This is a genomic window from Streptomyces sp. NPDC091412, from assembly GCF_044756885.1.
Classification (GTDB): domain Bacteria; phylum Actinomycetota; class Actinomycetes; order Streptomycetales; family Streptomycetaceae; genus Streptomyces.
Genome location: NZ_JBIVTV010000019.1, coordinates 7,560 through 64,874 on the forward strand (window position 1 = coordinate 7,560; position 57,315 = coordinate 64,874).

Genomic DNA, 57,315 nt, shown 5'->3' on the forward strand with positions numbered 1-57,315 from the left:
CGTGCTATCGGTCGGGTCCTTGGGCCCTCGCAGGTTCGAATCCTGCCCTCTCCGCGGAACATCACCAGGAGAGGTGCCCGGAGTGGTTTATCGGGGGCCGTGCTATCGGTCGGGTCCTTGGGCCCTCGCAGGTTCGAATCCTGCCCTCTCCGCGGAACATCACCAGGAGAGGTGCCCGGAGTGGTTTATCGGGGACCGTGCTATCGGTCGGGTCCTTGGGCCCACGCAGGTTCGAATCCTGCCCTCTCCGCGCAGTGACACGCCCCGCCGACAGGGCCGGGTGGGCCGGAATCCCCTTACGGCTGGGGTGCCGGCCCGCCCGGCCCTGGCGCGCGCGTGGGCCCGGGTGGTATCAGCGCCCGGTCAGGGAGGCGTCAGCGCGGGCTGATTCCATCAGCCCATCCGTCCTCACCAACTGCCTTTTCCTATCCGCGTTTCCCCATCCGCCCCTTTTCTCAAGGCCCCACCGCGACGGAGGCGGTCGCGGTGCCGGAACTCCCGTCCGCGGGAGCCGGCGCCAGGGCCGGTGACGCATATGGAGCATGCGATGAGCGATCAGGCCCCGGCGGTGGAGCAACTCTCCTCGCTTCCTCGGTCCGAGCGGTCAGAATTCCTTGAGAGCATCGTCGTCGCGGAGTTCAAGGACGTCCTTCTCATGGGCGGCGACGAAATGCTTCCCACCGATCAGAGCTACTTCTCTCTGGGCTTCACCTCGCTGCGCATCATGGAGGTGAAGACCCGGTTGGAGAAAGCGCTCGGATGCACACTGAGCACAAATGTGCTGTTCAACAGCCCGACCATCGAGAAGCTGGTCGAATACCTGGCGGACGAGGTTCTCGCCGACCTCATACGGTGACCGCTGTGGGCTATCGAGAAGAGGGAAGACCGTAATGTCGAAAACGTCGAGCACTACGGCGGCCGAGAACGGCGGGCCCGATACGGCGACGCCCTTCCAGCGGCACGATGAGCCCATCGCACTGGTCGGCATGGGTTTCCGCCTGCCGGGCGGTAACGAGTCCCCCGAAGACTTCACCGAGTTCCTGAAGGCGGGCGGCAACGGCATCCGCCCCGTGCCCGAGGACCGCTGGGACGTGGCAGCGCTGTCACCGCGCCCGGCGGAGGCCGCGGGGCCGGCCGAGGGCGGTTCCGACGCCGAGCCGGAGCGGGGCAAGGTCAGGACGACGGGCGCCGGCTTCCTGGACCGGATAGACCAGTTCGACGCCCAGTTCTTCAACATCTCGCCCAAGGAGGCCGCGTTCGTCGACCCGCAGCAGCGGCTGCTGCTGGAGACGGCCTGGCAGGCGCTGGAGCACGCCAACATCGACCCCGCCACCCTGCGGCACGGCAACGGCGGCGTCTACGTCGGCGCCAGCTCCATCGACTACGCGCTGGAGATGGAGGGCCTGCCCTACGAGGAACTGGACGGCCATCTCGCGGCCGGCATCACGCTGTTCCCGCTGTCAGGGCGGCTGTCGTACTTCTTCGGGCTGCGCGGCCCGAGCCTCACCGTGGACACCGCGTGTGCCTCGTCGCTGACCGCGACGCATCTGGCCGTGGAGGGCCTGCGCAGCGGGGCGTGCGACATCGCGCTGGCCGGCGCGGTCAACTGCCTGCACCACCCGCGCATTTTCGTGATGTTCTCGCACGCCAACATGCTGGCGCCGGACGGCCGCTGCAAGACCTTCGACGAGGACGCCAACGGCTATGTGCGCGCCGAGGGCTGTGCCGTGCTGGTGCTCAAGCGGCTGTCGGACGCCCAGCGCGACGGCGACCGGATCCTCGCCCTGATCCGCGGTACGGCCATCGGCGAGGACGGGGAGAGCGCCGGTCTGACCGTGCCCAACGGCACCGCCCAGGAGGCCGTGATCCGCGCGGCGCTGCGCAACGGCGGTCTGACGCCGTCCGACATCCAGTACGTCGAGGCGCACGGCACCGGCACTCCGCTGGGCGACCCGATCGAAATGGGCGCCATCAGCGACGTCTTCGCCGACTCGCACGCCGCGGAGCGGCCGGTGACCGTGGCGTCCGTGAAGACCAACATCGGCCACACGGAGCCGGTGGCCGGTATCGCGGGGGTGATCAAGACCGTTCTGCAGATGCAGGCGCGCACGGTCTTCCCGCATGTGAACTTCAGCAAGCCCTCCGGCCGCATCCCGTGGGCGAACATCCCGGTGACGGTGCCGACCGAGAACCGGCCCTGGAAGGCGGAGGGCACTCGGCGGGCCGTCGTCAACAGCTTCGGCTTCGCCGGCAGTATCGCCGCGGCTGTCCTGGAGGAGCCGCCGGCCCTCCCCGCGCCCGAGTCGGTGCCGGGCGAGGCGGGGGACACCGCCGACGAGGGCGGTCACGTGTTCACCCTGTCCGCGAAGTCACGCCGCTCGCTGGCCCTGCAGATCGAGCGCTACCAGCAGCACCTGGTGAACAACCCGGGCGTGGACATCGGCGATCTGTGCTACACCGCCAATGTCGGTCGCAGCCACTTCACCCACCGGATCGGCGGCGTGGTCACCGGCCACGAGCCGCTGGCCGCGCTGCTGGCCCGGCACGCCGAAACCGCCGAGGCCGCGAACCGCCGTACCCCCATACGCAAGACCGCGTTCCTCTTCGCCGGCCAGGGCTCGCAGTACCCGGGCATGGGTGCCGCCCTCTACCGGCAGTTCCCGGTGTTCGCCGCCGAAGTCGACGCGTGTGACGAGCTGTTCGCGGCGAAACTGGGCCATTCGGTGCGCGAGCTGATGCTCGCCACCGGGGAACGGGCGGCCGAAGAGCTGAACCAGACGCTGTACTCGCAGCCTGCGCTGTTCACTCTGGAGTACGCGCTGGCCAAGCTTTGGATGTCGTGGGGGCTGCGGCCCAACGTGCTGATCGGCCACAGCATCGGCGAGGTCTCGGCGGCGGCCGTGGCCGGGCTGTTCAGCCTGGAGGACGCGACCACACTGGTGGCGGCCCGCGCCCGGCTGATGCAGTCGGTGTCCACGCCGGGCGGCATGGCGGCGGTGGGCGCGCCCGTGGAGGACGTGGCGCCGCTGCTGGAGAAGTACCCGGACCTGGCGGTGGCGGGCGTCAACTCGCCCGAGCAGACGGTGATCTCCGGCGGCGAGGAGTCGCTGGGGGAGGCCATGGACGCGTTCACCGAGCGCGGTCTGCGCGTCAAGCGGCTGACCGTCTCGCACGCCTTCCACTCCCCGCTGATGGAGGAGGTGTACGACGCCTTCCGCGCGGAGATCGCCGGCATCGAGTTCCACGACCCGGAGCTGACGCTGATCTCCAACGTCACCGGTGAGGTCGCCCGGTTCCGCGACATCGCCACCCCCGACTACTGGGTGCGGCACATCGGCGCTCCGGTCGAGTTCGCCAAGGGCATGCGCACGGTGGAGCGCCGTGGCCGGCACGCGATGGTGGAGATCGGCCCGTCGCTGGCGCTGAGCGCTCCGGCCAAGCAGTGCGTCACCGCCCAGGACCACCTGTGGGTGGCCAGCCTGCACCCGCAGGACACGGACGGCCGGACCGTGCGCAACGCCGTGGCACAGCTGTACATGGCCAACTTCTCGCTGTCGTGGAGCGGCTTCCACACCGGCCGCGAACGCCGCACCGTCTCTCTGCCCGGCTACGCCTTCGACCGCAAGCGGTACTGGCTGCCGACCGGCTCCAACCGGCACGGCCTGAGCGCCCGGATCGCCGACACGAGCGGCGTGCAGCACCCGCTGCTCGGTGCCGAGACGACCACCGACGCACAGCGCGCCGCCGGCGTACGGGAGTTCTCCACCGCGATCAGCGCCGCCCGGCCCGGCTACCTCGCCGACCATGTGGCGATGGGCAAGGTGGTCTTCCCCGGCACCGGCTATCTGGAGATCGTTCTCGCGCTTCAGGACGCGGTGTTCGGCCACACCCGCCGGGCGGTCCGCGACGTCGTGCTGCGCGAGGCGCTGATGCTCGACACGGACACCCCGACCCGGCTGCGGACCCGGCTACGCCCGGCTGAGGACGGCACCTCGGTGGTCGAGGTGGCCGGCCTGGCCGGCAGCGGACAGGACGAGGTCGAGCGGCTGCACGCGACGGCGGTGCTGTCGGCCGTGGACGAGGCACAGGACGGCCCCAGCGAGTCGGCCCGCGCGCTGGTCGATCTGGCGGCCCGCGAGGAGCGGACCGAGGACCTGCTGCACTCCGACGACGTGTACGCCGCCTACGCGGGCGCCGGCCTCGACTACGGCCCCGCGTTCCGGCTGATGCACTCGGTCACCCGCTTCCCGAGCGGGCTGACCGTCGGCGACCTGCAGGGCGTCACCGCCGGCCCGCTGGAGCACGTTCCGCCGGCGCTGCTCGACGCGGCCATGCACAATATGAGCGCCCTCGCCGACGACGGCAACTCCTATCTGCCGGTCCGCTTCGGCCGCTTCACCCTCTTCCGCAAGCCGCGCGCCGAGTCGCTGCGCACCCTGCTGCGGCTGGTCCCGGCCGACTCGCCGGACGTGGACGTGTGCGCCGACGTGCTGGTGCTGGAGGGCGACGAGCCGGTCATGGAGCTGCGCGGGCTCGGCCTGAAGCAGCTCGCCGAGGCGCCCGGCGCGCCGCGCCGCAGCTTCTTCCACCAGCTGCGCTGGACCAAGCGCTCGGCGGCGGGCCCGGAAGGTGTGGCCGACCGTCGGGTGCTGCTGGTGGGCCGCCCGGCCGACGGCTTCCAGGAGGCATCGGCCCGGCTGGCCGAGGGCGGCGGCCGGGTGGTCTTCGCGGCCGGCGCCGACGAGGCCGGCGCCGTACTGGCCCAGGAGCGGATCACGGACGTGTGCTGGTTCTGGCAGTCCGACGCGGACGCGGCGGGCGCGAACGGCCTGCGGGCGGAGTCGGAGCGGAACTACGGCCGGCTGCTGGCCCTGCTGGCGGTGCTGGACCGGCACGGCTTCGGCCGCGACCAGAGTCTGTGGCTGGTCACCGAGCAGGCCCAGCTGCTGCGCGGGGACGCCCCGGCCCGGGTGCGGCTCGCCGGCAGTTCGCTGTGGGGCTTCGGCGCGGTGATGCTCAACGAGTACCCCTCGTACCGGACCACGCTGATCGACCTGCCGGCCGACGATTCCGGTCCGGACGCGCTGGTCACGGAACTGACCACGCGCGAGAGCGGCGACTTCCAGGTGGCCTACCGGGGCGGCCGCCGGCATGTGCGGAGGCTGGTCGCCGACGACGCCCGGGCCCGCCGGGACAACGGTTTCGGGCTCGCCGTGAAGGAGTACGGCACGTTCGCCGGCGTCCGGCCGGAGCGGGTCGAGGAGGTGGCGCCCACCGGCGACGAGATCCAGGTCCAGGTGGCCGGGGTCGGCCTCAACTTCAAGGACGTGCTCAACGCCCTCGGCATGATGAAGGAGTTCGGCGAGCAGCCGCTCGGCTTCGAGTGCGCCGGCACGGTCGTCGCGGCCGGGCCGGAGGCGTCCTTCGCGCCCGGCGACGAGGTGATCGTGAACTACCTCGGTCTGATGCGCCGCCGGGTGACCGTGCCATCGGCGGTGGCCGTGCGCAAGCCGGCCGGGCTGGACTTCACCCAGGCGGCCGGCTTGATCTCGGTGTACGTCACCGCCTACTACGCGCTGCACACGCTGGCCGGCATGAAGGCCGGCGACCGGGTGCTCGTCCACGCGGCGGCCGGCGGCGTCGGGCAGGCGGCGACCCATCTGGCCCATCTGGCCGGGGCGGAGGTCTTCGCCACCGCCAGCCCGCACAAGTGGCCGCTGCTGCGCGAACAGGGCGTCGAGCATGTGATGAACTCCCGCACGCTGGACTTCGCCGACGAGATCGAACGGATCACCGGCGGGCAGGGCGTGGACATCGTGCTCAACAGTCTCAACAAGGACTTCATTCCGGCCGGGATGCGGTCCCTGGGGCAGGGCGGCCGGTTCGTCGAGCTGGGCAAGGTCGGGGTGTGGACGCCGGAGCAGGTCGCGGCGGAACGGCCGGACGTTTCGTACGTCAACTTCGACCTCAGCGAGCTGCCGCTGGACCGGCTGATCCCGCTCAACCAGGAGATCATGCGGGTGATCGTCGAGCTGGTGGAGGCGGGCAAGCTGCCGCCGCTTCCGGTGACCGGGTACACCCTGGACGAGGTGGAGGAGGCGTTCGGCGTGCTCAGCCGTGGCGCCAACATCGGCAAACTGGTGATCGAGTTCGACGACCCGTCGGCCCGCGAACAGCGCACGGTCGACATCCGGCCGGACCGCGTCTACCTGATCACCGGCGGTCTGGGCGGCCTTGGCCTGGTGGCGGCGGAGAAGCTGGTGGACCTCGGCGCCCGGAAGCTGGCCCTGGTCGGCCGGCGCACGCAGCCGACGCCGGACGTGGCGCACCTGCTGGAGCGGCTGAAGGAGCGGGCGGAGGTGACCGTACTGCAGGGCGACGTCTCCGACCCGGCGGACGTCGGCCGGATCACCGCCGGAATGCTGCGCTCGGGCACGCCGGTCGGCGGCATCGTCCACGCGGCGGGCACCACCGCCGACCAGCCGGTCGCCGAACAGACCTGGCAGGCCCTCGACACGGTCTTCCAGGCGAAGATCTACGGCTCCTGGCTGCTGCACGAGGCGGCCGCGGCCTTCCCGGAACTGGAGTTCTTCGTCGGCTTCTCCTCGGCCGCGCCGGTGGTCGGCGCGCCCGGCCAGTCCAACTACGCGGCGGCCAACGCGTTCCTGGACACGCTGATGGCGTGGCGGCGGGCGCAGGACCTGCCGGCGCTGTCGGTGAACTGGGGCCCATGGGCCGAGGTCGGTATGTCGGCTCGGCTGGGCGAGGCGCTGATCCGGCGCTGGGAGGACGAGGGCATCAAGCTCTTCTCGCCCAGCCGCGGCGCCCGTGCCTTCGCCTCGGTGTTGGGCCGCCCGCTGAGCCAGATCGTGGTCGGCGAGGCGGACTGGGACCGGTTCACCGCGGCCAAGCCGGTGCGCAACGCGTTGTACGAGAGGCTCGTCCAGCCCGGCGGCGGGCAGGCGCTCACCCTCGACCTGGAGGCCCTGCGGCAGCAGACCCGGGCCGAACGGCTGGCGGCGCTGGACGAGTTCGTACGGGCGAAGACCGCGGATGTGCTCCACCTGGACGACCCGGACGCCATCGATCCGTACACCGAGTTCGTGCAGCTGGGGCTGGACTCCCTGGTGGCGGTGGAGCTGAAGAACACGCTGGAGGCGGCGCTGCGGCTGCCGCTGCCCCCCCAGCTGGCCTTCGACCACCCGTCGTCGGCTCAGCTCGCGGCCTTCCTGGAGCAGCAGCTCGCGGACACGGCCGCAGCCTGACGGCGCCGGGTCCGGGTCCGCCACGGGCCTGGGCCCGGCGTCCGCCCCGTCTCCGGCCGGTGGGGCACGGGGTCGCCGCCGTACCGCGGCAGCCCCGCGCCCCGGCGCGCGTCGTCCCCGGCATCCGCACCCCGCACACCCACCACCCCGGCACACCGAAAAGGAGACCTCCGTGGCCGGACCGAGCACGGAAACCATCGCCGCCCGATCCTTGCTGCACGCGGCCCGACGGCCGGATCACCCGGCGATCATCTGCGAAGGCCGCGACACCACGTACGCCGAACTGCACCGGGCGAGCAACCGCACCGCCCATGCCCTCACGGCGGCCGGCCTTGCCCGCGGCGACCGTGTCGCGTTCCTGGGCCGGGAGAACGAGCACTACTACGACCTGGCCCTGGGCTGCGCGAAGACCGGGGTGGTGCTGGTGCCCATCAACTGGCGGCTGACGGCCGACGAGGTGGACCACATCCTGCGCGACTCCGGCGCCCGCATGGTCTTCGTGCAGGGCGAGTTCATGTCCGCCCTCGAGCGCGTCCACGACGGCCTGCCGAAGCTGCGCGAGATCCGCCGCTTCGACGGCGACGGCCACCGGGCCGAGGGCTTCCTCGCCTGGAAGGGGGACGCCCCGGACTCCGACGTCGACGTGGAGATCGGGCCGGACGACCCGATGGTGCAGATGTACACCAGTGGGACCAGCGGCCTGCCCAAGGGCGTGGTGCTCGCGCACCGTACCTTCTTCACCTTCATCGAGAACATGCGGCGAGCCGGCTGCGACTGGATCGACTGGCGGTCGGAGGACCGGACGCTGATCTGCTTCCCCGGCCTGCACTCGGCCGGCATGGCCTGGTTCATGCACGCCTTCAACGTCGGCGCCACCTCCGTGGTGATGGGGATGTTCATGGCCGACGAGGCCGTACGGCTGATCTCCGCGCACCGGGTCACCACCGTGTGGGCGGCCCCCGCGATGCTCGACATGATGATGACGGAGCACGACTCCGGCCCCGAGGCGTTCGCCTCGCTGCGCAAGGTGGTCTACGGCGGTGCGCCCATCTCGCCGTCGCAGCTGGAGCGCTGTCTGACGGTGTTCGGCTGCGAGCTGGCCCAGATGTACGCCGCGGCCGAGACCGGCAGTGTGGTCACCTGCCTGACCCCGGCCGACCATGTGCTGGGCAACCCGCGGCTGACCTCGGCCGGCCGGGTCTGCCCCGGCAACATCGTGCGGATCGTCGACGAGGACGGCAAGGAGCAGCCGGCCGGGACCATCGGTCAGGTCAGCGTGTGGACGCCGGCGCACTTCGCCGAGTACTTCCGGCAGCCGGAGGCCACCGCCCGCACCCTGGAGGGCGGCTGGCTCAAGCTCGGTGACGCCGGCTACCTCGACGAGGACGGCTACCTCTTCCTGTGCGACCGGATCGACGACACGATCATCGTCGCCGGCCAGAACATCTACCCGGTCGAGGTGGAGAACGCGCTGCGGGCGCACCCCGCCGTCGCCGATGTGGCCGTGGTGGGCGTGCCCGACGCCCGCTGGGGCGAGACGGTCCGCGCCTGCGTGGTCGTCGTGCCGGGCAGCGAGACCAGCGGTCGCGAGCTGATGCTCTTCCTGCGCGGCCGGCTGGCCGACTTCAAGATCCCCAGCAGCTACGAGTTCCTGGACGTCCTGCCTCGCAATCCCACCGGCAAGGTGCTGCGCCGGGTGCTGCGCCGGCGCTACGCCGCGGCGGGCTGACCGGGCCGCTCCCACCGCACGCGCCGGTCGTCCCGGCCGCCGTCTCCCAGGGCGGCCGGCGGCGGCCGGGACCCCGTCCGCACCCACCTGAAGGAGCACGATGACCGAGCCGGTCGCCGCCCTCGCGGACCGCTGGTTTCAACCGGAGAGCACGCCCGATGCCGAAACCCGGATCTTCCTGCTGCACTACGCGGGGAGCGGAGCGTCGATCTACCACGACTGGCCGCCCCGGATCCCCGCCGACGTCTCCGTCCAGTGCGTCCAGCTGCCGGGCCGCCAGGAACGGTTCGACGAGGACATGTTCACCGACGTCGAACCGCTGGTCCAGACCCTGGCCGACTGCTTCACCGCCGAGCTGGACGGCCGCCCGTACGCGGTGTTCGGCCACTGCATGGGCGCGCTGATCGGCTACCGGGTGACCGTCGAGCTGCACGAGCGCGGCGAGCAACCGCCGGTGCTGCTGGGCGCCTCCGCGTGGGCGCCGAAGGGCTTTCGCACCCCGCCCCCCGAGCAGCTCCAGGTGCCGCAGAGCGAACTGGTGGACTGGGCCCGCGGGCTGGGCTCGCTGCCGGAGAGCATCCTCAACAACACCGAGGCCCTCAGCCTGATGATGCCCGCCATGCGGGCGGACCTGGAGGTCTGTGCCAGCTACCAGGACGACGACGCGACGGTGCCGTGCCCGGTGGTCACCTACAGCGCCGACAGGGACCCGCTGGTGGACCCGGAGGCCATGGCGTCCTGGGTGCCGCGCACCAAGTCCTACCTGGGCAACCGCCTCTTCCAGGGCGGCCACTTCTTCATCCACGAGCAGACGACGTCGATCACTGCCGACTTCGTCCGCCTGCTGCTCGGCCGGGCCGCCGGGACCCAGCCCGGCTTCTGACCGCACCGTCGGCAGCACCACTGCCAGAGCACCCGTACCGAAGGAGCCCCGTATGACCGTGACCAGTCCCAACGAGTTCGCCGACCGCTATGTCGCGGTCTGGACCGAGACCGATCCGCAGGCCCGTCGCAAGGCGGTTGAGGAGCTGTGGGCGCCCGACGGCATCTACGCCAACGCCGTCGCCGTCGTCCGCGGCCACGAGGCCATCGCCGCCCAGGTGGGCTACGCCCACGACGCGTACGCCACCGGAGGCTTCACCTTCCGCTCCTGCAACAACGCGCGCGGCCAGCACAACACGCTGCGGTTCAACTGGGTGATGGTGTCGGCGTCCACCGGCGCGCTGGAGGCCGTCGGCTTCGACTTCCTCACGCTGGACGACGCCGGCCGCATCGTCTCCGACCACCAGTACTTCGACACCCCGCCGAGCTACGTGGTGCCGCCGCCCGGGGAGGCGGACTGACCGCGCCGTGCGGTGCCCTACGCCGCCCCCGCCGGGTCCGGCCCGGCGGGGGCGGCGGCGTGCAGGCGGTTGAGCAGCTCGCCGGTGGGGCCGTCCGCCGGCAGGAACGCCTCGACGGCCAGTTCGGCGACGGTGACGTCGAGCGGCATGCCGAAGGTGGCGATGGTGCAGATCAGGGACAGTTCCATGTCCTGGTACCGCAGCCGCAGCGGAAGGGTGAGGTCGGCGTGGTCGGTACGGGGCGGCCGGCTGGGCTCGCCGCCGCCCGGGTAGGCGCGCAGCTCCTGGTACAGCTCGGCCAGGCCCGGCTCGGCCGTCAGCTCGACTCGCCGCTGCAGGCGCATCAGCAACTGGGCCCGCCAATCGGGGAAGTTGATGATTCGCGGCTGCATGCCCTCGGGGTGCAGGGCCAGCCTGAGCGCGTTGACGGGAGGCTGCAGCAACTCGGGCGCGGCATCCTTGGCGAAGAGTCGGAAGCCGGCATTGCTCAGCACGATGTTCCAGTTGCGGTCCACGACAAGGGCGGGAAAGGGTTCGTGGCCCGTCAGGATCTGATGGAGCGCACCACGCACGGGAAGCATCTCGGCAACGTCCAGGGGAGAGTCTGTGTAGGCGGGCGCGTAGCCGGCCGCCAGCAGCAGCTGGTTCTGCTCGCGCAGTGCCAGGCCGAGGTGCCGGCCCAGCCGTAGCACCATGTCCCGGCTGGGCTTGGACCGACCGGTCTCCAGGAAGCTGAGGTGACGCGCGGAGATCTCGGCCCGGGTGGCCAGGGCGAGCTGGCTGTAACCCCGCTGCTCCCGCCATCTGCGCATCAATTCGCCCACCGGGCGGGACAGTTGCCGACTTTCCTGCACCTCGGTCATCCCATCACCCTGCATCATCCTCGGCGTCAGGCACAACCGCGGAAGCGGGCCACGCACGGTGCACAGCCGGGCCCCGCCCGCGACCCGCGGTCACCCGGCCCGCGGCACCCGGCCCGCGGCACCCGGCCGGTGCCGCGGGCCGGGGAGCTCACGCCGATTGCCGGCCCGCTCCGGTGAAGCGGTAGTGCGTGCGCACCAGGCCCTGCTCGTCGCGGAGCAGGAAGTCCACGCCCGTTTCGCCCGACTCCGTGTGCCACGGGTAGCGGAAGGCATCGTGCTGCGCCGAGGCGCTGCCCGCCGGGTGCCGTACGCCGTCGGCCGTGAGCGCGGCGGCGATGCCGTCCACGCCCTCGTGCACGCCGCTCTCGTCGACGAGGCGGGCGCCGGGCAGGTAGAGGTCGGCGATCTCCTTGCGCAACTGCTCGCTTCCGGCCGCGACCGCGGCCAGGTGCCGTTCGGCCTGGGCGTCGAGGTCGGGGCTCGGCACCGGAGGCTCGTTGAACTGGTAGTCCGCGACGATCCGGCCCTCGCCGTCCAGCAACACCACGTCGAATCCGACGGCGAGCACGGCGTCGTTGTCGCCCGGTGACATCACCCAGTTGAAGGCCAGCGCGTCGTGGTGCCCGACCGGGGCATCGCCCGCCCGGAACCGCAACCCCTGGCCGCCCACGAACTGGTCGTACGCCTCGGTCACCCGGGCCACCAGGTTTTCGGTGCCCTGGAAGCGGCGGGTCTGGGTGCAGTGCAGCCCGTCCGGCGTCCACAGGTTCGCGATCTGGGCCCGCCGTGCGGCGAGATCGGGCTCGTTCCAGACGGCGACGTAACGCTCCAGCAGTACCTTCGCTCTCACGTGCGATCTCTCTCTCGCTAGGGGACCCGGGGCGGCGCGGGGGTTCGCCGCCCCGGGAGTTCAATGGGGGTGGATCACTTGCCGGCGTTCGTGCGGGGCAGTGCCTGGACCAGCAGGGCCAGGGCGGCGGCGACGGCGACGAGGAAGACGATGCCCATGTCGAAGGCGTGGGCGAAGGCCGAGGAGTCGGGCTGCTCGCCGAGCGCGTTGTAGAAGATCACGCCGATCACCGCGACACCGATCGAGTTGCCGATCTGCAGGCCGGTGGTGAGGACGCCGGAGGCCGAGCCCGCGTACTGCGGGTTGACCCGGGCGAGCACCGTGGAGGCGAGCGGGGCGACCGCCAGGCCCATGCCGGCGCCGTCGATCACCAGACCGGGGATGAGCCACGCGGTGTGACCGTCCGAGCCCAGCTGTGCGGCGGTGACGCCGAGGACGACCAGACCCACGACCATCAGCAGCGCGCCGACGGCAAGCACCTGACGGCCGAGCTTGGTGGCGAACTTGGTGGCGTTCATCGAGGTGTACATGTAGCCGGCGCCGATGGCGGCGAAGAGCAGGCCCGCCTCCAGGGCGCTCAGGCCGCGGCCGGCCTGCATGTACAGGGCGAGCACCAGGAAGAACGACGCCTGGCCCATCCAGAAGACCAGCTGGCAGGCGAGTCCGACGACGAAGGCGCGGTCGCGGAACATGGCGATGTTCACCAGCGGCGAGCCGCCCTTCGCGGCGATGGACCGCTCGACGGCCACGAACGCCGCCATCAGCACGACGAACGCGCCGAAGGACAACCAGGTCCACAACGGCCAGCCGTCCTCGCGGCCTTCGATCAGCGGGAGCACCAGGGCGACCAGCGCGAGGGTGATCATGACGACGCCGAGGAAGTCCAGCTTCGGTCGGCCCTCGGCGCGTGACTCGGGCACCACCTTGAGGGTCACGCCCATGATGAGCAGGCAGATCGGCAGGTTCACCAGGAAGCAGGAGCGCCAGCCCCAGCCGGCGATGTCGGCCTCGATCAGCAGACCGCCGATGAGCTGGCCGAACACGGCTGCGAGCCCCATGGCCAGACCGTAGCCCGCGAACACCTTCAGGCGCGCGGCCCCCGTGAAGATCGTGCCCAGAAGGGCCAGCACCTGGGGCGCGAGCATCGCCGCGGCAAGTCCCTGGAGCACTCGGGAGGAGACCAGGAAGCCGCCCGACTGGGCGACGCCGCACAGCAGCGAGGCGATGGTGAACAGACCCAGGCCCAGCAGGAACATCTTGCGGCGCCCGTACAGGTCGCCCAACCGTCCGCCGGTGATCAGCCCCACGCCGTAGGCCAGACCGAACCCGGCGACCACCCATTCGATGGCGGAGGCGCTCGCGTTCAGGTCGGTCTGCAAAGAGGGAATGGCGACGTTGACGATAAAGAAGTCGAGGGTGGTGATGAAGACGCCGGCCAGCACGGTCGGCAGGATCAGCCGATGCGGCGCGGCCGGGCTCCCGCCCGTCGGCATGGGCGGTGACGGCGCGGAGGCGCTGCGGTTGGTCTCGGTGGTCATCGTTCGTACTCCTGATCGATCACATGGGGTGTTCACCCGGCGCCCGCGGCCGGGCAGATACCTGTCCGAGTGCTTATCCAGCGTGTCGCCCGGAGATCAGTGGGGTCAATTACCTACCAGGTAATCACCGCGCCCGCCCGCCCGCGCCGTCCGGCCCGGGCGGAGGGGAATCGGCGGGTGCGCTCGGACGGTTACCGAGCCCGGATCAGCACCGCGTCAGTGCCCGGTCAGAGGGGACTGCAATCATCACGTCAGATTTCACCCGTCATCAGACTGATTGTGTTTCCGAAGGGTCCGCAAGATGAAACCCGGGAAAAAGTTCCACAGTTATGGGCTGTTTATCGCGGGGAAAGACATCGAGGGCGATGGCTGGGTTTACACCGTGAGCGCCAAATCGCTCCTCGAGGATGTCTTCACCAGCGTCAGTCTCAAGCGCACCCTCGAAAAGGACGCGGACTCGTCCGCCGCGCAGCACCCCTACGTCATCGGCCGATGCGCGATAGCCGACGACGCAGCCATCGACCTCGCCAGTGAAGCGGCTGCCGCGGCCGCCCCCGGCTGGGCGGCGGTCCCCCTGGAACGGCGCCTGCGGCTCGGCACCCTCTTCCGCGAGGAACTGCTGCGCCGCAAGGAGGAGTTCGTGGAGATGCTGGTCGCCGAGTCCCACCCGGTGAAGCTGGCCAGGTGGGAGCTGAGCTGCCTGCTCCAGATCTACAGCGAGGAGAGCATCAACTGGTACGCGCAGCAGATGCACACCGAGTTCGAGGAGGGCGGGCGTCGGCTGATCGTCCGTCGCCAGCCGGACGGTGTGGTCGCCTTCAACCCGCCGCAGAACGCTCCGGCGCCCAGCGCGGCCCTGGCCGTCCTGGCCGTGATGGCCGGAAACGCGGTCGTGGTGCGCGCCCCGCGCAGCATCGCGCTGAGCACCCTGTGGGTGCTGCGGGACGTGGCTGCGCCGCTCCTGCACGAGGTGGGAGCACCCCCCGGCACCCTCAACGTGGTCTGCGCCAACCCCAAGCAGACCCTGGACCGCTGGATCACCAGTCCCCTGATCGACGACATCTTCTACATCGGCGGCAGCCAGGAAGGTCTGCGCTTCCAGGAGCAGTGCGTGGCCCACGGCAAGAAGCCGATCCTGGAACTGGCCGGCAACGACGGGATCATCGTCTGGAAGGACGCCGACCTGGCCTATGCCGCCGAGGCGATCACCGAGTCGTTCTACGGCTCCGGGCAGATCTGCATGGTGCCCAACTACGTGCTGGTGCACCCCGAGGTCGCCGACGACCTCATCGCCGAGGTCGAGCGGCAGGTCGCCGGCGTGCGGCCGGGCTACCCCGACGAGGAGGACGTCCTGCTGTCGCCGGTGCGCCGCACCGAGCGGTTCTTCGGGCTGCTGGACCGGGCCCTGGAGCGGGGTGCGCGGCTCGTCACCGGCGGCAAGCGCACCGAACTGGACGGAACCCCCTCCGAGACGGGCGTCTTCCTGCAGCCGACCGTGCTGCGGGTGGACGGGCTGACCGCGGCCCGTGAGCACGACGTGGTGAGGCACGAGACGTTCTTCCCGCTGCTGCCGATCGTGGTGCCCGAGCCGGACACCGACGAGGTCCTCCTCGACCGTTTCCTCGACTTCGTCAACACCAATGAGTACGGGCTGCGCAACTCGCTGTGGGCCAAGGACGGGAACGTCGTCGACACCTTCGTACAGCGGGTGGTCAACGGCGGCCTGCTGAAGGTCAACGACTCGCACATCGGCTTCCTGCCCTACCTGCCCAGCCACGGCGGGACCGGCCTGACCGGCGGGGTGTTCGGCGAGGCCAACTACCCGATGCTCAAGACCTCCCACGTCCAGGGCGTCAGCATCGCGCGGGACGTCAGCCCGCAGCGGACCGTCTTCGGCGGCTGACCCGCCCGCAGGCGCGCCCCCGGGCGGCCGACCGACCACGACCCGAGAACAACGCTGAACGAGGTGACACCTGTGAGATCTCTCGACGTCGCCCGCGACACCTGCGAGCGCTTCCACCCCGGGCTGGTGAAGGCCCTGTCGGACCTTCCGTTCGAAGAGCGCGAGGCGGCCGGCAGCCCGGTCGTCGACCTGTTCCGGTCGGCCGCGGGCGTGGGGCTGCTCATACCCACCGAGTACGGCGGGCCGGGCGCCGACCCGGTGGACGCCGTGCTCGTCCAGCGGGCCGTCGGCTCGCTGTCCCCGTCGCTGGCCGTGGCCTCCACGATGCACCACTTCACCGCCGCGATGCTCTACGCGCTCGCCGACGGCCCGGACCGGCTGACACCCGCTCAGGCCGAGCTGCTGCACACTGTGGTGCCCGGGCAGCGGCTGATGGCCTCCGGCTGGGCCGAGGGCCGAACCCAGCAGAACATTCTCACCCCGGCGGTCACGGCAACCCCGGTCGAGGGCGGCTATCTGCTCAACGGCGCCAAGAAGCCCTGCAGCCTGTCGCGTTCGATGAGCCTGCTGACCGCGAGTATCGCGGTGCCCGGCGCGGACGGCACGCCGGAGCTGGCGCTGGCGCTGGTGGACTCCTCGTCGCCGGGCCTGACCCTGCACCCCTTCTGGGGCAGCGAGGTGCTGGCCGCCGCCCAGAGCGACGAGGTGCGCCTGACGGACGTCTTCGTGCCCGAGGACATGGTGGTCCGCACCACCGCGGACGACCCCGGCCGCATCGACGACCTGCAGAACGCCGGCTTCGTCTGGTTCGAGATGCTGGTGTCGGCCGGGTACGCCGGCGTCGCCGCCGGCCTGACGGAGGAAGTGCTGGCCCGCGGGCGCGGCAGCGCGAGCGAACGCGGCACCCTGCTGATCCGCACCGAGTCCGCGTTCCAGTTGCTGCTGGGGGTCGCCCGCGCGGTGCGCGACGGGGCCTCCGGCGAGGAGGCCGTCTCCCAGGTACTGATCGCCCGGTTCGCCGCGCAGGAAGCGCTGTCGCTCGCCACCCAGCAGGCGCTGGAGCTGCTGGGCGGCATCGACTTCATCCGCTCCTCCGAGCACCTGCGGATGGCCGCCTCGGTGCGCCCGCTCGCCTTCCACCCGCCGTCCCAGGGCTCCACCGTCGCGCCGCTGCTGGCCTACGCCGGCGGCGCCGCCCTCGACCTGTCCTGAGACCGGGACGGGACCCGGACCACCCCGCCCCTTCCATCGGCCCACTCAGCGCCTGCGGGCCACGGACCGAAAGCGAGTCACCAATGACCCCGAGCGTCGACGCCCCGGTCGGCCAGGAGGAGGAGGTCCTCCAGCTCTACCGGGCCCATCTGAGCAAGGGCCGCGCGACCCTGGCCGAGCTCTTCGGAACCCATATGGAGGTCGAGTCGCAGGGTGCCTGGCTGACCACCTCCGACGGCGAACGCTTCCTGAACGCCGGCGGCTACGGCGTCTTCATCATGGGCGCCCGCCACCCCGTCGTCATGGAGGAGGTGCGCCGGCAGCTGGAGACCCACCCCGTGGCCACCCGCATCCTGCTGGAGCCGACCGTCGCCCGTGCCGCCGAGGCGCTGGTCTCGGTCGCCCCGGAGGGCCTGGACCGCGTGCACTTCGCCCTCTCCGGCGCGGAGGCGGTGGAGACCGGCCTGAAGCTCGCCCGGGCCAACGGCCGCAAGCGGACGGTCTCGATGAAGGGCGGCTACCACGGCAAGACGCTCGGCGCCTTGTCGGCCACCGCCAAGGACGTCTACCAGGCGCCCTTCCGCCCGCTGATCCCCAACGTGGTGCACCTGCCGTTCGGCGACATCGACGCCCTGCGCGCGGAGCTGTCCCAGCACCCGGGCGAGGTCTGTGTGCTCATCGAGCCGGTGCAGGGCGAAGGCGGCGTCGTCATCCCGCCCAAGGGCTACCTCAAGCAGGTCGAGGAGGCGGTCCGGGAGTTCGACGGCTTCCTGGTGCTGGACGAGGTGCAGACCGGCTTCGGCCGGCTCGGCGAGTGGTGGGGGCTGGACGCCGAGGGCATCCGCCCGGACGTCCTGCTGGCCGGCAAGGCGCTCGGCGGCGGTGTCGTGCCGGTCTCGGCGGCCCTCGCCACCCGGGAGGCGTTCCGGCCCTTCGACAAGGACCCCTACGTCCACACCGCGACCTTTTCCGGTCAGCCGCTGCTGATGGCGGCGGTGCAGGGTACCGTCCGCGCGATCCGCGAGGAGGAACTGGTGCCCCGCGCCCGCGAGCTCGGCGCCCGGCTGCTGCCGCGGATCACCGAGATCGCCCAGCGCAACATCCCCGACCTGGTCGTGGAGGTACGCGGCCAGGGTCTGCTGATCGGCGTCGAGCTGGTCGAGCCGGGGCTCGCCGGCGAACTGCTGATCGAGCTGTTCAACCACGGAGTGGTCGCCAACCACTCGATGAACGGCTCCTCCGTGGTGCGGTTCACCCCGCCGGCGACCCTCACCGACCGGGACGTCGAATTCCTGCTCGACTCCCTCGACAAGGCCACCGTCGACCTCGTACGGCGCTCGGCCACGATGCCCGAAGGCGGCAACTGACCATGCGACACGTCGAACTCCACGCCCTGGTGCGCCTCGCCTCCGCCGAGGAGGTCTTCGCGACCGTCCCGCGCTGGGAGCGCTACCCGGAACTGGCCCCGCACGTACGGTCCACGAAGGTGCACGCGACGCTGCCGGAGCCGGTCGGCAGCTCCAGCTGGGAACTGCACTTCCGCAGCGGGCTACTGCGCTGGACGGAGGAGGAGACCTTCTTCCCCGACCGGCTGGAGATCCGGTTCGAGCAGACCGACGGCGACTTCGACAGCTTCGAAGGCGTGTGGGCGCTGCATCAGCAGGGCCCGGACGTCTCCGTCGTCTTCAAGGCCGACTTCGACTTCGGCATCCCGAGCCTCGCCAGCATCCTCGACCCGATCGCCGAGCGCGTCATCCGGGAGACCGTCGCCTGGGCCGTCACCGGCTTCTTCCCCGGCACCACGATCCTCGACTCGGACATCGACCTCGACGCGGCAGCCGCCTCGAGCGCGGGCTGACCACCGGTCGGCGGCGGGCGGACGGCCCGCCTCCGGCACCGCACACCTCCCCGGACTCACACAGGAGTTCAACCGTGGACCAAGCCAATCCCTTCGAGACGCCGAAGACCTTCTCGCTCCACCGCGCCGAGTACCTGGTCGGCCTGGCGGTGACGACCGGTCTGATCATCTGGCACTTCGCCGACATCCGCTGGCTGCCCGCCATCGGGCTGTTTCTCTACATCGACCTGATCGGCTACATCCCCGGAGCCATCGCCTTCCGGCGCTCCGGCGGTGCCCCCATCCACAAGGGCTACTACGTCGCCTACAACGTCATGCACAGCCTGATCACCCAAGGCGCCGTCGCCGCGCTGTGGTGCTGGTTGGTCGAGCCGGAGTGGGCGCTGCTCGTGCTGCCCTTCCATCTGTTCGGCGACCGCGGTCTGTTCGGCAACTTCATGAAGCCCTTCGCGCTGCCCTTCGAGCCGGTCCGCCAGCCCGGATACCTGCGGCTGCTGGACGACCTGGGGCTGAAGCACCCCAAGCCGGTCGGTCACGCGAGCGACCCGGTCCCCGTGGGGCACATTGCCGGCTCCGCCGCCCGCACGCTCGGCGAGACCGTACCGACCGGCCGGGGGGCGACCCGATGAGGAACGTGACACTGCGCAAGCGCTGGAGCGCCCACGACCGGGCCATGCGCCGGCTGGCCACGCCGGTGTCGGTGCTCACCGTCGAACACGAAGGCCGCCGCCACGGCACCACTGTCAGCACGGTGACCCGGATCTCCCGCCGCCCGCAGGTACTGGGCGTGTGCCTGAAGCCCGACTCGGTGCTGGCCAAGCTCGCCACCGCCGAGGGCCGGTTCGCGGTCAATGTACTGAGCGGTGAGCAGGGCCGGCTGGCCCGCCACTTCGCCGGGAGCGCCCGGCCCGACGGCGCCGCCCAGTTCCGGGGCATCGACTGGCATCCGGCCGCCTACTCCCGGGCGCCGCTCTTCCACGCCGCGCTGGCGCACTACGACTGCCGGGTGGTGGGCCGCTTCCAGGTCGGTGACCACGAGGTGCTGCTCGGTGCGGTCGTCCACGCCGACACCGCCGAGGGAGACCCGCTGATCAGCTGTTCCGGGGAGATCTTCGCCGGCACGCTGATCCCGGTCGCGGAGAACGAGGAGGGCGCCCCGCTCGGCGCGGACCCGGCACCGATCGACGTCGGACTGTCTCTCGCGCCGCCCGGCCTGCCACTCACCACGTCCGTCGAGGAGAACGTGCCCTCATGAATGTGTTCACCGCCAAAGAGGCCGACTGGGACACCGCCCCCGGCCTGCTCGACGGGGCCAAGGAGTTGACCCTCGGCCCGGACCGCTGCAACCTCGCGTACTGGTTCACCGAGGTCGCGCAGGGCACCCTGCGGGACCGCGGCGCCACCGGGCACCACGAGAAGGCCGGCGTGCCGGAGTTCCTGCGCAGGCCGGGGCCGTTGCGTGAGGCGCTGGTCCTGGAGTTCGGCTTCCGCAGCCTGTCGGAGGAGATCGCCACCCGCCTGCTGGGCCACTACGTCTCGCACGCCCCCGGCATCCCGGAGATGGAGTTCTACGCCACCCAGTTGATGGACGAGGCCCGGCACGCACGGGTGTTCCGCAACCACCTGGTGGAACTGGGCCTGCCGGAGCGGACGCTGCTGGCCGACATCGAGGAGATGGCCACCGAGTACCGGCGCGAAGTGCTCCAGCCGGTGGAGGACTTCACCCTGGAGATCATCCGCGACCAGGGTGACTTCCACGGCGGGGTGGCCGTCTTCGCCATCGTCATCGAGGGCGTGCTCGCCCCGGCCGCCGAGCTGAGCGAGCGCAAGTGGACCCCGCTGTCGGAGGCCACCCAGGAGATCTCCCGTGGCACCGCGATCGACGAGATCCGGCATCTGACCGTGGCCAGCACCATCCTGCGCGACCATGTCCGCGACCACCCCGAGTACACGCCGCGGCTGCTGGAGATCCTCGCGGCCGGCACCGAGCTGTGGGATCGGGTGCCGGACCGGCCCTACGTCATCCACCGCGAGGAGCTGTTCCAACAGGGCATGCTGGAACAGGCCGAACTGATCGGCGACTACGAGGTCTGGCCGGGCGTACGGCTGCTCGACACCACTCCCGAGCAGCGCTACGACATGGCCGAGCAGTGGACCGACGAGATGGCCGCGAGCCGGATGGCGTACATGGGCCTGCCCGCGGACGCGATGGGACGGAGTGAGCGTCCGTGACGGCGCCGACGTTCCCCGTCGGCCCATCCTTCGGCGCCCCCGCCGGGCGGGCGGCCGTGATCACCGGGGTCGGCGGCTACGTACCGCCGACGGTGGTCACCAACGACGATCTGGTGGCCCGGCTGGACACCTCCGACGAATGGATCCGCACCCGGACCGGCATCGCCTCACGGCATGTCGTCACCCCGGGCACCGCCACCTCCGACCTCGCCGTCGAGGCCGGCCGGCGGGCCCTGAAATCGGCACAGGACTCGCAGGTCGACGCCGTGGTGCTGGCCACCACCACACCCGATCACCCCTGCCCGGCGACCGCCCCGGCAGTGGCCGCCCGACTGGGGCTGGGCGGGGTGCCGGCCTTCGACGTGGCGGCGGTGTGCACCGGCTTCCTGTACGCCCTGGCCGCCGGCGCCGGATTCATCGCCTGCGGCCTGGCCAACCGGGTGCTGGTCGTCGCCGCGGACGCGTTCACCACGATCATCGACCCGAACGACCGCAGCACGGCGGTGATCTTCGCCGACGGCGCCGGCGCCGTGGTGCTACGGGCCGGCACGGCGGACGAGCCGGGCGCGCTCGGCTCGGTGGTGCTGGGCAGTGACGGCGAGCTGAGCGACCTCATCGCCGTGCCGGCCGGCGGCTCGCGCCAACGCTCCTCCGGTGTCCGTCCCCAGCCGGGCGACGAGTTCTTCCAGATGGCGGGCCGGGCCACATACCGGCACGCGGTGGAGCGGATGACCGCGGCCTCGCTGCGCTCGCTCGCCGACACCGGCTGGCGGCCGGAGGACGTCGACCGGTTCGCCGCGCACCAGGCGAACGCCCGCATCCTCGGCGCGGTCGCCGAACGGCTCGGCATCGGGCGGGAGCGACAGCTTTCCAACATCGAGCACGTCGGCAACACCGGCGGTGCCTCGATCCCGCTGCTCCTGGACCAGAGTGCCGCCGACGGCGGCCTGACGGCCGGCGACCGGCTGCTGCTGACCGCCTTCGGCGGTGGCCTGGCGTGGGGCGCGGCGACCCTCACCTGGCCCGAGCTGTGAGCCGGGCCGGGGCCGAGCCCCTTCCCCGCCCACCGGCACATCCCACGCACTGTCACACGGGAGGCGAGCACGTCATGTTCGAGAAGCTGAAGGAAATCCTGGTCAACAAGCTCAAAGTCACGCCCGAGCAGATCACCCCGGAGGCCACCCGGGAGGACATCGAGCTGGACTCGCTCGCCGTCGTCGAGCTGTCGCTCGTCCTGGAGACCGAGCTGGGGGTGTCCGTCTCCGACGACGAGCTGCTGGAGGCGGAGACCGTCGGGGACATGGTGGCGCTCATCGAGCAGCGGAGCGCACGGGTGTGATGGCCGACACCGCCATCGCCGTCACCGGTCTCGGCCTGGTCACCCCGGCCGGGATCGGCACTGCCGCGAGCTGGGCGGGCGTGCGCGCCGGACGCCCGGCCGCGGCGCTCGACCCCGCCCTCGACGGCAACGCGGTACGCATCTCGTGCCGGGTGCCGGACTGGGACCCGGACTCCCTGCTCGGCGCCCGCCGGGCCCACCGGCTCGACCGTTTCAGCCAGTTCGCGCTGGTCGCGGCGCGCGAGGCGATCACCGACGCCGGCCTGGACCCGGCCACCTGGGACGGCGCCCGGGTCGGCGTGGTGCTCGGCTGCGCCGACGGCGGACCAGGCACCGTGGAGGACCAGCACCGGGTGCTGGTGGAGCTCTCACCGGACCGGGTCTCCCCGCTGCTGCTGCCGATGCAGCTGCCGAACATGCTGGCCGGCCAGACGGCCATGGAGTTCGGTGCCACCGGCCCCAACCTGGTGGTGGCCACGGCCTGCGCGTCCGGGACCACGGCCATCGGTGTTGCCCGCGATCTGCTGCTCCTCGACCGGTGCGACGTGGTGCTCACCGGCGGCAGCGAGGCCATGATCACGCCTTTGGTGATGGCCGGCTTCGCCCGCATGGGCACGCTGTCGCGGCGCACCGACGACCCGGCCGCCGCCTCCCGCCCGTTCGACGCGGACCGCGACGGCTTCGTGGCCGGGGAGGGCGCCGGGGTGCTGGTCCTGGAGCGGTCTGCCGACGCCCGCGCCCGCGGCGCCCGGGTCCGCGCCGGGGTGGCGGGATACGGCGCCTCCGCCGACGCCCACCACGTCACCTCTCCGCATCCGGACGGGATCGGACTGGAGTCGGCGATGCGCGCCGCGCTCGCCGACGCCGGCTGCCTGCCTTCCGACGTCGGGCACGTCAACGCGCACGGCACCGCCACCCGGCTCAACGACCTCGCCGAGGCCCGGGTGGTGCACCGCGTGCTCGGCGACCCGCTGGTGACCTCCACCAAGGGCGTCACCGGCCATCTGCTCGGCGCGGCCGGGGCGGTCGAGGCCGCGTTCACCGTGCTCAGTCTGGAGGAGCAGGTGGTGCCGCCCACCGCCAACCTCGATGTCCCCGATCCCGCCTGCGAGGTCAAGGTGGCCGCCACGGCCACCGGGACCCGCTTCGACCTCGCGCTGAGCAGCTCGATGGGATTCGGCGGGCAGAACGCCGTGCTGGCCTTCGCGGCCGCCTGACCCGGCCCGGCCGGCCCACGACGGAAAGGCCGCCGCCCGGCTGGACGGTCGGCGGCCCCTCCCTGTCCCACTCCCCGCGCCCGGGCTCCCCGCCCGCGCGCCACCGACGGCGACCCCGGATCCCAGGAGCACACCATGACCGCCGGAAGCCCATCCTCGTCCGCCTCCACCAGACCCCTGACCACCAGCCATATCGTCTTCCTGATCGTCGCTGCGGCGGCACCGCTGTCCGCGATGGTCGGCACCGTCCCGCTGGCGTTCGCGATCGGCACGGCCGAAGGCGTCCCCGCCGCGTTCCTGTTCGCCGGCGTCACCCTGGTGTGCTTCTCCGTCGGGTACACGCTCAGTGCCCGCCGCACCGGCGGCTCCGGCGGCTTCTACGCCTCCATCGCCGACGGCCTCGGCCGGCCCGCGGCGGTCGGCAGCGGCTGGACGGCGGTGGTCTCCTACAACTGCGCGACCATCGGCCTGGTCGGCGCGTTGGGCTACTTCACCAGCCTGGTGCTGTCCGACCACGGGGTGCACCTGGCGTGGGAGTGGTGCTGCGCGATAGGTCTGGCGCTCGTCGCCGTCCTGGGGTACCGGGACATCGCCATTAGCGCCAGGGTGCTGGCGGTGCTGATGATCTCCGAGATCGGCATCCTGGCCGCCCTGGACGTGGCGGTACTGGCCCGGCACGGTGTGCACGCCCTGCCGGGCAGCTCGTTCTCCTGGCACGCTGCCACCGGCCCCGGCCTCGGCGTCTCGCTGATGTTCGCCTTCGTCTCGTTCATCGGCTTCGAGTCGGCAGCCCTGTACGGCAAGGAGGCGCGGAACCCCCGCCGCAGCGTGCCGCGGGCGACCTGCGTCGCCGCGGTGCTGATCTCCGGCTTCTACACGCTCACCAGCTGGGCGGCGGTCGGGGCGATCGGCCCGGGCCAGGTGCGGGAGACCGCCGGGAAGCAGCTCGGCGACCTCTTCTTCAACCTGGGCGACGACTACCTCGGCGCCGCCGGAAGCACCGTACTGCAGATCATGCTCTGCTCCAGCCTGTTCGCCGCGACCCTGGCGCTGCACAGTGCCGCCAACCGGTATGCGCAGGTGATGGCCGACGACGGCCTGCTGCCCGCGTTCCTGGGCAGGCTGCACCCAAGGTTCGGCTCGCCGCACCTGGCCGGTGTCGCGCAGGTGGCGATGTGCGCCGTCGCCGCGGTCGCGTTCGCGGCCGGCGGTCTGGACCCGTACGCGAACATGACGACCAGCATGCTCGGCCTGGGCACCGTCGGGATCGTCGCCCTGCAGGCGCTGTCGGCGCTGTCCGCGGTGGCCCTGCGCCGCAAGGGCACTCGGCTGGGCTGGTGGCGGGGCACGGTGGTGCCGCTGCTGGGCCTCGCCGGCCTGACCGCCACCCTCTGGCTGGTGGTCGGCAACTTCGATGTGCTGACCGGGGCGACCGGTGGCGTCGTCACGCGGCTGCCGTGGGTGATCGTGCTGGTGGCCGTGCTGGGCGTGCTGTGGGCGCTGCGGCTGCGGGCCGTCGCCCCCGAGCGCTACCGGGCGCTGGCCACCGCCCATGTCGCCCCCGACGCGGACCGGACGGACATCGCCGCGCCGGCCCATCCTCCCGCCACTGTCTCCGAACCGATTTGACACCGGCCCCTGTTCACGTGATCCGGAGGGAACGACGTGCACGATGTACGCGAGCTGATCGAGAACGGTCCGGAGGCGGTGCGCCGGCTGGCCCGCCGCGGTTACCCGCTCGACCTCGACGCGCTGCGGGCGGCACACCGGCGACGCCTGACCGCGCTGGAGGCGGTGAACGGGCTGCGAACCGAGCTGAAAAAGGCGTCTCGCGGCCCGCACCGGGCCGGCGGGCCACAAGCCGCGGACGCGGCGGACCCGGCGGGAGAGGATCCGCGTGAGCGCAACCGGCGCCTGCGCGAGCGGGTGCAGGCCGCCGAGGCCGAGGCTCGGGAGGCCGGCCGGGAGTCGGAGCGGCTGCTGCTGACGGTGCCGAACCTGCCGTCGGACGACCTGCCCGACGGCTTCAGCCAGAAGGAGGCCGTGGAGGTGCGGCGGGTCGGCCCGCGACGCGGCTCGGGCCCCGGCCTCGGGCGGCACCACGCCGACCTCGGCGAGCGGCTGGGTGTACTGGACTCAGCGGCGGCGGGGAAGCTGTCCGGGGCGCGGTTCAGCGTCAGCCGCGGTCCCGGCGCCCTGCTGGAACGGGCCCTGTGCTCCCTGCTGCTCGACCTGCACACCCAGGAGCACGGGTACACCGAGTACGCGGTGCCGCACCTGGTCAGCCGGGAGACCATGACCGGCACGGGGCAGCTGCCGAAGTTCGAGGAGGATTTGTTCGCCACATCGGTGGGCGGCCGGGAGATGTTTCTGATCCCCACCGCCGAAGTGCCGCTGACCAACCTGGTGGCGCGGGAGGTGCTCGACGAGCGTCGGCTGCCGCTGGCCATGACCGCCCGCACCCCGTGCTACCGGGCCGAGGCGGGGTCCTACGGCCGTGACACCCGTGGCATCCTGCGGCTGCACCAGTTCGAGAAGGTGGAGCTGGTCCGGGTCTGCCGGGACGAGGACGCCGCGGAGCAGCTGGAGCTGATGCTCGCTCATGTCGAAGTGTGCCTGAAACGACTGGAGTTGTCCTACCGGGTGGTGTTGCTGCCGGCCGGCGACATCGGGTTCTCCGCGCGGAAGACGTACGACGTCGAGGTGTGGCTGCCCGGCAGCGACAGCTACCGCGAGATCTCCTCGGTGTCGGACTGCGGCACCTTCCAGGGCCGCCGGGCCGCCATCCGCTACCGGACGGGCGGTGCCCGGAAGACCGCGGCGACGCTCAACGGTTCCGGCCTGCCGATCGGGCGGACCGTCGCCGCGCTGCTGGAGCAGGGGCAGCAGGCGGACGGCTCGGTGGTGCTGCCGGAGGCCCTGGCCGCGTACACCGGCTTTTGCCGGCTGCTGCCCGGGGGCGGCACCGAGTAGCCCCCGCGTGGGCCCTCGCCCGACGCGCCACCAGCGCGGGCCTGCCGGGCACTTCCGGGCAGGCCCGCGCCCTCGTCGTCCGCGGCCGGTCAGGCGCTCTGGCGCAGCAGAGCAGTGGAGCCGTGCAGGCCCGGGTCCTGGTTGAGCATCTGCTGGAAGAGCCGGCGCAGTTTCGGCGACGGCTCCATGCCCAGCTCGTCGATCAGCCGCAGCCGGGCCGCGTTGTAGACACCGATCGCCTCGGCCTGGCGCCCGCTCTGGTAGAGCGCCACCATGAGGAGCTCGGTGATCCGCTCTCGCCACGGGTGGGCGATGCTCATCCGCTTCAGCTCTCCGACCACCCTCATCGGCTCTCCCGCGCGGATGCGCAGCCAGAAGGCGTCCTCCCGCGCTGACAGGTACTCCTCCTCCCACTCCGTGGCCGCGCTCTGGCACAGCGGTCCGGCGGCGGCGTCACCCAGCGGAGCCCCTCGCCACAACCCGAGCGCCCGGTCCAGCAGCTCCAGGGCGGCGGGCAGCTCCTCGGTCTCCATCGCCTGGTGGGATTGGCGTATGTATCCGCGGAATTGGTTGAGGTCGATGTCCTCCGGTGCCACGTCCAGGCTGTATCCGGAGCCCCGGGCGCGCAGCACGTCCGCCGCCGGGTCGCCCGCCAGCTGAACCAGTGTGCGTCGCAGTCGCGACACATGTGCCTGGAGCGCGTTCTCGACGGTGGCTGGGGGTTCCTCGCCCCACAGCTCGCTGTACAACGTCGAGACGTGCACTACCGCGGGAGCCTGGATGAGCAGGCTCGCCAGCAGACAACGCTGCCGGAGCCCCGGAACGGCGTGGAACGCGCCACCGATGCCGACTGCCAGCGTGCCCAAGATCCGGAACTGCAAGAGAACCCTCCCGTGTGGTCGCAGCCTGCGGCTTCACGCCGCCCGTTCCGTTTCTTCCCGGAAGCGGTCGCAGTCTGTAGGGGCGACCTAGAGTCCGGCTCGACACCGGATACGGGCCGTTCCTGCCGCGCACGGGGTGGCCACTGTCCACATTCCGGAGAACGGTCGGCTCGCCCCTCGGACCACCCTTGTCGCCGGTGGGTTCGGCCATCTGCTCGATCGGGGCCTGGGCGAGTGGTTCCCGGGCGCGGTGCAGGAACGCCTGCCCGGGCCCGAGCAGCCGACCCGCCGTATGAAAGCACTCCCCGGTGCGAAATACTCTCCCGATGAGGTCACGCACTTCCCCGATCAGTCAGCCGATCACGATACGGAGGGCCGTCGCGCGGGATGCCAAACGGCTCACGCGGCTCGTGCGTGGCTCAGGCGCCTACGAGGGTAAGTACGCAGCCGCAGTCGCGGGCTACCGGGTCGGTCCTGATTACATCGAGGCCCACCGCGCCTTCGTGGCCGTCGGCGCCGACGAGCATGGAGGCCGGGTCCTCGGTTTCTACTCGCTCGTCCTGGCTCCACCGGAGCTCGACCTGCTGTTCGTCGTCGACGAAGCGCAAGGACGGGGTATTGGACGACTGCTCGTCTCTCACATGCAGTCCGAAGCCCGTGCCGCCGGGCTCGACCGTGTCAAGGTCGTCTCGCATCTTCCCGCCGAGGACTTCTACCACCGCGTCGGTGCAGTGCGGATCGGGACCGCGCTCGCGAACCCGCCCGCCGTGCCGTGGGACCGTCCCGAATTCGAGTTTCGCATTCCTTCGGAATGACGCGGTGTGCCGGTTCGCAGGGCACCGGCTTCGCCTGCAGGGTGGCCGGCATGCAGGAGCCGCTGGACGCCGCGCGCTCCGTGTGTGCCGTCGTCTCTGCCCTGGCGGGGGGATCGCCTGCGCCGACGGCCTCTCCCGGCGACTTCCTCACCTCCGGCACTCCCAGGGCCATCGAAATCGCGCACACCTCGGCTCGCTCCACACACGATCGAGGTCGGCCGCTGTAAACACGTAGTTTCACACCACCCTGATCTGCAAGACGAAGTGGCCACAGTCCACCGTCAGCGCTCCCTGAGCATGCGCGCGACCACGTCGAGTGACTCCACGGGCGCTGCGGTCTCCGCCGCCGGCGTCCCCCCAAGGTCATCGCCCTTCCCCGGCCATCCCCGTTCTCCGGAGCACGAGTGGTCGGTCCACCGTCCCCGTCAGGCCCGCATACGCTCACGGTGACCTCCTCGCCGCTCGCTGGTGCTCAGGGTGCCGTCCCGGGTGCGCGAGGGGCCCGGGCCAAGCCCGGTGCCGGGCGGATGCCATGGCCCCACAGTGCCCTTGAACGGTATTCCCTCGGCCAAGCGCCCGATCCCTCTCACGGGCTGCTTGCTCGATCTGGTCGATGAGGTGGTGCTGTGACGCCGTCGGCGAACGTGGTCGCCTCGGTCGTGCCCGGTGGTCTTGTCGCGGGTGACGGTGGGGTACAGGTGGGCGAGGTCCTGCACCCCGTCGCCTGGCGTGACCGTGACGCTCGTTTGACGCTCCGGCCACCCCAGAGACCGCCCCCAAGGTGGGACGCCCCCCGTTGAACTGCGGGTTTTCGCGCCTCCAGCCTTTGGGACGTGTTCCCGATGACTCATCATGTGAAGTGCTGCCACCCCGGCCTGCTGGGGTGGCAGCTGACTCCCGTGCCCGACCTCAATGCCGGCGGGGCCGCGACCGGAACCGGGGACCGTGCTGCCGGGCTGCGGCTCAGGCGTCGATGATGACGGGGATGATGAGAGGCTTGCGGCGGTAGGTGCGGAACGCCCAGTTCGCCACGGCGCGGGCGACGAGTTGTTCGAGTTGGCGCGCGTCCCCGACGCCTTCCTCGGCTGCGGTGGCCAGGGTCTTCTCGATGACGGGGATGACCGGCTCGAAGGTGGTGTCGTCGTGCACGAAGCCGCGGGCCAGGAAGTCGGGGGCCTCGGCGAGGGCGCCGGTGTCTGCGTCGACGATCGCCACCACCGTGACCACGCCTTCGGCGGCGAGGGTGAGGCGGTCCTTGAGGGACGCTTCGGTGGCGCCGCCGACTTCCATGCCGTCCACGTAGACGTTGCCGGCGGGGACCTTGCCGGTGATGGATGCGCGCCCGTCGACGAGGTCGACGACGACGCCGTCCTCGGCGACGACGACCCGGTCGGGGTCGACACCGGTACGGATGGCGAGGTCGCCGTTGGCCCGCAGGTGGCGCCATTCGCCGTGCACGGGCATGACGTTGCGGGGCTTGACGATGTTGTAGCAGTAGACGAGTTCGCCGGCGCTGGCATGCCCGGAGACGTGCACCTTGGCGTTGCCCTTGTGGACCACGTGGGCGCCCCACCGGGTGAGTCCGTTGATCACCCGGTAGATGGCGTTCTCGTTGCCGGGGATGAGGGAGCTGGCGAGCAGGACGGTGTCGCCCTTGCCGATGCGGATCATGTGGTCGCGGTTGGCCATCCGTGACAGCGCGGCCATCGGTTCGCCCTGGGAGCCGGTGCACACCAGAGTGATCTTGTGGTCCGGGAGCTTCTCCAGCTCCTTCGTGCTCACGACCAGACCGGAGGGGACCTTCAGATAGCCCAGGTCACGGGCGATGCCCATGTTGCGGACCATCGACCGGCCGACGAAGGCGACCTTGCGGCCGTGCTGGTGGGCAGCGTCCAGGACCTGCTGGATGCGATGCACGTGGCTGGCGAAGCTGGAGACGATGACCCGGCGCGGCGCGGTGCGCATCACCTGCTCGATCGCCGGGTTCAGCTCTCGCTCGGAGGTGGTGAAGCCGGGTACTTCGGCGTTGGTGGAGTCGGTGAGGAACAGGTCCACGCCCTCCTCGCCGAGGCGGGCGAAGGCGCGCAGATCGGTGATGCGGTCGTCGAGAGGGAACTGGTCCATCTTGAAGTCGCCGGTGTGCAGCACCATCCCGGCCCGGGTGCGGATCGCGACCGCGAGGCTGTCGGGGATGGAGTGGTTGACCGCCACGAACTCGCAGTCGAAGGGCCCGAAGCCACGCCGGTCGCCCTCCCGCACCCGCACCGTGCGGGGCCGGATGCCGTGTTCCTTGAGCTTGGCCTCCAGGAACGCCAGCGTCAGCTTGGAGCCGACGACGGGAATGTCGGACCGCTCGCGCAGCAGGTACGGCACGCCGCCGATGTGGTCCTCGTGGCCGTGGGTGAGGACCACGGCCACGATGTCGTCCAGCCGGTCCCGGATCGAGGTGAAGTCCGGCAGGATCACGTCCACGCCAGGCTGGGTCTCCTCGGGGAACAGCACGCCGCAGTCGACGATGAGCAGCTTGCCCGCGTGCTCGAAGACGGTCATGTTGCGGCCGATCTCACCTAGGCCGCCCAGGGCGATGACCCGCAGCCCTCCTTCGGGAAGGGGCGGGGCGGCTTTCAGCTCGGGGTGCGGATGACTCATACCCTGACGGTACCTGGAGAGCGGGACGGGGTGATCCATTGCCTGCGTGCTCCAACGAGCGCTCGATACGACCCGCCGCCATGAAGACGTACTGGCGCTCAGGTCGGCATCCGTCCGATCTGTCCGCTGCTCTGGCCCCAAGACAAGAGGGCAGCCGCGGCCGCAGCGCCCGCTACGGCCGGCGTGGGTGGCTTCACGGGTCGCGCGGGCGGTGAGCACCTCGCCCGCGATCACACAGAAGAAGCAGGGCGAACCGACAGCCCGGGCATGCTCATGGCCGCTGAAGTATCGAGGTTGAACGTGATGTCGACCTGCTCCACCCCCGACATCGCCCGCGCCGCCCTCGCTCTCAACAGAATCTGGAAGTGATCACCGCTGAGGAAACCTCAGTGCCATCGAAACTCACTGACATTGATCTCGCTGAGCCGTGCGAGGTGACTCCCGGAACCACCTCCAAATGACTCCCTCACAAAGGCTCTGGTCCACTTTGTGTGGTCGCGTACGGAGGGTGACTGTTGATCTTCGCCTCATGGTGGTTTTAGTGGTCGGAGGCGGTCAGTGCGCGCATGACCGGCTGGCCGCGAATGAACCTGGCCCCGCTCATCAGGCCCCTTGGAATTGATCATTTAGGCTGGCGCGGTGACTGATGAGCAGGAGCGGGTGCAGCCGTCGGGAGTGTGGGCCACGGCGGTGGGGGTGGCCAGGGTGCGGGCGCTGGAGACCGAGCGGGAGAACGCGCTGTTCCGCGACTCACTGGCACAGGCCTTCGCCACCGCCGGCGGCCTGTGGCCCTCCTCGCCGCCGCCCGATGACGAGGCCGCGCGACGTCGCCGGCTGGCCGTGTCGTACTCCATCGTCATCAGGACGAAGTTCCTCGACGACCTGTTGCAGCAGGCCTCCGCGTCCGGGGTCCGGCAGGTCGTGCTGCTCGGCGCCGGCATGGACAGCCGGGCCTTCCGGATGGACTGGCCCGAGGGCACCCGGCTGTTCGAGGTCGACACCGCCGCCCCACTGGACTTCAAAGCTTCGGTGCTGCGCCAGGAGCGGGCCGTCGCGCGCTGCGAGCGGATCACCGTCGCGGTGGATCTGCGTGAGGACTGGCCAGGCGCGCTGGCCGCCGCAGGGCACGACCCGGCCGTGCCGACCGCGTGGATCGCCGAAGGACTACTGATCTATCTGCCCGAGGATGCGGTGGAGCTGCTGCTGGCCCGGATCAGCGCACAGTCGGCGGCAGGCAGTCGGATGGGGCTGACGTTGGGCTCGCGCGGCGTGATCGAGCGCTTCGGCGCGGACGCCGCGCCGGGATCGGCGGCGTCCATGTGGGTCTCGGAGATGCCCGACGACCCGGTGGGCTGGCTGGCCGGGCACGGCTGGGAGGCCGACAGCCACACCCTGCGCGAGCGCGCTGCCGCCTACGGCCGCCCGATCAACACCCCGCCGCAGCGCGAGGAGCGGCCCGGCGGGCTGATCTCGGCGGTCCGCCGGTAGAGCGCCTCCCGGTTCCCTGGATGATCGATTCCAAGGGGGCCTGATGAGTGGAGGCAGGTTCATGCGCGCAACACCTCGAACGCGACCTCGACGCCGTCACCGCAGGGCTCACACTGCCCTGGAACTCCGGCGTCGTGGAGGGTCATGTCAACCGGATCAAGATGCTCAAGCGCCAGATGTTCGGCCACGCAGGATTCGAGCTCCTGCGCAAACGAGTCCTGTTGGCGTAACCGAGAGTCACGCGACCACACAAAGTGGACCAGAGCCCTCACAAAGTGACACAGCCATCACGCTCCCGGACACCGCCGACGGGGTCATGCGGCTGCACGCCGAAACGCTGGAAGTGCTCTGGGGAGCGCCCGTGCTGGACGCGGACGGGGATGACGCAGACACCGCGACCGCGACAGACGCGGACTGCAACAGTGCCATTGCGGCTCTCGCCGAAGCGCTCACCGGCTTCGGACAAGCCGCCCCTGGCCCCAGGCAGAGCATCCGCATCCACATCAGCCCGACAGGTGTCCTCGGTTCGGGCCTGGAACATTGCCACGGCTTCGACGTGGTGGGCGGGGCGGGAGCGGAGTTCATCGGAGGTGTGGGCCTTGTTGGTGTGCAGGAGCGGGGACGACACGCGTTCGCCGTGAACTGGCCGTCTGCGCATGCTAGTTGGTGCTGGTCATCTGATTTGTGCTACGTGCTGCTTGGGCGTGCCTTATGCGTATCGGCCGCCTCCGGAGAAGTGTTCGCCGAGGGTGTAGTAGACCTTGATGCCGCCGAGGAGCCAGGCGATTCCGTGGACTTCGAGAAGGACGGAGTCTCCGGGGTCCATGCGGCAGCTGACGACGCCCTTGATGCACCAGAACCAGCCGCGGTCGTTCGCCGCGCTGCCTCGGTTGCTGTACCGGTAGCCGTGGAACGTGTAGCTGCCGAACTCGGAGTGCGAGTAGCTGTTCTTCTTGACGTAGTAGCCGTTGCTGTAGATGGTCCAGACGAATGTCTCGATGTAGGCAGTCTTGAACTTCTTGCGGAAACTGACCCAGAAGTTGATGGAGCAGCGATGCCTGCTGTCGCAGGCGCGCTTCAGAGTGACGCAGGCGTATTTGGTGCAGCCCTTCTGGGTGCGGGACTTGATGCGGGTACCAGTGAGGTCGCTGGCGTTCTGGGGGTCGGCGCAGGCGTAGTCGTAGGCGTTGCAGCTGCCGCCGGCGACGGGGTCGGTGCTCAGGAAGCGTCCGGTGGTGGGGTCGTAGAGGCGTACGCCCACGAGGACGAGTCCGGACAGGGCGTCGCTGGAGCGTTGCTGGGCGCCGTGCCAGGCGTAGTGGGCGGAGGCGCTGGTGGTGCGGTGGTTGCCGTATTCGTCGGTGTCGAGGACGGTCGGGGCGACGGAGGTGTCGGCAGGGCCCGAGGCCGAGCCTCGATCAGGCTGTCACATCACGGACTTACACGATCTTTCGGGCGCGCTCCGCCCTCACACCCCGCCGGACGGCGCCGGAGTCAGATCCCGGGTCCGTATCCGGGGTCCGGTTGCTGGCGAGGGGTCCACCACTCGGTGAGCCCCCACACCCCGAGCGCGAGTGCGGCCACGGCGGCGAGTACCGCGGCCCAGGGACGGTGCACCCATCGCACGGTCAGCGTCCAGGCGAAGAGCGGAACCAGGGCGCCGCCGAGCACGATGAGCGGCAGATCGACGAAGAGCACGCTCAGATCGCGGGCATGGCCCTCGAACCCGCCGTCGATACTGAACGCGGCCCGCGGCGCCCAAACAAGCAGCGCGGTTGTCGCACCCAGGCCGGCGAGGAGACATCCGGCGGCACCTCTGGTCTTTGGGTTCATGCCCGTGGTCCGTCCCGTGGTCCTTCTGCTCATGCCCGCGACAGACGCGATGGCACGGTGCACGGTTCCAGGGCTCACACAATGAGGGTTTTGGGCCTTCCCTCGTGATGGTGCACACGCGAACGCGTATCCACCATCACGAGGGAAGGCCCGTGCTGCCTTCTCATCGCGGAGACAGAGCAGCACGTGCCGGTCAGGACGGGTGGACACGACAGTGACGGGGCTTCTTGCACAAGCTCCTATGAAGTCACCACCGGCTGCTCCTGGACGAACTCGGCGCGCGCGGAGACCTGGGCCGGTCGAGGTGGGCGATCGACTCGGTGAACATGCGGGCCCTGAAAGGGGGGAGCTGACGGGATCGAATCCTGTCGATCGCGGCAAGAAAAGCTCGAAGATCCACTTGATCACTGAGCGGACCGGTCTGCCCCTCTCTATCGGGATCTCGGCCGCGAACACCCACGACAGTCAGGGACTGGAACCCCTGGTGCGCGGGATCCCACCGATCCGCTCCCGCCGCGGACCACGTCGACGACGGCCCGCCAAGCCCCATGCCGACAAGGGGTACGTCGACCACCGCGGAAGTGGCTCCACTCCCGGAACATCACGCCGCGCATCGCCCGCAAGGGCATCGAGTCCTCCCAGCGGCTGGGCCGCCATCGCTGGACGGCGGAGCGCACGGTGGCGTGGCTGCCCGGGTGCCGACGCCTGCACCGTCGCTACGAGCGCAAGGCCGAGCACTTCCTCGCCTTCGCGGGGATCGCCGCCACCTCGATCGGCTACCGCAGGCTGGCAGCCTGACAAGCCCCCGCTACCTCCCGCGCATCCTCCAGCTCGTGGCCGGCCCGGAGGCAGAGCAGGTACGGAGTGCCAATCCGGGCGAGGCGCTCGGCTTCGGCGGGCTCCTGCGGATGGGCGGCCCAGTGTCCCGCGTCTCAATCTCGTTTACGGGCGGACGCTGCTGACGTTAAGGTCGCGAACGTGTTGAGCCCACCGGTGAGTAGGGACTTGGTCGTCGTCGGCGCCGGCATTGTCGGCGCATCGGTGGCCTATCATGCCGCCCGGGCGGGCGCCACCGTGACGTTGGTCGACGCCGGGCGGCCAGGCGCCGGCGTGACGGCGGACTCGTTCGCCTGGGTCGGCGCGTCTGGCGTGCGTAAAGGTCCGGCCGCCGGACTGCGGGCCACCGCAACGGCGGAGTACCATCGACTCGGGGCCGAGCTGCCGGGACTCCCGGTGACCTGGTCCGGCTCGCTGAGCTGGAACAGGCAGGACAGTGCGCCGGACGCCGGGCCCGGGCAGACGATCGTGGACGCGGCCACCATGGCGACGCTCGAGCCCGCCCTTCGGCAGCCTCCGGAGTGGGCTGTCTGGGCGCCGGGTGACGGCGCTGTTGACTCGGTGGGCGTGACCGAGCGGCTGGTCGCGGGCGCTCGCACCCATGGAGCTCGGGTACATCTGGACACGCCGGTTACCGCGGTCCACCGGGACACGGAGGGCCGGATCGCCGGGGTTGAGACGACATCAGGACCCCTCTCCGGTGCGACGGTGGTACTGGCGGCCGGAGTTGCCACGGCCGCGCTGGGCGCGCCGCTCGGCGTGCGCGTCCCGGTCGAACCGTCGCCGTGCCCGCTGTTCCGGCTCCGCGCCCCGGCCGGTCTGGTCCGCACCGTGGTCAACACCGAGGACTTCGATCTTCGGCAGGTCGCCGCGGACCGGCTGATCGCCGCCGCGGACTCGCCCGAACGGACCCTTGCCGCCGTCCGGTCCACTTTCCATGGCGCCGGGAGCGTCGAGCTGCTCAGCACCCGACTCGGAGTGCGCCCGATGCCGGCCGACGGTGAGCCGATCGTCGGCCCGGTCGCCGAGGTCCCCGGCCTGTACTTGGCAGTGATGCACTCGGCGGTCACGCTCGCCGCGGCCGTGGGCCGCCTGGTCGCACGGGAGTTGGTCGACGGAACCGTTGAGTCGGCTCTGTCAGGTTGCCGCCCGGATCGCTTCTGACGATCCCGATGTGGTGGGCGACTCTCACAAACGGTTGTTTTTACGGCCATTACTGCGGCGACGACGCGGGCACGGACCCGTTTGTGGGACTTGTTGTGCGCTTGCTTCCAGTCGGGCAGTTCCTCGCCGGGGCGGCGGCGGTGGGGCATCACGAGCCCGGTGCCCGGGTAGCCGCCGTCGGCGATCGTCACGGTCGTGCCGACGGCGGCCTTCGCTCCGGACTCCTCCCACGCCTTGCAGTCGTTGCGGTTGCCGGGCAGGGGACTGCCGACCACCACGACAAGTCGTGTGTCGGCGTCGATGACGACCTGGTGGTTGGTGGAGTACCGGTAGTTCTTGGACTGCTCGGCGATGGTGTGGTCGCGGGTGGGCACCAGGGTGCCGTCCGCGATCAGCACCGTGTCCTTGCGGAACCGCTTGCGGGGCTGGAGAGCGAGCATCGGCCCGAGGTGGTCGATGATCCGGTCCGCCGCCGGCTTGGACACCCCGAACAGCGGCGCGAGTTGCCGCATGGTCAGATTCGTCCGTCAGTAAGCTGCGACCAGCAGTGCCCGGTCCTCCAGCGGCAAGCTCCACGGCCGGCCCTTGCGAACCGCGTCCGCACCCTCGCGCCGCAGCACGGTCACCAGCTTCCCGAAGGCCCGCGGGCGCAGCCCGGTGAACGGGGCTATCCAGGACGGCTCCGAAGCCGTGATCACACCAGACACCGCGAGATCATTTCACTCGTCACCGGGGGTCCCGTTCACGGCAGTTCTGGACGGTCTCACCGAACCTTGAGCGGCGCTCCTCACAAGCCCCGGTGACCTGACTCAGTCGAAGAGGGCAACGAGTCCGTTCACCCAGATCGCGAGGAACGCAAGGGCCGCCACCAGGCAGCCGACGCACGCCAGCACACCGCCGACCGTCCACGGCTCGGAGGGCGCCTCGTACTCCCCTTCCAGGTCGTCCCGGTAGGAGGCGGGGTCGTCCCAGTCGACGGGGTGCCCCAACTCCTCGGCGTAGGCGGTCCGCACCGCGATCAGCTGCCCCTCCGCGAAAGCGGTGGCGGCCTTCGCCTCGGGGCCCTGCCAGGCAAGGGCCTTCATCCGCCACCCGGGAGACCCGTACCGCGCCTCGAAGGCAGCGGTCTCGTCGGCGTTCCGGTCCTCTTCGAGGTACATCCAGCGTCCAGCCTCGGCGGCGTCGTCGTAGAGCCGGTACACCTCGGCCAGACGGCGGCGGAGCGTCAGGTCGTGCGGGAAGGAAGAGATGAGACCGCGCAGGCGCTGGCGCGCGACGGGAACCCGGCCGGCGGCCAGGTCTGCATCGACTCGGGCAAGGGTCTCTCGCAGAGGCATGAACGCATGATCGGGTACCGCACTGACCTACGTCGACCTGGTTTCGTCGCTCAGCACTCGCTCGCTCTTAACGGCATCGGCTGAACCTCACTGAGACGGGACACCGCCAGTTACGGGACAGCCCTTAGCCGACCGTGATCATTCTCAGCGCCAACGGCTGTACCGATGTTCCCCATGGCCGGCCACCCCGGCAGCAGGCCCGGCCACCGGTCACCAGGCCGTGACAGCCGTAGCCGCACCGTCACCAGCCGTTCGAGCCAGACGAACGTATGGCCCGTAGCGGCATCAGCTCAGCCCGAGCGCCTCCAACCTCGGAACCGGACTCACCGCAGGCGTCACACTTGCCAGCACAAGGCAGACGAGCACCGCGAATAGTGCAACAGGGTAGACAGAACGCATAACGGCCCCTCACAGTCAGCACATAGTCCAGCAGATGCTGCTCCGACCGGATCGACACCCCACTGCGGAGGTCGGGCGCACAGGTGCACAGACATCGGGCGATCACCGGATACCCCGGCGGCTTTGCCCGACTCTGGGCCTCACGGGGGGTCCCGGCGACCGCTTGAGCCGTGCTGACCGAGGAGGACGTATGCGAGGCAAAGGAAGGGCCGCGGAGACAGCGGACTCCGGCTACCCGCGGCGAGTGTTGGCATGTCTGATAGCGGCGGCGGCGCTGCTGGCCAGCCTCATGGCGACAAGCTCATCCGCCATGGCAGCCGACCTGCCGTACGGGCCGTACACCTGCGCCGCGGGCTACGTGTGGCGGGACGCGTACCCGGGCGACCAAGTCTGCGTGACGCCGGCGATCCGCACCCAGACCGCGACGGAAAACGCGCTGGGCCCCTCACGCCGCGAGCCGAACGGCGGCATTTACGGCCCGGACACCTGCAAGCCGGGCTTCGTCTGGCGCGCAACGCGGCCCTCGGATCATGTGTGCGTGCCGCCAAACAGTCGCGACCAGGCCAGCAGCGACAACGCCAACGCCGCCTTGCGGCTGGCTGATCCGGGTGCGACGCCGCGCGGTGGGGTGTCCGTCACCACCACGTTGTCTCCGACCGGCGGTCGCCTGTTCGCCACCGGCAGCGGGCTCACGCCCTACGGCACGGTGCGGTTCTACAGTGCCGGGACCAGCGGGCCGGTCTCGCTGGGCCGACTGACGGCCGACGCCGCCGGCACCCTGCAGGGATGGCAGCAGGTTGTGGACCTCCATTGCGACAGCGGGCCGTATCCAGCCACCATCGTGGTCCTTGACCAGGGTACGGGCCTTGTCACCACCGCCGGCACCACCGAAGCATTCCACCCCTGCTTCTGAGTCGGCACGCCGCACAGGGTCGGCGGGCAGCAGGCCCCTTGGAGCGTGTTCGGAGTTCAGATCACGGGATTGCGGATTCGCCTGTATCGTGTTCCGGGGGCCTGGTAGGCCGGGGGAATGGCACGCGGTGATCTGACGGACGGCGAGTGGGCCCTGGTCGAGCCGTACCTCCCGCTCGGTGAGCGGGGCCCGATTCCCGATCTGCGGCGGCAGTTCAACGCCGTGATGGCGCCTCCGCATGGCAGTGCGGTCTCACCGGCCCATGCACCTGTGCCTCGATGTAATCGTCGAGATCGTCCTGACGGTCGGCGAGGGCGAGCTCGGTGAGCCCCATGCGGTCCGCGATAGCGAAGTCCGCAGGTTCAAGGAGACTGTCCGGGTAGCAGAACGTTGTCCGCGCCAGCGTCTCGGCAGCCAGCCGAACGTGCGCGGAGCCGAACCGCGGCGCACCGCCGACCGGCTTGCGGCGGACGTCCAACGCCCCGTAGACCGGCCGCTCATGAGCAGGTGCTTCGTCGTACGCCCTATTGAAGATTCGGCTCTCCCAGCGCCACCGGTCGCCGCCGGGATACGCCGTCAGTCCACCGTTGCTGGTCCCGGTGACGAACTGCGAGCAGTAGGCGCCCGCTTCGACCATGGCGTCCAGGACGGGCCGGCCCTGCAGCAGGCGGTCCGGGTGGAAGTTGAGGGTGTCGCTCCTGACGGGTGAGCCGGGGCTTTGGTCCGCGACTGGTCCGGAACAGCTGGTCAGGCGTGGGATACCGGCGGGATGAATTGGGAGTCGCGATATAGATCAGGCTCAGGTCTGAGTGGGGCGAGCGGAAGGCGCCTGGCGTGCAAAAACCCAGGTCAGGCGCCTTTTCTCGTGCCCTTAGAAGAAGCCGAGCTTCTGTGCCGAGTACGACACCAGAAGGTTCTTCGTCTGCTGGTAGTGGTCCAGCATCATCTTGTGGGTCTCGCGCCCGATTCCGGACTGCTTGTAGCCGCCGAAGGCGGAGTGCGCGGGGTAGGCGTGGTAGCAGTTCGTCCAGACGCGGCCCGCCTGGATGGCGCGGCCCGCGCGGTAGGCAGTGCCGTTGTCGCGGGTCCACACGCCCGCGCCGAGGCCGTACAGCGTGTCGTTCGCGATCTTGATGGCGTCGTCGAAGTTGTCGAAGGACGTCACCGAGACCACCGGGCCGAAGATCTCCTCCTGGAAGATCCGCATCCGGTTGTCGCCCTCGAAGATGGTCGGCTGGACGTAGTAGCCGCCCTTCAACTCGCCGTCGTGCTCGATGCGTTCGCCGCCGGCCAGGACGCGCGCGCCCTCCTGCCTGCCGATGTCCAGGTAGGAGAGGATCTTCTCCAGCTGGTCGTTGGACGCCTGGGCGCCGATCATGGTGTCGGTGTCGAGGGGGTGGCCCGTCGTGATGAGCTTGGTGCGGGCGACCGCCGCCTCGACGAACTCGGCGTAGTGACCGCGCTGGATCAGCGCCCGGGACGGGCAGGTGCACACCTCGCCCTGGTTGAGCGCGAACATCGTGAAGCCCTCGAGCGCCTTGTCGCGGAAGTCGTCGTCCGCCGCCGAGACGTCGTCGAAGAAGATGTTCGGCGACTTGCCGCCGAGCTCCAGCGTGACCGGCTTGATGTTCTCCGCGGCGTACTGCATGATCAGCCGCCCCGTCGTCGTCTCGCCCGTGAACGCGACCTTGGCCACCCGCGGGCTGGAGGCGAGCGGCTTGCCCGCCTCCACACCGAAGCCGTTGACGATGTTCAGCACGCCGGGCGGCAGCAGGTCGGAGACCAAGCTCATCCAGTAGTGGATCGAGGCCGGGGTCTGCTCGGCGGGCTTGAGCACCACCGCGTTGCCCGCGGCGAGCGCGGGTGCCAGCTTCCAGGTCGCCATGAGGATCGGGAAGTTCCACGGGATGATCTGCGCGACCACCCCGAGCGGCTCGTGGAAGTGGTACGCCACCGTGTCGTTGTCGATCTCCCCGAGCGAACCCTCCTGCGCCCTGATCGCGCCCGCGAAGTACCGGAAGTGGTCGATGGCCAGCGGGATGTCGGCCGCCAGCGTCTCACGGACCGGCTTGCCGTTCTCCCAGCTCTCGGCGACCGCCAGGGACTCGAGGTTGGCCTCCATACGGTCGGCGATCTTCAGCAGGATGCCGGAGCGTTCGGTCACGGACGTGCGGCCCCAGCCCGGGGCGGCCGCGTGCGCCGCGTCCAGCGCTCGCTCGACGTCCTCCGCCGTTCCGCGTGCGATCTCCGTGAACGGCTGCCCGTTCACCGGCGACGGATTCTCGAAGTACTGTCCGCGGGCCGGCGGCACGTACTCGCCGCCGATGAAGTGGTCGTAGCGCGTCTGGTAGGAGACGATCGCGCCCTCGGTGCCGGGCGCCGCGTAACGGGTCATCCTGGTCTGCCTCCCTCAGCAGCGCTGCCCGCCGTTGGGCAGCTCTCGGCGCGAGGCTAGACATGCCGACGTTGCAAGGACGTTGCGCAGCCGGCCACCGCGGGCCGTGCAGGGCCGGAGACGTCAGCGGGGTGCCGTACGGGACCAGCCGGGCGGCGCCGCCAGCTCCGCCTCCAGCGCGGCGAGCCGGGCCCGGGCCGTCGCGCTCGGCAGTACGGCGACGAGGGCCCGCCACACGTCCAGGTCGTCCTCGCCCCACGGCGCGTGCGCCCAGTCGGCCAGCAGGTCGGGGTCGCGCCGGTCGATCAGCGCGCTCCGCATGCCGTCGGCGAGACGCTGCCGCAGCCGCACCACCGCGGGAGCCTGCGAGCCGGGCAGCAGTGGACCGGAGTACGCCGCGGCGGCCGCCGCGACCGCCCCTGTCTCCAGCCGGTGCTGGACGACCGCCACGTCCGAGCCGACCGGCACGGACAGCCGGTAAGGGCGAGAGGAGAGCAGCCCCGGACCGAGCACCCTGCGCAGCCGGGCCAGTTCGGCCCGCAGCGTCACCGGCGTCACCGACTCTTCCTCGTACAGCGCGCACAGCAGCTCGTCCCCGGTCAGACCCTCCGGGTGACGGGCCAGCAGCACCAGGATCTCGCTGTGCCGACGGCTCAGCCGGACACCGCGACCGCCGACCACCAGCCGGGCCTCGTCCCGTCCGAGCGCGGTCAGCTCGGCCGCGTCGGCGGCGGGCCGGCGCGGGGCGAGCAGCGCCAGTTCGGACTCGGCGGCCCGCGCCACCGCTCGCACGAAACCGAGGCTGTGCGGGTGGGCGAGCCCGTCCCCACCGGTGATGTCCACCGCTCCGAGCACCTGTCCCGTGCGCGGATCGTGCACCGGGGCAGCCGCGCACGTCCAGGGCTGGACACGCCGGATGAAGTGCTCGGCCGCGAACACCTGTACCGGGCGGTCCAGGGCGACCGCCGTGCCCGGCGCGTTCGTCCCGACGGCGGACTCCGACCAGCGCGCGCCCGGCACGAAGTTCATCCGGTCCGCCTTGCGGCGTGTCTCCGGATGCCCCTCCACCCACAGCAGTCTGCCGTGCGTGTCGCACACCGCGAGCAGATGCTCCCCGTCGGCGGCGAACGTGCCCAGCAACTCCCGGAACAGTGGCATCACCGGCGCCAGTGGATGCTCCGCCCGGTAGGTGCCGAGGTCGCTGTCGGCGAGTTCCACGCTCGCGGTGCCGTCCGGCCCGACACCCGCCCGCGCGGACCGCCGCCACGAGTCGGCCACCACCGGACGCACCGGGCGCGGCACCGCGCCCACCGCGGTGAACGTCTCGTGTGCCCGGCGCAGGGCCCGAACACGCTCGGCAGGGTCGGCTCCCGGCTCCAGGGCCACCCACGGATCGGTCAATGCGGCCTCCCCGGACGGCGATGCGGCTGGGGACATCGTCACTCCCGGCGCGCCCCCGGACAACCTCTTCGCCCGGGCTCGCCGTCAGGCGAAGTTCACCAGTCTGATGTAACGCACCCAGTCCCAGCTGGGCCCGGGATCGGTGTGGTCCGTGCCCGGTACTTCATAGTGCCCGATGATGTGCGCGCGGTCCTTGGGGATGCGGTATCTGTCGCAGATCGCCGCGGTGAGTCTGGCCGACTCCTCGTACAGGGCGTTGGTGAAGTAGGCGGGCTCGTCCACCCAGCCCTCGTGCTCGATGCCGATGCTGCGGGTGTTGTAGTCCCAGTTCCCGGCGTGCCAGGCGACGTCCGACTCGAGGACGCACTGCGCGACGTGTCCGTCGGCGGACCGGACGACATAGTGCGCGGACACCTCCTTCTTCGGGTTCTGGAAGATCGCCAGGGTGCTGGGGTAGGTCTCCTGGGTGACGTGGATGACCACCCGGTCCACCGAGTAGCTCATGGGCCGACTGGACGCCGTGTAGTTGGAGTTGCTCGCCGGCTGCCACTCGGCCTCCGGGTAGTCCACTGCCCGGGGTCGCGCGCTGGCTTGCGCGGCGGGAAGCAGGGCGTAGGGGACGGCGGCCAGAGCGGCACCCTTGAGCAGATTTCGTCGGCTGGGGAGAGGTCGTGCCCGTTCCATGGGCGGTGGCCTTTCTGCGGGGGAGTGGTGGTGCGGGTGTCCGTGGGGAGGTGGTGCGGGAGGTCGCTGGGTGGGATGGTCGTGCGGTCCGCGGTGAGTCTCGCTCACCGACGGCCGCTCCTTGCGGAGCTGGGCCACGCACGGAGTTGGTGTCACACGGATCGGCCAACGGGGACGCGTCGGTCCGGGTGGCCGGGTGGCCGGGTGGCCGACTGGCTGGGGTGGCCGGGGTCCGGCCTGCCGAACCCGCGGCCGCGCACGAGTCACTTCACCGCGGCGACCCGGGATATCCGGACCGCGTCCACCGGCCGGTGTGCGGCGCCGGCGGACAGGACGCGCGTGTCCGGGGCAGCTCGTGTTTCCCCCGTCATGTGAACCCCTTCGTCCACCTGAGATCCGCGGTCGACCCGACTCGACGGCGGCACCTCGCGTGAATCACGTTACGGGGCTTGCGGGTTGGGCAGAAGAGCCCGGCGAGGTTCGGTGGACGCCCGGGGAAATGTGGAAAACTCCGCCACTCGATCCGGTGAAGCAGGCCTGCGGTCAGGCGCGTTCGGCCACCGCGGCCGGGTCGTCGAGGACGGCCCGCACCACCGCGTGCGCGGCACCCAGCAGCGGCCCCTCGGGGCCCAGCCGGGACACGGACACCGGACAGGCGGGCCCCGCGGTCCGGCTCGCCAACTCGGCCTCCAGGGAGGGCAGCAGCCAGGGCGCGAGTGCGGCCAGGGCACCGCCCAGCACGACGCTCCGGGGGTCGAGCAGATTGACGGCCCCGGTCAGCGCGACGCCCAGCGCCCTGCCGGCGTCGCGCAGGGCCCGCCGCACGTCCTCGTCGCCCTCGGCTGCGCGGGTGGCGAGCAGCCCTACCCGGCCTTCGCCCGGCTCCAGGCCGGCCGCGCGCAGTACGGCTTCCTCTCCCGCGTACTGCTCCAGGCAGCCGCGCCCGCCGCAGGGACAGGCGGGCCCCTCCGGTTCGACCGGCACATGCCCCAGCTCGCCCGCGAAACCGCGCGTCCCGCGCAGCAGCCGCCCGTCGACCACCACGGCGGCACCGATGCCGATCTCCGCCGACACGTGCAGGAAGTCACGCGGAGTGTCCTCGCCGAGCCAGAGTTCCGCGAGCCCGCCGAAGTTCGCCTCGTTGTCCACCGTCAGGGGCAGGCCGGGCGGCAGCAGGGCGCCGAGATCGGTGTCGTTCCAGTCGAGGTTGGGAGCCCGCACGACCGTACGGCCGTCCCGTGCGATCAGTCCGGGCACGGCGACCGAGAGTCCCGCGGGCCACAGGTCCTGCCGCTCGGCCTCGGCGACGACCTGTCGTATCAGCGCGGTGAGTTCGCGCGTCACCGGTTCGGGCGAGCGGCCGCGGTTGGTTCCGTGGCGAACCGCCCGTGCCCGTACCTGGCCGCGCAGGTCGACCACGCAGGCCGCGAGGTGGTCGACCCCGACCTCCGCGCCGACCCCGGCCGGGCCGTGGCCGCTGACGGCCAGCGCCGAACCGGGGCGGCCCACCCGGCCGGGCCGTTCGGGTCCCAGCTCTTCCAGCAGCCCGGTCCGGACCAGTTCGTCGACGAGGGTCGACACCGCGGCACGGGTCAGTCCGATGCGTGAGGCGACCGCCGCCCGCGACAGCTGCCCCTCGGCGCGGACGGTGTGCATGACCCGGGCGAGGTTGCGGCGGCGCATGCCCTGCTGGGTGTCGGGCAGCGCGCGCCCCGGACCGGCCGGGCGGGTCTCGTGCAGCGGTGCGGTCATGCCTCCGTCGTCCTTGGTCGGTGTCCGCCGGCGAATCCGCGCCGAGCGGTGCCATGCGGGCGGACGGCCGTCGGACGGCCGTCCGTCGGCAGGCGTCCGTCAGGGGGTCCGCGTCCCGCGCTCCAGGAGCGGTGCCGCATCGGAGAGTACCCCGGAGATCCTGTTCAAGGTCGCCTCGTCGCGGTCCACCGCCTCCAGCACCGGGCCGTCGGCCGTCCGCCAGCGACGGGCGACAGCGGCCGGGTCCTCGCCGGTGAGCAGCCCCGCGGCCTGGGCCGCGGCGCCCAGCGCGACCAGCTCTCGGGCCTCGGGGATCTGCACGGGCCGCCCGGACAGGCGCCGTACGGTCTGCTGCCAGGCCGTGCCCCGGGCGCCGCCGCCGATCAGCAGCAGCGGGGTGGTGCGGTCGGCGTCCTGGTCGAGCACCAGGTCCAGGGCGCCGAGCAGGGCGTGCACGGCGCCGTCGTAGGCGGCCTGGAGCAGCTGTCCGGCCGTGGTGTCGTGGCGCAGTCCGTGCAGCAGCCCGGAGGCGTTCGGCAGGTTCGGAGTGCGTTCGCCGTCCAGGTAGGGGAGCAGGGTGACGGACGTACCCGGCTCCACGGCCTCGCGGTCCAGGCCGAGCAGGGCGGCGACCCGGTCGACGGCGAGCGTGCAGTTGAGGGTGCAGGCCAGCGGCAGCCAGTCGCCGCGCGCGTCGGCGAAACCCGCCACCGTTCCCGACGGGTCGGCGGTCCGGTGGCGCGACACCGCGTACACCGTGCCGGAGGTGCCGAGACTCAGCACCGGGGTTCCCGGCCGCAGTCCGAGGCCCAGCGCGGCGGCGGCGTTGTCACCGGTGCCGGCCGCCACCAACGTGCCTTTGGAGAACGGAAGGTCGTGGCTGTCGCGCACGGTCCCCGCCACCTCGCCGGGTCGCACCACCCGGGGCAGCAGCGCCGGATCGAGCCCCACAAGGGCGAGGATCTCCTCGTCGTAGGCCTCGGTCGTGGACGCCCACCAGCCCGTACCCGAGGCGTCTCCCCGGTCGGTCGTGCCCTCGCCCGTCAGATGCTGGGTGAGGTAGTCGTGCGGCAGGCGGACCGCCGCCGTCGAGCGCGCCGCCTCCGGCTCGTGCTCGGCCAGCCAGGCCCACTTCGTGACCGTGAAGGAGGCTCCCGGCACGCTGCCCGTGCGCTCCGCCCAGGCCTTCGAACCGCCCAGCTCCTCGACGAGACGGCGGGCCTGCGGGGCCGAGCGCACGTCGTTCCACAGCAGGGCCGGCCGTACCGGGGCGCCCTGCGCGTCCAGGGTCACGAGTCCGTGCTGCTGGCCGGCGATCGACACGGCGGCGGCCTCGTGGGCCGCCTCCCCGCACTGGTGCAGCGCCTCGCACAGCGCGTCCCACCACTGGCGTGGGTCGCTCTCGCGGCCGTCACCGGACGAGACGGTGTGCGGCGCCTGCCCGCTCGCCACGACCTGCCCGGTGGCCGCGTCGACGACGAGCACCTTGGTGGACTGCGTGGACGAGTCCACACCGACGACGAGCGGACCCTCGGCTGCTGACATCGGCTCTCCCTCTTTCCGCGGCTCGCGCGATCTGACCTGCGGTTCTCATGGTGTACACGGCCCGGCGACGCGGGTGCCGTCCCGGTCGGGGCCCTCTGTTCCCTTCCCAGGGATGCGTCGGCATACTAATTTGTAAATCGCCATGACGAAATAGTCGCAAGCGAGCAAGGAGCCGCGGCATGAGCTACCAGCCCACCCCCGAGGACAGGTTCACCTTCGGCCTGTGGACCGTCGGCTGGCAGGGACGGGACCCGTTCGGCGACGCCACGCGCCGCGCCCTCGACCCGGTCGAGACGGTGCAGCGCCTGGCCGAACTCGGCGCACACGGCGTGACCTTCCACGACGACGACCTGATCCCCTTCGGGGCCTCCGACACCGAGCGCGAGTCGCACATCAAGCGCTTCCGGCAGGCACTCGACGCGACCGGCATGACCGTGCCGATGGCCACCACGAACCTCTTCACCCACCCCGTCTTCAAGGACGGCGCGTTCACGGCCAACGACCGCGACGTGCGCCGCTACGCGCTGCGCAAGACGATCCGCAACGTCGACCTGGCTGTCGAACTGGGCGCGAAGACGTACGTGGCCTGGGGCGGCCGAGAGGGCGCCGAGTCCGGCGCCGCCAAGGACGTGCGGGCCGCTCTGGACCGTATGAAGGAGGCATTCGACCTCCTCGGCGAGTACGTCACCTCCCAGGGCTACGACATCCGCTTCGCCATCGAGCCCAAGCCGAACGAGCCGCGCGGCGACATCCTGCTGCCCACCGTCGGCCACGCGCTCGCGTTCATCGAGCGCCTGGAGCGCCCCGAGCTGTACGGCGTCAACCCCGAGGTGGGCCACGAGCAGATGGCCGGGCTCAACTTCCCGCACGGCATCGCCCAGGCACTGTGGGCGGGCAAGCTCTTCCACATCGACCTCAACGGCCAGTCCGGCATCAAGTACGACCAGGACCTGCGCTTCGGCGCCGGTGACCTGCGCTCCGCCTTCTGGCTGGTCGACCTGCTGGAGAGCGCCGGCTACGCGGGCCCGCGCCACTTCGACTTCAAGCCGCCGCGGACCGAGGACCTGGACGGCGTGTGGGCGTCGGCCGCCGGCTGCATGCGCAACTACCTCATCCTCAAGGAGCGTTCGGCCGCCTTCCGGGCCGACCCGGAGGTCCAGGAGGCCCTGCGCGCCGCCCGGCTCGACCAGCTGGCGCAGCCCACGGCGGCGGACGGCCTGGAGGCGCTGCTCGCGGACCGCTCCTCCTTCGAGGACTTCGACGTCGAGGCGGCCGCCGCTCGCGGCATGGCCTTCGAGCAGCTCGACCAGCTCGCGATGGACCACCTGCTGGGGGCCCGCGGCTGACACGGAGGCGTCCGGCTCCCGGGGCACACACGCGTACGTGTGCCCCGGGAGGGGCCGTACGCGCGGTGCCGAGGGGGCCGGACGCGCGTGCGTGCCGAGGGGTCCGCACGTGCGCGTGTGCCGTGGGCGCTCCGGGCGGCACGCCGTCCGCCCGCCCGTGACCGGTCCCCGCGCGGAATGCCGCGGAACCATGCGATCCATGGCATGGGTTCGTATCGACTTCCGCGCGGGGCCCGCGTGTTGTCCGGCCGGCGGCGACGATGGGCGCCATGGCCATCCCGCCCGTACCGCCTCGGCCGCCCGGGCCGTCGAAGCGCAGGAACCCGCTCTTCGTCCTCCTCACCGTGCTGGCCGCCGCCGGTGCGGTCGCCTTGGTGCTGGTGCTCGCTTCCTCGGGAAGCGGCTCACGGGACGAGCACCCGCCCTCCGGCAGCAGCCCGCGTACGAGCCCGTCACCCGCCACGAGCCCCTCGCCCGCCCCGACCCCGAGCCTCCCCACCGAGCTGCCGACCCGGCTCCCCAGCTCCCTGCCCTCCGGCTTCCCGAGCGGTCTGCCGAGCGAGATCCCGAGTGATCTCCAATCGCTGCTTCCCTGACCGGACGGAGGTGGCCCGCCGTCACGGCCGGCCGGACCGGGCGGGGCTGCCGGACGTGCAGCGGACCGGACAGGCCGCAGTACGCAGATCACATTTCGCGGCTACTCCTCCCCGCCCTCGGCACGAGCCGTCACGGCCAGCGCCGTCGCCGGGTCCTGGGCGGGTGACCCGGCGGGCTCCCAGTCGCCCTGCCGCCTCCGGTAGGGCCACCAGCGGCCGTCCCGTCCCAGGCGGAGCTGGCGCTCCTCCCCATCGACGGTCCAGCGGTTGTTCTCGGCCCGCAGCGACGGCCTCTCGTCCTCCTCCCACGCCGACTCCACAGCGGCGCACGCGCGTGCGTGGTCGTCGCCGTCCGGCGCCCACTCCTCCTCCAGCACGGACAGGCCCGCGGCGCCTCCCAGCCGATAGGCGAGCACGGCCCGTGTCAGCTCCTCCCTGTTGCGGCCCGAGCCCTCGGCCAGCCGGTCCAGCACTGCGCTGTCGGTGGCGCCCGCGGCCAGGCGTACGGCGTCCTGGGCGACGGTCGGCTCCGGGACCGGCGAGTGCGCCGCCGTCCCGGCGTTCAGCGTCTCGCCGAGCCACTGGCGCGCCGCCACCGCCGTCCGCGCGGCCAGGATCTCCAGTGCGGAGGGATCGACCCCCGGCGCCGGCGGGGTTTCGGTGTCCAGGCCGGGCGGCAGGCCCGGTTCCTCGGGCAGCTCCGGCAGGGGCGGCAGGGCAGGCAGCGCATACCCCGCCGCGTACGCCTTCGCGGCGTCCACTCCGTCCGGCGCCGACGGCCCGCCGTCGTCCGCGGTGTCACGGCCTTGGAGCTCGGCGGACAGGACTCGCTCAGCGCGGCCGCGCATCAGCAGCAGCACGAACGGATCCTGGTCCAGCAGCCGCGCCACGACGTGGCACAGCGCCGCGGTGTGCCCGCAATGGTCCCAGGCGCCGCAGTCGCACTCGGGTTCCAGATCCCCGATCCCGGGCAGCAGTTCGATCCCCGCGGCCGCGGCGTCCTCGGCGAGAGACGGCGGCAGGTCGCGGTCGAGCAGCGCCGCCAGGTACCCGGACCGTTCGGCGACGACATCCAGGAACCGGTCCCACTCGCCGTCGGACAGTTCCTCCAGCAGGACGTCCGCGCGGTGCGCCGTACGATCGCGGTCGTGCACCACGGCCGTGACGCGGCCCGGGCGCACCGAGACCGCGCCGACCGCGCCCGCGCGGGCGAGCCTGCGGCCGGTCTTCACCTGCTCGCCGTCCAGGGCCGTGTCCTCGAGCGCCTTCAGCCAGGCCTGGCCCCACCACGTGAGGGCGAAACCCCGCCCCCGCGCGGGCGGCAGGGCGGCGAACGTGCGCTCCTGGTCGGCACGGTGATCCGTCATCGCGATCCTCCTCGCAGCTCCACCAGGTCGGCGAGCTCCGCGTCCGTCAGCTCTGTGAGCGCCCTCTCGCCCGTCCCCAGCACCGCGTCGGCCAGGTTCCGCTTGCGGTGCAGCAGTTCGGCGATACGGTCCTCGATTGTTCCCTCGGCGATGAGCCGGTGCACCTGCACGGGCCGGCTCTGCCCGATGCGGTACGCCCGGTCGGTGGCCTGCGCCTCGACGGCGGGGTTCCACCAGCGGTCGTAGTGCACGACGTGCTCCGCGCGCGTGAGGTTGAGTCCGGTGCCCGCCGCCTTCAACGAGAGCAGGAACACGGGTACTTCGCCGGCCTGGAAGCGCCGGACCATGGCCTCCCGCGCGGCGACGGGTGTGCCGCCGTGCAGGAACTGCGACCGCACACCGCGTGCGGCCAGGTGCCGCTCGATCAGGCGCGCCATCCGCACGTACTGGGTGAACACCAGGACGCTCGCCCCCTCGGAGAGGATGGTGCCGAGCAGTTCGTCCAGCAGCTCCAGTTTCCCGGACCGGCCGGCGATCCTCGGCCGGTCCTCCTTGAGGAACTGCGCCGGATGGTTGCAGATCTGCTTCAGACCGGTCAGCAGCTTCACGATCAGCCCGCGGCGCGCCATGTCGTCGGCGCCGGAGATCGCCGCGAGTGTCTCGCGCACCAGCGCCTCGTACAGGCCCGTCTGTTCCACGGTGAGCGACACCGCGCGATCGGTCTCGGTCTTCGGCGGCAGTTCGGGCACGATCCCCGGGTCGGACTTGCGGCGCCGCAGCAGGAACGGGCCGACGAGCCGGGCGAGCCGCTCGGCGGCGGCCGGGTCCCGGCCGCTCTCGATGGCCGCCGCGTAGCGGGTGCGGAAGGTGCCGAGCCGGCCCAGCAGTCCGGGCGTTGCCCAGTCGAGGATCGCCCACAGTTCGGACAGGTTGTTCTCCACGGGGGTGCCGGTGAGAGCCACGCGCGCGCGTGCGCCGATGGAGCGCAGCCGTCGGGCCGTCGACGAGTAGGGGTTCTTCACGTGCTGGGCCTCGTCCGCCACGACCATGCCCCACACCACCTCGGCCAGGCGCGGCGCGTCCAGGCGCATGGTGCCGTACGTGGTGAGGACGAACTCGCCGTCGCCAAGCTCCTCCAGACCGCGCCGGGAACCGTGGAAGCGCCGTACGGGCGTGCCGGGCGCGAACTTCTCGATCTCCCGCTGCCAGTTGCCCATCAGAGACGCCGGGCACACCACGAGGGTCGGTCCGGCGGACGCCGGGTCGCTCCGGCGGTGCAGATGCAGCGCGATCAGCGTGATCGTCTTGCCGAGCCCCATGTCGTCGGCCAGGCAGCAGCCCAGTCCCAGGGACGTCATCCGGACCAGCCAGTCGAGCCCCCGCAGCTGGTAGTCGCGCAGGCGGGCGGCGAGCGCGGCGGGCTGCCCGACCGGTTCCCCGGCCTCCGGGTCCGCCAGCCGGTCCCGCAGGGTCGCCAGCCAGCCCGTGGGGCGGACCTCGACCTGGCGGCCGTCCACCTCCGCCGAGCCGGTCAGGGCGGCGCCCAGCGCTTCCACGGGGCTGATCTTCCGGTCCTGTCGGTCCCGGGCGCGGCGCAGTTCGGCGGGGTCGACGAGGATCCACTGGTCGCGCAGCCGCACGAGGGGCCGGTTGGCCTCCGCCAGGCGGTCCAGCTCCTCGCGTGTGAGCCGTTGGCCGCCCAGTGCGAACCACCAGTCGAAGGCGAGCAGGGCGTTCGCGGACAGGGCCGTTCGGGGATCCGGCAGTGTGCCGCCGGTGCTGCCGGAGCCGCCGTCCTCGTCCACGGGTCCGACCGTGAGACCGGAGACCAGTCCGCGGGCCGGCTGCGTGGGCCAGTGCACATCCACCCCCGCGGCGGCCAGGGTCCGGGCGCCCTCGCCGAGGAGTTCGGCGACCTCCTCGGCGACGAGTTCGACGGCGTCCGGCACGGATGCCGACAACAGCGGCGTCAGCGCCGGCCACGAGCGGGCCGCGCGCCGCAGGGCGAGCAGGACGTCCGTGCGCACCCCGGGGCCGAACGTCCCGCCCGTGCGGCCCGATCCGGCCCACACATCGGAGGCGTCGGCGACCTGCGCGGGATCGCGGGCGTCGTGCACCTGAAGCACAGCGCGGAACCGCGGCTCGGCTTCGTGCCGCTCGGCGGACTCGAGCCCCAGCACCTCGACGCGCAGCGAGATCCTCGCGCCCGCGTCGTGGCCCGCGGCGACATCGGAGGTCCAGGCCCGCAGTTCCGGCACGCGCCGCGGTTCCCCGGCGGCGTAGGCAGGGCCGCCCGTCAGGAGGAGTGCGGCAGGGGAGCGGGGCAGTGTGTCGGCCACCGCGTCCAGGAAGGCGCGCAGCAGATGCTCGGGGTCGGGCAGTCGCAGCCGCTCGGTGCCGTCGAACGGAAAGGCGTGCGCCTCGGGCGGCATCGAGGCGGCCAGCGCCCGGACGTGCTCGGCGTCCCGGCCGCGCAGCGGTGCCGCGCGCCAGGCGTCGTGGTCACCGGCGGACAGACCGGGCAGCAGCAGACCCCGTGCCACGAAGTGCAGGCCCAGGACGGACGCGGCGCCCCAGAACACGGTGGCCCGGTGCCCGTGCCCCGCGACACGCGCGTGCGTGAGGACCGGCAGGGCCGCACGCACGGGAAGCAGGACGGCCGGCCTGGTCACCGCCTCCACACCACCGCTGCGGGGCAGGACGACCGTCAGCTCTTCGACGGGCGCCGGGACCACGGCCGGCGGAGTACGGCCGTCGGGGTGCCAGAAGGCGACCCGGCCCGCGCGGGCGGGGTCCGAGGGCACGAACACCGCACAGCAGCGGGCCAGTTCGGAGATCTCGGACGGTGATGCCGCGGGAGTTCTCTGCACAGCCAACCTGATTCCTCAAATTTGACTACTTGAAGTCGGGTCGCCGAGGGTACAGCACAGCGGCGGCCCACCGGGAATGATTGGTGCGGTGGCGTGGGCCACCGCGAGAACGGGTGGTCCCGGGGTGCAGTGGGCCGGGGTGTCGCGCGGGGCCGAGGAGAGCGGGCCCCGCGCGACCAGTAGGGGTGCGCCTCAGGGACGACTCAGGGTCGCGGTCCGGAACCGCCGGGAGCGTGGGCCCGTTCTCACGACAGAGAGCGGCAGTGGCCGCGAAGGAGGCGACAGATGTCGAAGAACGCGAAGATCGCCGCAGGAGGAGTGGCGGTCGGACTCATCCTGCTGATCTGGCTGCCCTGGTGGGCCGCCGTCCTGATAGTGCTCGGAGTCCCGGCCGCCGCGTACCTCGCCCTGGACCCCTCGCAGCGACGCCGGCTTCGCCGCGTCACCCGCAAGGAGCTCGGCCGCTGAAGCGTTACCGCCCTCGCGCGTTCCCGTTCAGGGCGCAGGAGTCGACCACATCGCCGCTCGCGGGCCTGCCGACGGTCCGGTCCGCGGGCGGCCGGACACCGCGCTCCACCCACGCCACCAGCGCGTCGAACGCCGACCGGTAGCAGGGCAGGATCGGCCGCAGCCGGTCGGGATGGGTGTCGTACAGTCCGTCGACGTGCGTGCCGCCCTGGATGATGTAGTACCGGTGCAGCCCGCCCCGTCCGTTCGCGTCGACCATGCGGGCGTACACATCCGAGTCCGCCGCACGGGGCAGCAGCGCGTCCAGATCGCCGTGCAGGGTGATGAGGGGTTTGCCGATCCGTCCGGTCAGAGCCACGCGGGCCACGGCGCGGTGCACGGAGGCGGGTCGGGCCGCGTAGTCGTACACCGCGTCCGAGGCGCAGGGCGCCAGGATCTGCTCCGGCGTGGTCCCGGCGGACGGCCCGGGACAGGCGGGGTCGTAGGCCGGGTCGAAGGCGGCTCGGTAGGTCTTCTGCGTCACGCCCCAGTACGCCTGCCCGTGGTACGGCCACAGGAACTCCGAGCCCCGCGCGAAGCCCACCGCGTACAGGTCCGCGTCGCTTGCCGAGCCCAGGGTCCGCGCGACGGCCGTCGGCAGTGAGGTGAGCAGGTTCGGGCCGTCGGCCGTCCACAGCGCCCCTTCCCAGTCCACGCCGCCGTCGTACAGCTCCGGATGGTGCTCGAGCTGCCAGCGCGTGAGGTAGCCGCCGTTGGAGATGCCGGTCATATACGTACGGCGTGGCGCGTGGCCGTAGCGCTGGGCGACCGCGCGCCCGGCCGCCCGCGTGAGCTGGGTGGTGCGTGTGTTCCACTCGGCGACCGCGTCGCCGGGACGGCTGCCGTCGCGGTAGAAGTCGGCTCCGCTGTTCCCCTTGTCGGTCGCGGCGTAGGCGAAGCCCTGCGCCAGTACCTGGTCCGAGATCGCCTTGTCCGTCGCGTACTGCTTGCGTGTACCGGGCGCCCCGGTGACCACGAGGCCGCCGTTCCAGCGGTCCGGCAGCCTGATCACGAACTGGGCGTCGTGGTCCCAGCCGTGCGTGGTGTTGAAGTGGGAGGAGTCCGGGAAGTAGCCGTCGATCTGCGTCCCGGGCACCCCGGACGGTGTGCGCGTCGCCCGCGCCGTGAGCCCCGCCTGGTCGTTCGGATCGGTGTAGAGGGTACCGGCCAGTCCGGTGGTGGTCAGATCGGGCAGACACGCGGTCTGCTGGAAGGCCGCGCCCGGCACCCGTACGCGCTCCTGGTGCGCACAATGGCCGCCGGTGCCGGCACCGGCGGCAGCCGAGGCTGGAGCGGGCGATATGACGGCCGCCGCCATCAGAGCGGCGGCGAGCGGAAATCCTCGGGACAGACGCATGACGGCCTCCAGCGGCACGACGGGACGGCGGGTACAGCACGGGCGTGTGAAGCGCCCGGGGCTGCCCCATCGTGCGGACTGGCCACCCCGTCATCCATGGGTCGGCACCACATGGAGCCGGGGCTCGTCATGGAGAGGCAAGACATGTGCCAAGAGGATGCGCTCTCTTGGCACCGGACCTCAGAGGGGGCGTACCGCCAGCCTGTCGAGGGCTTCCAGCAGACCCGGAAGCTCCGGCCCCCGGCCGACGGGCAGGACTTCACCGGGCTCGTCGTCGAGGAGCACGAAGGCGATGTCGTCGGTGCGGGCCACCATCGACCAGCCCGGTCCGTCGGCCCGCAGGGTGCGCGCTTCGCCGGGCGCGAAGGACGACCGGACCCGGCCCAGCGGCGGCGGCGCGTCCACGTACGCGTGTGCCTCCGCCAGGACACGGCGGATGCCGCTGTGGCTCGGGGAAGCCTCGCCACCCGTCCCGTCCTGCGGTTCGCCGCTCCCGTCGGTCGACGCGCTCGACGGATCGTCGTCGTTCCCGGTCCGGGCTCCGGCCCGGTCTGCGGGAGCGAGGAACTCCGCGTCGTCGATCTGCTCGCGCCACACCGCCCACTGCAGTGCGATCTCGTCGGCGCCCAGACGGCGCTGGGCCGGCCCCCAGACGCTGGTGTCGGGCGGGGACAGCGCGGGCCCGCCGGAAGACTCCGGGTCCGGGTCGTGCGGCGCGGCCACGCCCGGAGCCGCCACGGCGAGGGCCAGGGGCCAGCCCGGCAGGGCGGCCACCACACTGCGCTCGTCGGGCGACAGGTCGTACTCCATGCCGCAGTCCCAGGACGCGATGGCCACGGCGACCAGCGACACGTCGTCGACGACGACCGTCCACCGCGCCCCGTCGCCGTCCTGACCGAGCACCAGACCGTACCCGTCGGCGAGCGGTGCGAGGCCGAGCGCGGCGCAGGCCTCCGGGTAGTCGTCGCCCAGAACGCTCGGGAACTGCGCGGGCGTCAGCAGTACCGCCGTGAGCACATAGAGAGCGTCGTCCGCGGCGGCGACCGCCTCGTCCGTCCCGGCCATCTCAACCTCCCCATCGGTTCCTTCAACGGCGCGCACCCTAGTGCGGGTGGAAGGCCGTTGTCACGACTCCGGTGCGCAGCCGGACCTGCGGTTCTCCACCGTGGTGCCCGTGCGGTCGGACGGTGGTCAGTCCTCGCGCACGGCCAGCGCCAGGAAGCGGGCGTCCTCGTCGACGTAGGACGTCAGGCGCCATCCCGAACGGGAGAGCAGAGGCCGGAGGTTGGGTTCCGCGCGCAGATCGTCCGGCGTGATCTGCCGGCCTTGGCGTGCGGCGAGCGCCGCACGGCCGATCGGATGGAACAGCGCCAGGGTGCCACCCGGACGTACGACGCGCCGCAACTCCCGCAGGTTCTCCGCGGGATGAGGCAGGTGTGCGATGAGACCCGCGGCGAACACGGCATCGAAGGCCCCTGACGTGAGCGGCAGCACGCCGACATCGGCGAGCAACAGCAGTCCCTCCCGGTCCCGCCCAGCTCGTACGGCGGCTTCCAGCATGGCCCACGTCAGATCGGCGCCCACGACGATGCCCGACGTGCCCACGGCGGCGCGCAGCGGGGGCAGGGCGCGCCCGGTGCCGCAGCCCGCGTCGAGGACGCGGTCGCCCTCGCGCAGCCCGAGTTCGGCGACCGCGGCCGCGTAGGCGGGGCCGTCGTCCGGGAACCGGCCGTCCCAGTCGGCGGCGCGGGCGGTGAAGAACTCCTGGACATGTGTGTGGTCGTCGCTCATGTCCGCATAATCCCTCACCGGGGCGGACCGGCGCCCGGGAGGCGGATGCTCATCCGGCTCGCGGAGTGCGCCGGGTGGACCGCAGGATCACACCACCCGGCTCCCCGACTCCATGGGCCGAATGCAACCGGCCGCGTACGGCCGGACGGGCGGGAGCCCGCCGGTGGCGGGTCAGTCCGCGAGATCCTTCACCGCCACCACCTTGTCGATCCTGACCCGGACCAGGAGTTCGCCCGGTACGCCGTTGCGTTCTCCGAACTCCTCGCCGCGCTCCTCGCCCATGTAACGGCCGCCGATGCGGGTGGCCCACTGCCGGACATCGTCGAGGTCCTCCGACAGCCGGGCGTGGCCCTGCAGCACCACGAACGTGAACGGCGGCCGTTCGTCGTCCACGCACAGGGCCACCCGGTCGTCACGGGCCAGATTGCGTCCCTTCACGGTTTCCTTCCCGGTGTTGAACACCACGTCGTCGCCGTCGAGCAGGAACCAGATCGGCGCGACATGAGGGCTTCCATCGGCCCTCACGGTCGACAGCTTGCCGGTGCGGGTGCCGTACGAGACGAACTCCCGCCATTCCTCGTCGGTCATCTTGTCTGCCATGCGCCCGTCCTCCTTGCCGGGACAGCGGTGGTGGGGAAGGCTGGCGGCAGATCCTCCGGTCAGGGGGGAAGAGATCACACGGGGAGACCGCATCATGGCGCAGAACCAGACACTGAGCTGGCTGCTCGACGATCTGACCCAACGGGTGGAACACGTACGACACGCCTTAGTCCTGTCCACCGACGGGCTGGTGACGGGGGCGAGCACCGGACTGCGACGCGAGGACGCTGAACATCTCGCGGCCGTCTCATCCGGTCTGCACAGCCTGGCCAAAGGCTCGGGACGCCACTTCGGCGCGGGCGGGGTGCGTCAGACGATGGTGGAGTTCGACGACGCGGTGCTGTTCGTCACGGCCGCCGGCGCGGGCAGCTGCCTGTGCGTCCTCAGCGGAGCGGAGGCCGACATCGGGCAGATCGCCTACGAGATGACCCTGCTCGTCAACCGGGTCGGCGAGCACCTCGACGTG

44 protein-coding genes, 2 tRNA genes and 4 pseudogenes (1 of these 50 cut by a window edge) are annotated in these 57,315 nt (G+C 71.4%); 29 read left to right on the forward strand and 21 right to left on the reverse strand.

Annotated features, from left to right (window positions below; all coding sequences use genetic code 11):
* Positions 1 to 67: 67 nt before the first annotated feature.
* The 7 genes from ACIQMV_RS31810 to ACIQMV_RS31840 all read left to right on the forward strand — a co-directional run bounded on the left by ACIQMV_RS31810 (position 68) and on the right by ACIQMV_RS31840 (position 10,337).
* Positions 68 to 152: transfer RNA gene (locus tag ACIQMV_RS31810), tRNA-OTHER, on the forward strand.
* A gap of 13 nt (positions 153 to 165) precedes the next feature.
* Positions 166 to 250 (forward strand) — tRNA-OTHER (locus ACIQMV_RS31815).
* A gap of 297 nt (positions 251 to 547) precedes the next feature.
* Entirely contained in the window at positions 548 to 856 is a 309-nt protein-coding gene (locus ACIQMV_RS31820; protein ID WP_402596684.1) for an acyl carrier protein, read from the forward strand.
* Positions 857 to 890: 34 nt separating this feature from the next.
* Positions 891 to 7,265 (forward strand): SDR family NAD(P)-dependent oxidoreductase, encoded by a 6,375-nt coding sequence (locus ACIQMV_RS31825; RefSeq protein WP_402596685.1) that lies wholly within the window; start codon positions 891 to 893, stop codon positions 7,263 to 7,265.
* A 172-nt stretch (positions 7,266 to 7,437) separates the two neighbouring features.
* Positions 7,438 to 8,994 (forward strand): long-chain-fatty-acid--CoA ligase, encoded by a 1,557-nt coding sequence (locus tag ACIQMV_RS31830; RefSeq protein ID WP_402596686.1) that lies wholly within the window; start codon positions 7,438 to 7,440, stop codon positions 8,992 to 8,994.
* 100 nt (positions 8,995 to 9,094) lie between these two features.
* A complete protein-coding gene (locus ACIQMV_RS31835) occupies positions 9,095 to 9,877 on the forward strand; it encodes a thioesterase II family protein (protein ID WP_402596687.1) in 783 nt (260 codons plus the stop codon).
* Between the two features lie 52 nt (positions 9,878 to 9,929).
* Complete coding sequence (locus ACIQMV_RS31840; protein WP_141363384.1) at positions 9,930 to 10,337, forward strand: nuclear transport factor 2 family protein; 408 nt, start codon at positions 9,930 to 9,932, stop codon at positions 10,335 to 10,337.
* 17 nt (positions 10,338 to 10,354) lie between these two features.
* Here the strand turns inward: ACIQMV_RS31840 and ACIQMV_RS31845 are convergent, their stop codons facing one another.
* From ACIQMV_RS31845 to ACIQMV_RS31855, 3 genes are all read right to left on the reverse strand, one after another.
* Positions 10,355 to 11,200: a helix-turn-helix domain-containing protein gene (locus ACIQMV_RS31845; protein WP_401780551.1), complete on the reverse strand. Its 846-nt coding sequence runs from the start codon at positions 11,198 to 11,200 to the stop codon at positions 10,355 to 10,357.
* A 148-nt stretch (positions 11,201 to 11,348) separates the two neighbouring features.
* Positions 11,349 to 12,050, reverse strand: coding sequence for a hypothetical protein (locus tag ACIQMV_RS31850; RefSeq protein ID WP_402596689.1), 702 nt, complete (start codon positions 12,048 to 12,050; stop codon positions 11,349 to 11,351).
* Positions 12,051 to 12,124: 74 nt separating this feature from the next.
* On the reverse strand, positions 12,125 to 13,588 hold the full coding sequence (locus ACIQMV_RS31855; RefSeq protein ID WP_401780554.1) for an MFS transporter: 1,464 nt from the start codon (positions 13,586 to 13,588) through the stop codon (positions 12,125 to 12,127).
* A 301-nt stretch (positions 13,589 to 13,889) separates the two neighbouring features.
* On the opposite strand from ACIQMV_RS31855, the gene ACIQMV_RS31860 reads away from it, so the two are divergent.
* From ACIQMV_RS31860 to serS, 12 genes are all read left to right on the forward strand, one after another.
* Positions 13,890 to 15,491 (forward strand): aldehyde dehydrogenase family protein, encoded by a 1,602-nt coding sequence (locus tag ACIQMV_RS31860; RefSeq protein ID WP_402596690.1) that lies wholly within the window; start codon positions 13,890 to 13,892, stop codon positions 15,489 to 15,491.
* Positions 15,492 to 15,563: 72 nt separating this feature from the next.
* Positions 15,564 to 16,703 carry an acyl-CoA dehydrogenase family protein gene (locus ACIQMV_RS31865; RefSeq protein ID WP_401780557.1) on the forward strand — a complete coding sequence of 380 codons (1,140 nt, stop codon included), beginning with the start codon at positions 15,564 to 15,566 and terminating at the stop codon, positions 16,701 to 16,703.
* An 83-nt stretch (positions 16,704 to 16,786) separates the two neighbouring features.
* Complete coding sequence (locus tag ACIQMV_RS31870; protein ID WP_141363394.1) at positions 16,787 to 18,070, forward strand: aspartate aminotransferase family protein; 1,284 nt, start codon at positions 16,787 to 16,789, stop codon at positions 18,068 to 18,070.
* Between the two features lie 2 nt (positions 18,071 to 18,072).
* Positions 18,073 to 18,561 (forward strand): type II toxin-antitoxin system RatA family toxin, encoded by a 489-nt coding sequence (locus ACIQMV_RS31875; RefSeq protein ID WP_402596691.1) that lies wholly within the window; start codon positions 18,073 to 18,075, stop codon positions 18,559 to 18,561.
* Between the two features lie 74 nt (positions 18,562 to 18,635).
* Entirely contained in the window at positions 18,636 to 19,190 is a 555-nt protein-coding gene (locus tag ACIQMV_RS31880; protein ID WP_141363398.1) for a hypothetical protein, read from the forward strand.
* Complete coding sequence (locus ACIQMV_RS31885; protein ID WP_141363400.1) at positions 19,187 to 19,816, forward strand: flavin reductase family protein; 630 nt, start codon at positions 19,187 to 19,189, stop codon at positions 19,814 to 19,816. The genes ACIQMV_RS31880 and ACIQMV_RS31885 overlap by 4 nt, the downstream gene beginning before the upstream one ends.
* Positions 19,813 to 20,793, forward strand: a complete 981-nt coding sequence (locus ACIQMV_RS31890) for a VlmB-like protein (RefSeq protein ID WP_402596692.1) — start codon at positions 19,813 to 19,815, stop codon at positions 20,791 to 20,793. The genes ACIQMV_RS31885 and ACIQMV_RS31890 overlap by 4 nt, the downstream gene beginning before the upstream one ends.
* Positions 20,790 to 21,827, forward strand: coding sequence for a beta-ketoacyl-ACP synthase III (locus tag ACIQMV_RS31895; RefSeq protein ID WP_402596693.1), 1,038 nt, complete (start codon positions 20,790 to 20,792; stop codon positions 21,825 to 21,827). The genes ACIQMV_RS31890 and ACIQMV_RS31895 overlap by 4 nt, the downstream gene beginning before the upstream one ends.
* Positions 21,828 to 21,901: 74 nt before the next feature.
* Positions 21,902 to 22,132: an acyl carrier protein gene (locus tag ACIQMV_RS31900; protein ID WP_141363406.1), complete on the forward strand. Its 231-nt coding sequence runs from the start codon at positions 21,902 to 21,904 to the stop codon at positions 22,130 to 22,132.
* A complete protein-coding gene (locus ACIQMV_RS31905) occupies positions 22,132 to 23,349 on the forward strand; it encodes a beta-ketoacyl-[acyl-carrier-protein] synthase family protein (RefSeq protein WP_402596695.1) in 1,218 nt (405 codons plus the stop codon). Before ACIQMV_RS31900 ends, ACIQMV_RS31905 begins: the two co-directional genes overlap by 1 nt.
* Before the next feature lie 135 nt (positions 23,350 to 23,484).
* Positions 23,485 to 24,978 carry an APC family permease gene (locus tag ACIQMV_RS31910; protein ID WP_402596696.1) on the forward strand — a complete coding sequence of 498 codons (1,494 nt, stop codon included), beginning with the start codon at positions 23,485 to 23,487 and terminating at the stop codon, positions 24,976 to 24,978.
* A gap of 36 nt (positions 24,979 to 25,014) precedes the next feature.
* Positions 25,015 to 26,322, forward strand: coding sequence for a serine--tRNA ligase (gene serS / locus ACIQMV_RS31915; protein WP_402596697.1), 1,308 nt, complete (start codon positions 25,015 to 25,017; stop codon positions 26,320 to 26,322).
* Between the two features lie 89 nt (positions 26,323 to 26,411).
* On the opposite strand, the gene ACIQMV_RS31920 is transcribed toward serS, so the two are convergent.
* Positions 26,412 to 27,188 (reverse strand): BTAD domain-containing putative transcriptional regulator, encoded by a 777-nt coding sequence (locus tag ACIQMV_RS31920; RefSeq protein ID WP_402596698.1) that lies wholly within the window; start codon positions 27,186 to 27,188, stop codon positions 26,412 to 26,414.
* 341 nt (positions 27,189 to 27,529) lie between these two features.
* On the opposite strand from ACIQMV_RS31920, the gene ACIQMV_RS31925 reads away from it, so the two are divergent.
* The gene (locus ACIQMV_RS31925; RefSeq protein WP_402596700.1) at positions 27,530 to 28,018 is read left to right on the forward strand and encodes a GNAT family N-acetyltransferase; all 489 of its coding nucleotides are present in this window, start codon (positions 27,530 to 27,532) and stop codon (positions 28,016 to 28,018) included.
* Positions 28,019 to 28,981: 963 nt separating this feature from the next.
* Here ACIQMV_RS31925 and ACIQMV_RS31930 read toward each other — a convergent pair.
* The gene (locus tag ACIQMV_RS31930) at positions 28,982 to 30,667 is read right to left on the reverse strand and encodes a ribonuclease J (protein ID WP_402596701.1); all 1,686 of its coding nucleotides are present in this window, start codon (positions 30,665 to 30,667) and stop codon (positions 28,982 to 28,984) included.
* A gap of 675 nt (positions 30,668 to 31,342) precedes the next feature.
* Here ACIQMV_RS31930 and ACIQMV_RS31935 point away from each other — a divergent pair.
* Both ACIQMV_RS31935 and ACIQMV_RS31940 read left to right on the forward strand, forming a co-directional pair.
* Positions 31,343 to 32,155, forward strand: a complete 813-nt coding sequence (locus ACIQMV_RS31935; protein ID WP_402596772.1) for a class I SAM-dependent methyltransferase — start codon at positions 31,343 to 31,345, stop codon at positions 32,153 to 32,155.
* 47 nt (positions 32,156 to 32,202) lie between these two features.
* Positions 32,203 to 32,385, forward strand: coding sequence for a hypothetical protein (locus ACIQMV_RS31940; RefSeq protein ID WP_402596778.1), 183 nt, complete (start codon positions 32,203 to 32,205; stop codon positions 32,383 to 32,385).
* A gap of 479 nt (positions 32,386 to 32,864) precedes the next feature.
* On the opposite strand, the pseudogene ACIQMV_RS31945 reads toward ACIQMV_RS31940, so the two are convergent.
* Positions 32,865 to 33,503: pseudogene (locus ACIQMV_RS31945) on the reverse strand (RHS repeat-associated core domain-containing protein); the annotation flags it as partial.
* Between the two features lie 146 nt (positions 33,504 to 33,649).
* Positions 33,650 to 33,988, reverse strand: a complete 339-nt coding sequence (locus tag ACIQMV_RS31950; RefSeq protein ID WP_402596702.1) for a hypothetical protein — start codon at positions 33,986 to 33,988, stop codon at positions 33,650 to 33,652.
* 251 nt (positions 33,989 to 34,239) lie between these two features.
* Here ACIQMV_RS31950 and ACIQMV_RS31955 point away from each other — a divergent pair.
* Both ACIQMV_RS31955 and ACIQMV_RS31960 read left to right on the forward strand, forming a co-directional pair.
* Positions 34,240 to 34,786, forward strand: a pseudogene (locus ACIQMV_RS31955) (IS5 family transposase); the annotation flags it as partial.
* A 195-nt stretch (positions 34,787 to 34,981) separates the two neighbouring features.
* Positions 34,982 to 35,989 carry an NAD(P)/FAD-dependent oxidoreductase gene (locus tag ACIQMV_RS31960; protein WP_402596703.1) on the forward strand — a complete coding sequence of 336 codons (1,008 nt, stop codon included), beginning with the start codon at positions 34,982 to 34,984 and terminating at the stop codon, positions 35,987 to 35,989.
* Positions 35,990 to 36,024: 35 nt separating this feature from the next.
* Here ACIQMV_RS31960 and ACIQMV_RS31965 read toward each other — a convergent pair.
* Both ACIQMV_RS31965 and ACIQMV_RS31970 read right to left on the reverse strand, forming a co-directional pair.
* A pseudogene (locus ACIQMV_RS31965) lies at positions 36,025 to 36,696 on the reverse strand (transposase family protein); the annotation flags it as partial.
* A gap of 102 nt (positions 36,697 to 36,798) precedes the next feature.
* Positions 36,799 to 37,326: a DUF6584 family protein gene (locus ACIQMV_RS31970; RefSeq protein WP_402596704.1), complete on the reverse strand. Its 528-nt coding sequence runs from the start codon at positions 37,324 to 37,326 to the stop codon at positions 36,799 to 36,801.
* Positions 37,327 to 38,035: 709 nt separating this feature from the next.
* Here ACIQMV_RS31970 and ACIQMV_RS31975 point away from each other — a divergent pair.
* Positions 38,036 to 38,638, forward strand: a complete 603-nt coding sequence (locus ACIQMV_RS31975) for a hypothetical protein (protein ID WP_402596705.1) — start codon at positions 38,036 to 38,038, stop codon at positions 38,636 to 38,638.
* A 229-nt stretch (positions 38,639 to 38,867) separates the two neighbouring features.
* On the opposite strand, the pseudogene ACIQMV_RS31980 reads toward ACIQMV_RS31975, so the two are convergent.
* The 6 genes and pseudogenes from ACIQMV_RS31980 to xylB form a co-directional block, all read right to left on the reverse strand.
* Positions 38,868 to 39,389 (reverse strand): annotated as a pseudogene (locus ACIQMV_RS31980) (DUF3626 domain-containing protein); the annotation flags it as partial.
* A gap of 120 nt (positions 39,390 to 39,509) precedes the next feature.
* Entirely contained in the window at positions 39,510 to 41,033 is a 1,524-nt protein-coding gene (locus ACIQMV_RS31985) for an aldehyde dehydrogenase family protein (RefSeq protein ID WP_402596707.1), read from the reverse strand.
* A gap of 123 nt (positions 41,034 to 41,156) precedes the next feature.
* A complete protein-coding gene (locus tag ACIQMV_RS31990; protein ID WP_402596708.1) occupies positions 41,157 to 42,470 on the reverse strand; it encodes a GAF domain-containing protein in 1,314 nt (437 codons plus the stop codon).
* Between the two features lie 48 nt (positions 42,471 to 42,518).
* On the reverse strand, positions 42,519 to 43,118 hold the full coding sequence (locus ACIQMV_RS31995; RefSeq protein WP_402596709.1) for an N-acetylmuramoyl-L-alanine amidase: 600 nt from the start codon (positions 43,116 to 43,118) through the stop codon (positions 42,519 to 42,521).
* Between the two features lie 543 nt (positions 43,119 to 43,661).
* The gene (locus tag ACIQMV_RS32000; RefSeq protein WP_402596710.1) at positions 43,662 to 44,870 is read right to left on the reverse strand and encodes an ROK family protein; all 1,209 of its coding nucleotides are present in this window, start codon (positions 44,868 to 44,870) and stop codon (positions 43,662 to 43,664) included.
* 99 nt (positions 44,871 to 44,969) lie between these two features.
* Positions 44,970 to 46,415, reverse strand: a complete 1,446-nt coding sequence (gene xylB / locus ACIQMV_RS32005; RefSeq protein ID WP_402596711.1) for a xylulokinase — start codon at positions 46,413 to 46,415, stop codon at positions 44,970 to 44,972.
* Between the two features lie 179 nt (positions 46,416 to 46,594).
* Here xylB and xylA point away from each other — a divergent pair, with 179 nt between their 5' ends.
* Entirely contained in the window at positions 46,595 to 47,761 is a 1,167-nt protein-coding gene (gene xylA / locus ACIQMV_RS32010; protein WP_402596712.1) for a xylose isomerase, read from the forward strand.
* Positions 47,762 to 48,030: 269 nt separating this feature from the next.
* Positions 48,031 to 48,357: a hypothetical protein gene (locus tag ACIQMV_RS32015; RefSeq protein ID WP_402596713.1), complete on the forward strand. Its 327-nt coding sequence runs from the start codon at positions 48,031 to 48,033 to the stop codon at positions 48,355 to 48,357.
* Between the two features lie 101 nt (positions 48,358 to 48,458).
* Here the strand turns inward: ACIQMV_RS32015 and ACIQMV_RS32020 are convergent, their stop codons facing one another.
* Together ACIQMV_RS32020 and ACIQMV_RS32025 are read right to left on the reverse strand one after the other, a co-directional pair.
* Entirely contained in the window at positions 48,459 to 49,724 is a 1,266-nt protein-coding gene (locus ACIQMV_RS32020; RefSeq protein ID WP_402596714.1) for an SWF or SNF family helicase, read from the reverse strand.
* A complete protein-coding gene (locus ACIQMV_RS32025; RefSeq protein ID WP_402596773.1) occupies positions 49,721 to 52,594 on the reverse strand; it encodes a DEAD/DEAH box helicase in 2,874 nt (957 codons plus the stop codon). The genes ACIQMV_RS32020 and ACIQMV_RS32025 overlap by 4 nt, the downstream gene beginning before the upstream one ends.
* A 285-nt stretch (positions 52,595 to 52,879) precedes the next feature.
* Between ACIQMV_RS32025 and ACIQMV_RS32030 the strand changes: the two genes are divergently transcribed.
* Complete coding sequence (locus ACIQMV_RS32030) at positions 52,880 to 53,062, forward strand: hypothetical protein (RefSeq protein WP_141363527.1); 183 nt, start codon at positions 52,880 to 52,882, stop codon at positions 53,060 to 53,062.
* Between the two features lie 4 nt (positions 53,063 to 53,066).
* Here the strand turns inward: ACIQMV_RS32030 and ACIQMV_RS32035 are convergent, their stop codons facing one another.
* The 4 genes from ACIQMV_RS32035 to ACIQMV_RS32050 all read right to left on the reverse strand — a co-directional run bounded on the left by ACIQMV_RS32035 (position 53,067) and on the right by ACIQMV_RS32050 (position 56,849).
* Entirely contained in the window at positions 53,067 to 54,458 is a 1,392-nt protein-coding gene (locus ACIQMV_RS32035) for a tannase/feruloyl esterase family alpha/beta hydrolase (protein WP_402596716.1), read from the reverse strand.
* Positions 54,459 to 54,638: 180 nt separating this feature from the next.
* A complete protein-coding gene (locus ACIQMV_RS32040; RefSeq protein WP_402596717.1) occupies positions 54,639 to 55,523 on the reverse strand; it encodes a hypothetical protein in 885 nt (294 codons plus the stop codon).
* A gap of 126 nt (positions 55,524 to 55,649) precedes the next feature.
* Positions 55,650 to 56,249 carry a class I SAM-dependent methyltransferase gene (locus ACIQMV_RS32045; protein WP_402596718.1) on the reverse strand — a complete coding sequence of 200 codons (600 nt, stop codon included), beginning with the start codon at positions 56,247 to 56,249 and terminating at the stop codon, positions 55,650 to 55,652.
* Positions 56,250 to 56,420: 171 nt separating this feature from the next.
* Entirely contained in the window at positions 56,421 to 56,849 is a 429-nt protein-coding gene (locus ACIQMV_RS32050; protein WP_402596719.1) for a PPOX class F420-dependent oxidoreductase, read from the reverse strand.
* Between the two features lie 94 nt (positions 56,850 to 56,943).
* On the opposite strand from ACIQMV_RS32050, the gene ACIQMV_RS32055 reads away from it, so the two are divergent.
* Positions 56,944 to 57,315, forward strand: the 5' portion of a protein-coding gene (locus ACIQMV_RS32055) for a roadblock/LC7 domain-containing protein (protein ID WP_225078456.1). It continues 42 nt past the right edge of the window; the window shows 372 of its 414 coding nt (coding positions 1-372); its start codon is at positions 56,944 to 56,946; its stop codon lies off the right edge, out of view.

Bases quoted from the DNA above. Each gene is read 5' to 3' on its own strand.
- ACIQMV_RS31820 (WP_402596684.1), top strand. From the start codon at position 548: ATGAGCGATCAGGCCCCGGCGGTGGAGCAACTCTCCTCGCTTCCTCGG.
- ACIQMV_RS31825 (WP_402596685.1), top strand. From the start codon at position 891: ATGTCGAAAACGTCGAGCACTACGGCGGCCGAGAACGGCGGGCCCGAT.
- ACIQMV_RS31835 (WP_402596687.1), top strand. From the start codon at position 9,095: ATGACCGAGCCGGTCGCCGCCCTCGCGGACCGCTGGTTTCAACCGGAG.
- ACIQMV_RS31840 (WP_141363384.1), top strand. From the start codon at position 9,930: ATGACCGTGACCAGTCCCAACGAGTTCGCCGACCGCTATGTCGCGGTC.
- ACIQMV_RS31845 (WP_401780551.1), bottom strand. From the start codon at position 11,200: ATGACCGAGGTGCAGGAAAGTCGGCAACTGTCCCGCCCGGTGGGCGAA.
- ACIQMV_RS31855 (WP_401780554.1), bottom strand. From the start codon at position 13,588: ATGACCACCGAGACCAACCGCAGCGCCTCCGCGCCGTCACCGCCCATG.
- ACIQMV_RS31860 (WP_402596690.1), top strand. From the start codon at position 13,890: ATGAAACCCGGGAAAAAGTTCCACAGTTATGGGCTGTTTATCGCGGGG.
- ACIQMV_RS31870 (WP_141363394.1), top strand. From the start codon at position 16,787: ATGACCCCGAGCGTCGACGCCCCGGTCGGCCAGGAGGAGGAGGTCCTC.
- ACIQMV_RS31875 (WP_402596691.1), top strand. From the start codon at position 18,073: ATGCGACACGTCGAACTCCACGCCCTGGTGCGCCTCGCCTCCGCCGAG.
- ACIQMV_RS31885 (WP_141363400.1), top strand. From the start codon at position 19,187: ATGAGGAACGTGACACTGCGCAAGCGCTGGAGCGCCCACGACCGGGCC.
- ACIQMV_RS31890 (WP_402596692.1), top strand. From the start codon at position 19,813: ATGAATGTGTTCACCGCCAAAGAGGCCGACTGGGACACCGCCCCCGGC.
- ACIQMV_RS31900 (WP_141363406.1), top strand. From the start codon at position 21,902: ATGTTCGAGAAGCTGAAGGAAATCCTGGTCAACAAGCTCAAAGTCACG.
- ACIQMV_RS31905 (WP_402596695.1), top strand. From the start codon at position 22,132: ATGGCCGACACCGCCATCGCCGTCACCGGTCTCGGCCTGGTCACCCCG.
- ACIQMV_RS31910 (WP_402596696.1), top strand. From the start codon at position 23,485: ATGACCGCCGGAAGCCCATCCTCGTCCGCCTCCACCAGACCCCTGACC.
- ACIQMV_RS31925 (WP_402596700.1), top strand. From the start codon at position 27,530: ATGAGGTCACGCACTTCCCCGATCAGTCAGCCGATCACGATACGGAGG.
- ACIQMV_RS31930 (WP_402596701.1), bottom strand. From the start codon at position 30,667: ATGAGTCATCCGCACCCCGAGCTGAAAGCCGCCCCGCCCCTTCCCGAA.
- ACIQMV_RS31950 (WP_402596702.1), bottom strand. From the start codon at position 33,988: ATGAACCCAAAGACCAGAGGTGCCGCCGGATGTCTCCTCGCCGGCCTG.
- ACIQMV_RS31970 (WP_402596704.1), bottom strand. From the start codon at position 37,326: ATGCCTCTGCGAGAGACCCTTGCCCGAGTCGATGCAGACCTGGCCGCC.
- ACIQMV_RS31975 (WP_402596705.1), top strand. From the start codon at position 38,036: ATGGCAGCCGACCTGCCGTACGGGCCGTACACCTGCGCCGCGGGCTAC.
- ACIQMV_RS31985 (WP_402596707.1), bottom strand. From the start codon at position 41,033: ATGACCCGTTACGCGGCGCCCGGCACCGAGGGCGCGATCGTCTCCTAC.
- ACIQMV_RS31990 (WP_402596708.1), bottom strand. From the start codon at position 42,470: ATGTCCCCAGCCGCATCGCCGTCCGGGGAGGCCGCATTGACCGATCCG.
- ACIQMV_RS31995 (WP_402596709.1), bottom strand. From the start codon at position 43,118: ATGGAACGGGCACGACCTCTCCCCAGCCGACGAAATCTGCTCAAGGGT.
- ACIQMV_RS32000 (WP_402596710.1), bottom strand. From the start codon at position 44,870: ATGACCGCACCGCTGCACGAGACCCGCCCGGCCGGTCCGGGGCGCGCG.
- xylB (WP_402596711.1), bottom strand. From the start codon at position 46,415: ATGTCAGCAGCCGAGGGTCCGCTCGTCGTCGGTGTGGACTCGTCCACG.
- xylA (WP_402596712.1), top strand. From the start codon at position 46,595: ATGAGCTACCAGCCCACCCCCGAGGACAGGTTCACCTTCGGCCTGTGG.
- ACIQMV_RS32015 (WP_402596713.1), top strand. From the start codon at position 48,031: ATGGCCATCCCGCCCGTACCGCCTCGGCCGCCCGGGCCGTCGAAGCGC.
- ACIQMV_RS32020 (WP_402596714.1), bottom strand. From the start codon at position 49,724: ATGACGGATCACCGTGCCGACCAGGAGCGCACGTTCGCCGCCCTGCCG.
- ACIQMV_RS32030 (WP_141363527.1), top strand. From the start codon at position 52,880: ATGTCGAAGAACGCGAAGATCGCCGCAGGAGGAGTGGCGGTCGGACTC.
- ACIQMV_RS32035 (WP_402596716.1), bottom strand. From the start codon at position 54,458: ATGCGTCTGTCCCGAGGATTTCCGCTCGCCGCCGCTCTGATGGCGGCG.
- ACIQMV_RS32040 (WP_402596717.1), bottom strand. From the start codon at position 55,523: ATGGCCGGGACGGACGAGGCGGTCGCCGCCGCGGACGACGCTCTCTAT.
- ACIQMV_RS32045 (WP_402596718.1), bottom strand. From the start codon at position 56,249: ATGAGCGACGACCACACACATGTCCAGGAGTTCTTCACCGCCCGCGCC.
- ACIQMV_RS32050 (WP_402596719.1), bottom strand. From the start codon at position 56,849: ATGGCAGACAAGATGACCGACGAGGAATGGCGGGAGTTCGTCTCGTAC.